General features: G+C 64.0%; 38 protein-coding genes and 5 pseudogenes (1 of these 43 running past the window's edge). 15 read left to right on the top strand and 28 right to left on the bottom strand.

What is annotated here, in order from left to right:
* The 8 genes and pseudogenes from argC to QM741_RS00180 form a co-directional block, all read right to left on the bottom strand.
* Positions 1-909: pseudogene (argC, locus tag QM741_RS00215) on the bottom strand (N-acetyl-gamma-glutamyl-phosphate reductase) (its annotated part extends 57 nt beyond the left edge of the window); the annotation flags it as partial.
* Positions 906-2273, bottom strand: a complete 1368-nt coding sequence (locus QM741_RS00210) for an acetylglutamate kinase (RefSeq protein ID WP_415205756.1) — start codon at positions 2271-2273, stop codon at positions 906-908. The gene QM741_RS00210 and the pseudogene argC, both read right to left, overlap by 4 nt.
* Before the next feature lies 1 nt (position 2274).
* A complete protein-coding gene (locus tag QM741_RS00205) occupies positions 2275-3402 on the bottom strand; it encodes an acetylornithine deacetylase (protein WP_415205755.1) in 1128 nt (375 codons plus the stop codon).
* A 110-nt stretch (positions 3403-3512) separates the two neighbouring features.
* Positions 3513-4715 (bottom strand): argininosuccinate synthase, encoded by a 1203-nt coding sequence (locus tag QM741_RS00200; RefSeq protein ID WP_415205754.1) that lies wholly within the window; start codon positions 4713-4715, stop codon positions 3513-3515.
* A gap of 137 nt (positions 4716-4852) precedes the next feature.
* Positions 4853-5863, bottom strand: a complete 1011-nt coding sequence (locus tag QM741_RS00195) for an N-acetylornithine carbamoyltransferase (protein ID WP_415205753.1) — start codon at positions 5861-5863, stop codon at positions 4853-4855.
* A gap of 304 nt (positions 5864-6167) precedes the next feature.
* The gene (locus tag QM741_RS00190) at positions 6168-7397 is read right to left on the bottom strand and encodes an ectonucleotide pyrophosphatase/phosphodiesterase (protein WP_415205752.1); all 1230 of its coding nucleotides are present in this window, start codon (positions 7395-7397) and stop codon (positions 6168-6170) included.
* A 99-nt stretch (positions 7398-7496) separates the two neighbouring features.
* Entirely contained in the window at positions 7497-8309 is an 813-nt protein-coding gene (locus QM741_RS00185; protein ID WP_415205751.1) for a mechanosensitive ion channel family protein, read from the bottom strand.
* A 115-nt stretch (positions 8310-8424) separates the two neighbouring features.
* Entirely contained in the window at positions 8425-9336 is a 912-nt protein-coding gene (locus QM741_RS00180; protein ID WP_415205750.1) for a neutral zinc metallopeptidase, read from the bottom strand.
* Positions 9337-9468: 132 nt separating this feature from the next.
* On the opposite strand from QM741_RS00180, the gene purT reads away from it, so the two are divergent.
* On the top strand, positions 9469-10686 hold the full coding sequence (purT, locus tag QM741_RS00175) for a formate-dependent phosphoribosylglycinamide formyltransferase (protein ID WP_415205749.1): 1218 nt from the start codon (positions 9469-9471) through the stop codon (positions 10684-10686).
* Positions 10687-10930: 244 nt separating this feature from the next.
* Here purT and QM741_RS00170 read toward each other — a convergent pair whose 3' ends face one another.
* The 8 genes and pseudogenes from QM741_RS00170 to QM741_RS00135 form a co-directional block, all read right to left on the bottom strand.
* Entirely contained in the window at positions 10931-11305 is a 375-nt protein-coding gene (locus tag QM741_RS00170) for a DUF5615 family PIN-like protein (RefSeq protein WP_415205748.1), read from the bottom strand.
* On the bottom strand, positions 11302-11532 hold the full coding sequence (locus QM741_RS00165; RefSeq protein WP_415205747.1) for a DUF433 domain-containing protein: 231 nt from the start codon (positions 11530-11532) through the stop codon (positions 11302-11304). The genes QM741_RS00170 and QM741_RS00165 overlap by 4 nt, the downstream gene beginning before the upstream one ends.
* A gap of 251 nt (positions 11533-11783) precedes the next feature.
* Complete coding sequence (locus tag QM741_RS00160) at positions 11784-12362, bottom strand: chloramphenicol phosphotransferase CPT family protein (protein ID WP_415205746.1); 579 nt, start codon at positions 12360-12362, stop codon at positions 11784-11786.
* A 59-nt stretch (positions 12363-12421) separates the two neighbouring features.
* Positions 12422-13174 carry an N-acetylmuramoyl-L-alanine amidase gene (locus QM741_RS00155; protein WP_415205745.1) on the bottom strand — a complete coding sequence of 251 codons (753 nt, stop codon included), beginning with the start codon at positions 13172-13174 and terminating at the stop codon, positions 12422-12424.
* A complete protein-coding gene (locus tag QM741_RS00150; protein ID WP_415205744.1) occupies positions 13171-14385 on the bottom strand; it encodes a DegT/DnrJ/EryC1/StrS family aminotransferase in 1215 nt (404 codons plus the stop codon). The genes QM741_RS00155 and QM741_RS00150 overlap by 4 nt, the downstream gene beginning before the upstream one ends.
* Positions 14375-14761, bottom strand: coding sequence for a DMT family transporter (locus QM741_RS00145; protein WP_415205743.1), 387 nt, complete (start codon positions 14759-14761; stop codon positions 14375-14377). The genes QM741_RS00150 and QM741_RS00145 overlap by 11 nt, the downstream gene beginning before the upstream one ends.
* A gap of 1 nt (position 14762) precedes the next feature.
* A pseudogene (locus tag QM741_RS00140) lies at positions 14763-15120 on the bottom strand (hypothetical protein).
* A gap of 207 nt (positions 15121-15327) precedes the next feature.
* Positions 15328-15495: pseudogene (locus tag QM741_RS00135) on the bottom strand (IS630 family transposase); the annotation flags it as partial.
* On the opposite strand from QM741_RS00135, the pseudogene QM741_RS00130 reads away from it, so the two are divergent.
* The 4 genes and pseudogenes from QM741_RS00130 (at position 15461) to QM741_RS00115 (ending at position 20945) form a co-directional block, all read left to right on the top strand.
* Positions 15461-16410 (top strand): annotated as a pseudogene (locus tag QM741_RS00130) (IS30 family transposase). The pseudogenes QM741_RS00135 and QM741_RS00130 sit on opposite strands and share 35 nt — an antisense overlap.
* A gap of 193 nt (positions 16411-16603) precedes the next feature.
* Positions 16604-18418, top strand: a complete 1815-nt coding sequence (recQ, locus tag QM741_RS00125) for a DNA helicase RecQ (RefSeq protein WP_415205742.1) — start codon at positions 16604-16606, stop codon at positions 18416-18418.
* 284 nt (positions 18419-18702) lie between these two features.
* A complete protein-coding gene (locus QM741_RS00120) occupies positions 18703-19413 on the top strand; it encodes an MtnX-like HAD-IB family phosphatase (protein ID WP_415205741.1) in 711 nt (236 codons plus the stop codon).
* Between the two features lie 182 nt (positions 19414-19595).
* Positions 19596-20945 (top strand): aspartate aminotransferase family protein, encoded by a 1350-nt coding sequence (locus QM741_RS00115; protein ID WP_415205740.1) that lies wholly within the window; start codon positions 19596-19598, stop codon positions 20943-20945.
* Between the two features lie 154 nt (positions 20946-21099).
* Here QM741_RS00115 and QM741_RS00110 read toward each other — a convergent pair whose 3' ends face one another.
* The gene (locus tag QM741_RS00110; RefSeq protein WP_415205739.1) at positions 21100-21600 is read right to left on the bottom strand and encodes a DUF3224 domain-containing protein; all 501 of its coding nucleotides are present in this window, start codon (positions 21598-21600) and stop codon (positions 21100-21102) included.
* Between the two features lie 89 nt (positions 21601-21689).
* On the opposite strand from QM741_RS00110, the gene QM741_RS00105 reads away from it, so the two are divergent.
* The 4 genes from QM741_RS00105 to QM741_RS00090 all read left to right on the top strand — a co-directional run bounded on the left by QM741_RS00105 (position 21690) and on the right by QM741_RS00090 (position 26818).
* Positions 21690-22496: an AraC family transcriptional regulator gene (locus tag QM741_RS00105; RefSeq protein ID WP_415205738.1), complete on the top strand. Its 807-nt coding sequence runs from the start codon at positions 21690-21692 to the stop codon at positions 22494-22496.
* Positions 22497-22571: 75 nt separating this feature from the next.
* A complete protein-coding gene (locus QM741_RS00100; RefSeq protein WP_415205737.1) occupies positions 22572-23276 on the top strand; it encodes a L,D-transpeptidase family protein in 705 nt (234 codons plus the stop codon).
* A gap of 60 nt (positions 23277-23336) precedes the next feature.
* Positions 23337-24632: an amidohydrolase family protein gene (locus tag QM741_RS00095; protein WP_415205736.1), complete on the top strand. Its 1296-nt coding sequence runs from the start codon at positions 23337-23339 to the stop codon at positions 24630-24632.
* Positions 24633-24745: 113 nt separating this feature from the next.
* A complete protein-coding gene (locus tag QM741_RS00090; RefSeq protein ID WP_415205735.1) occupies positions 24746-26818 on the top strand; it encodes a M13 family metallopeptidase in 2073 nt (690 codons plus the stop codon).
* Positions 26819-26838: 20 nt separating this feature from the next.
* Here QM741_RS00090 and QM741_RS00085 read toward each other — a convergent pair whose 3' ends face one another.
* A complete protein-coding gene (locus QM741_RS00085) occupies positions 26839-27483 on the bottom strand; it encodes a GNAT family N-acetyltransferase (RefSeq protein ID WP_415205734.1) in 645 nt (214 codons plus the stop codon).
* A 131-nt stretch (positions 27484-27614) separates the two neighbouring features.
* Here QM741_RS00085 and QM741_RS00080 point away from each other — a divergent pair, with 131 nt between their 5' ends.
* Together QM741_RS00080 and QM741_RS00075 are read left to right on the top strand one after the other, a co-directional pair.
* Positions 27615-27989 carry an MmcQ/YjbR family DNA-binding protein gene (locus tag QM741_RS00080; RefSeq protein WP_415205733.1) on the top strand — a complete coding sequence of 125 codons (375 nt, stop codon included), beginning with the start codon at positions 27615-27617 and terminating at the stop codon, positions 27987-27989.
* Positions 27990-28005: 16 nt separating this feature from the next.
* A complete protein-coding gene (locus QM741_RS00075; protein WP_415205732.1) occupies positions 28006-28914 on the top strand; it encodes a cation diffusion facilitator family transporter in 909 nt (302 codons plus the stop codon).
* Between the two features lie 307 nt (positions 28915-29221).
* Here the strand turns inward: QM741_RS00075 and QM741_RS00070 are convergent, their stop codons facing one another.
* Positions 29222-29956 (bottom strand): transposase, encoded by a 735-nt coding sequence (locus tag QM741_RS00070; protein ID WP_415205731.1) that lies wholly within the window; start codon positions 29954-29956, stop codon positions 29222-29224.
* A gap of 158 nt (positions 29957-30114) precedes the next feature.
* Between QM741_RS00070 and QM741_RS00065 the strand changes: the two genes are divergently transcribed.
* Both QM741_RS00065 and QM741_RS00060 read left to right on the top strand, forming a co-directional pair.
* On the top strand, positions 30115-31131 hold the full coding sequence (locus tag QM741_RS00065; RefSeq protein ID WP_415205730.1) for an IS110 family transposase: 1017 nt from the start codon (positions 30115-30117) through the stop codon (positions 31129-31131).
* A gap of 534 nt (positions 31132-31665) precedes the next feature.
* Positions 31666-32682, top strand: a complete 1017-nt coding sequence (locus QM741_RS00060) for an IS110 family transposase (RefSeq protein ID WP_415205730.1) — start codon at positions 31666-31668, stop codon at positions 32680-32682.
* A gap of 617 nt (positions 32683-33299) precedes the next feature.
* On the opposite strand, the gene QM741_RS00055 is transcribed toward QM741_RS00060, so the two are convergent.
* Both QM741_RS00055 and QM741_RS00050 read right to left on the bottom strand, forming a co-directional pair.
* Positions 33300-33839 carry a hypothetical protein gene (locus QM741_RS00055; RefSeq protein ID WP_415205729.1) on the bottom strand — a complete coding sequence of 180 codons (540 nt, stop codon included), beginning with the start codon at positions 33837-33839 and terminating at the stop codon, positions 33300-33302.
* Positions 33840-33841: 2 nt separating this feature from the next.
* Entirely contained in the window at positions 33842-37621 is a 3780-nt protein-coding gene (locus QM741_RS00050; protein ID WP_415205728.1) for an RHS repeat domain-containing protein, read from the bottom strand.
* Positions 37622-37702: 81 nt separating this feature from the next.
* Here QM741_RS00050 and QM741_RS00045 point away from each other — a divergent pair, with 81 nt between their 5' ends.
* Together QM741_RS00045 and QM741_RS00040 are read left to right on the top strand one after the other, a co-directional pair.
* A complete protein-coding gene (locus QM741_RS00045; protein ID WP_415205727.1) occupies positions 37703-38005 on the top strand; it encodes a BrnT family toxin in 303 nt (100 codons plus the stop codon).
* 8 nt (positions 38006-38013) lie between these two features.
* Positions 38014-38247: a hypothetical protein gene (locus QM741_RS00040; protein ID WP_415205726.1), complete on the top strand. Its 234-nt coding sequence runs from the start codon at positions 38014-38016 to the stop codon at positions 38245-38247.
* A gap of 475 nt (positions 38248-38722) precedes the next feature.
* Here the strand turns inward: QM741_RS00040 and QM741_RS00035 are convergent, their stop codons facing one another.
* The 7 genes and pseudogenes from QM741_RS00035 to QM741_RS00005 all read right to left on the bottom strand — a co-directional run bounded on the left by QM741_RS00035 (position 38723) and on the right by QM741_RS00005 (position 57098).
* Positions 38723-39052, bottom strand: a complete 330-nt coding sequence (locus QM741_RS00035) for a hypothetical protein (RefSeq protein WP_415205725.1) — start codon at positions 39050-39052, stop codon at positions 38723-38725.
* Between the two features lie 9 nt (positions 39053-39061).
* Positions 39062-42691, bottom strand: coding sequence for an RHS repeat domain-containing protein (locus QM741_RS00030; protein WP_415209042.1), 3630 nt, complete (start codon positions 42689-42691; stop codon positions 39062-39064).
* Positions 42692-42778: 87 nt separating this feature from the next.
* Positions 42779-42968, bottom strand: a pseudogene (locus QM741_RS00025) (IS256 family transposase); the annotation flags it as partial.
* A gap of 127 nt (positions 42969-43095) precedes the next feature.
* The gene (locus QM741_RS00020; RefSeq protein ID WP_415205724.1) at positions 43096-43326 is read right to left on the bottom strand and encodes a hypothetical protein; all 231 of its coding nucleotides are present in this window, start codon (positions 43324-43326) and stop codon (positions 43096-43098) included.
* A 12-nt stretch (positions 43327-43338) separates the two neighbouring features.
* Positions 43339-47136, bottom strand: a complete 3798-nt coding sequence (locus QM741_RS00015) for an RHS repeat domain-containing protein (protein WP_415205723.1) — start codon at positions 47134-47136, stop codon at positions 43339-43341.
* 594 nt (positions 47137-47730) lie between these two features.
* The gene (locus QM741_RS00010; RefSeq protein ID WP_415205722.1) at positions 47731-48186 is read right to left on the bottom strand and encodes a hypothetical protein; all 456 of its coding nucleotides are present in this window, start codon (positions 48184-48186) and stop codon (positions 47731-47733) included.
* Complete coding sequence (locus QM741_RS00005) at positions 48183-57098, bottom strand: RHS repeat-associated core domain-containing protein (RefSeq protein ID WP_415205721.1); 8916 nt, start codon at positions 57096-57098, stop codon at positions 48183-48185. The genes QM741_RS00010 and QM741_RS00005 overlap by 4 nt, the downstream gene beginning before the upstream one ends.
* Positions 57099-57671: the final 573 nt, after the last annotated feature.

Below are 57671 nucleotides of genomic sequence, written 5' to 3'. Positions count from 1 at the left end.
CGCCTGCGTCGCCGCGCCCTTGAGCAGGTTGTCGATCGTGGCGACGACGACGACGCGCTTGCCGCCCGGCCCGAGCGTGAAGCCGCCGATCTGCACGTCGTGCCGGTTCGCGATATGACTGACCCAGGGTGCGTCGTCGATCACGTCGACGAGGGGTTCGTGGCCGTACTTTTCCGCATAGCGTACCTTGATCGCATCGAGCGTCAGCGGCTGCGTCAGCCAGATGTTGACCGTCATCGTGATGCCGCGGAAATGCGGCGCGACGTGCGGCATGAATTCGACCGGAAGACCGAGGTGTCGAGTCACCTCGCGCTCGTGCGTGTGGTTGACGAGCGAGTACGGCATCAGGTTGTCCCGCAATTTCACGGGATCGTTCCTGTCCGACGGCGTCGTGCCCGCGCCCGAATAGCCGGATACGCCGAAACAGGCCGGCGGTGCGGCGAGCAGATCCTTGAGCGGCGCGATCGCGAGCTGCATCGCCGTCGCGTAACAGCCCGGATTGCTGATCCGGCGCTGGCCGCGGTATTGGTCGCGATAAAGTTCGGGCAGGCCGTAGTACCACGCGGCGTCGAAGCGGTAGTCCGCGCTGATGTCGACGATGACGGGATCGTAGCCTTCTCCTTTCGCCGCATCGATTGCCGCGACGTAGGGTGCGGCCTTGCCGTTCGGCAGCGCAAGCACGACGGCGTCGGCGCGCTTGGCCGCCACGGCGTCCGCATCGAGCGCCTCGTAACGCAGCTCGCCATGATAGGCGGCGCTGTGCTCGGCGACGCGCCGGCCGTCGAGCTCGCGCGAGGACACGAAGGCGAGTTCGAGCGCGGGATGCGCGACGATCAGTTTGATCAGCTCGCTGCCCGTGTGGCCGCGCGCGCCGACGATGCCGATGGTTTTCTTCTCGGGCGTGGTCATGCCGCTTCCTTCTTCGCCTCGACCCGTGCAGGTTCGATCAGGGTCGGCTTCTTTCCGCGGCAATAATCGACGCAGGCTTCGATCTCGTCGAAGTCGTCGATGCCGTACCAGAACGCCTTGAAGCTCGGCAGCTTGCAGCAGCCGTCCGACTCCGAATAGTAGAAGTGGTTGACGACGTTGCCGTGGCGCGAGCGCCAGAACAGCGACGGCGTCTCCTCGCGCATCACCTGCCACACCGCGCGGCCGAGGCCTTCGCCCTGCGCTTCGTCGAGCACGGCGAACTTGTCGAGGTAGACCTGGGTGCGGCCGTCGTCGAGTTCGGCGGCGAGCAGAATCACGGCCGCGCGGTAGTTTTCGCTGACATAGGCGCGCAGCAGCTTGGTGCGCTCGAAATAGTCCGGCGTGAGCTTGCGCGGCGCGAAACCCGATTCGATCAGCGCGTGCAGGCGCTTGAGGTCGAGCTGGTCCCACGAGGTCGCGCGCAGCACGCGCTCGCCGCGGCGGATGTAGGTGCCCGAGCCTTTGTGCGTGAACAGTTCCTTGGCGAGTTCGGCGGGCTTGGTGATCGACACCGACGAGGTCAGCGGCAGCGCGTCGAGCAGGTCCTTGATCTGTTCGATCTTCACGCGCATGCCGCCGTTGATCCACGGCTGCGCGGCGAGGTGCTCGTACTCGGTGGCGAGGTTGATCGAATCGATCACGTTGCCGGCGTCGTCGAGCAGGCCGCCGGTGCCGGTTAGGAACACGATCTTGTAAGGCTGCAGCGCCTTGATCAGCTCGTTCGCGGCGAAGTCGGCGTTGATGTTGAGGATCTGGCCCGCGGCGGTTTCGCCGAGGCTCGCGATCACCGGGACCGAACCGGCGTTGAGGCTCGCTTCGATCGAGGCGAGGTTGACCTTTTCGACCTTGCCGACGAGGCCGTACTTCGGCTGGTCGAGATAGCCGGCCTCGAACACGCCGCCGATGATCGAGGTCGCGCGCGCGTCGGTTTTCTGCAGCGCCTCGACGAGCTTGAGGTTTTCCGTCTGCGACACGCGGCGCACGATGGCGAGCGCTTCGGGCGAGGTCACGCGCAGGCCGTCGATCGTCTGCTTGACGATACCGGCGGCGGTCATCTCGGTGTCGAGCTGCGGGCCGGCGCCGTGGATCACGATCGGGGTCAGGCCGACCTGCTGCAGGAACGCGAGCGAGGAGACGAGGTTGTCTAGGTCGTCGCGCAGCACCGCGCCGCCGACTTTGACGACGGCGAACTTCTTCGCGTCGAGCTGCGAGAAGCGGCGCAGGTACTGGTCGATCTCCTTCGCGCTGCCCATGCTCGAGAGCAGGCGCACGATGGTCTGGCGGGTTTGCGTGTTGGTGTCCATTTCAACGGGCCTGCGAATTCAGGATGTGGATGTAGCGTTGTGCAATTTGCTGCAATTGAGACAATTCGACGAACTCGTCCGCGCTGTGCGCCTGCGCGATGTCGCCGGGGCCGCAGACGATCGCGGTGTAGCCGGCCTGCGAGAACAGCGAGGCCTCGGTCCAGAAATCGACCGCGTTGCCGATCGGCAGGCCCGCTTCGTCGGCGAAGTCGCGCGCCTTGAGGCGGCGCGTTTCGGCTTCGGCGACGTCGCCCGCCGGCAGCGAGGGGCCGCGGAACGTTTCCTGGAATTCGGCGGGTCGCGCATCGCCGCCGTCGCGGAACGTCGCGAGCAGCGCGTCGATGTCCATCGACGGCAGCGGGCGGAAACCGAAGCGCACTTCGGCGCTCGGCGCGATCATGTTCGCCTTGATGCCGCCTTCGACGCGGCCGATGTTGAAGCGCAGGCCGGTGAGGCCGCCGAAGCGCTGATGCGCCTGCGTTTCGACGAAATCGAGCGCGTGCTGGCCCCAGCGGATCGCCTGGTGCAGCGCGCTGTCGGTCGCGGCGTTGCCGCCCGAGGCGTGGCCGGCGCGGCCTTTGAAGTTCATCAGCACCGAACTGATGCCGCGATGCGCGAGCACGGCTTCGCATTTCGTGGGTTCCGCGACGATGACGGCATCGAAACAGAGTTTTCCCTTCTCCCTAAGGGAGAAGGGAAAAGCGGAGAGAAACGCCGCGATGCAGTGCGCGTCGTTGGCTTCCTCGTCGGTCGTGAACAGGAAAGCCGCATCGCCCTGCGTCCGCGCGGCCGCGGTCAGCAGCGCGGCGGCGGCGCCCTTGATGTCGCAGGCGCCGAGGCCGATCGCCTGCGTGTCGGTCACGCGCAGCTCGAACGGGCTGGCCGTCCAGTGCGGCGAATCGGGGACGGTGTCGAGATGCACGTTGAACAGGATTTTCGGCTTGCCGCGCACGGCGAGCAGGCTGACCGCGCCGGCGCCATGGTCGGTGACGGTGCAGTCGAAGCCCGGCAGGTTCGCGCGCAGGCAATCGAAAATGCCGCCCGTGCCGATGTTGCGTGGCGGATTGCGCGTGTCGAACGCGACGAGCGCGCGCAGGTAGTCGAGAGTGGTGGCGAGTAGCGTATCCATCGGTTTGCTTTTTGCTCGTCATTCCCGCGTATGCGGGAATCCAGTGGCTTTGATTTTCATAGTGCGAAAGACGCTGGATTCCCGCCAGAAGCATGCGGGAATGACGAGCTTCAGTTTTTGCGGTTCACCTCGGCCCACAACGTTGAACTCATACCGTACAAGCGGATGAATCCTTCGGCTTCCTCGACGCCCCAGTCGGCCGACTGCGCGTAGGTCGCGCCCTTGGCGTTGAGGATGTGCGGGGACTTGACCGCAACCGCGCCGACCGTGCCGCCGCTGGTTTCGAGCGTGACTTCGCCGTTGACGCAACGCTGCGCGGAAGCGAGGAAGGCTTCGAGGTCGGCCTTGAGCGGATCGTGGAAGAAGCCTTCGTAGACGAGTTCGACCCAGGCGCGCGCGACGTCGGGCTTGAAGCGGTTCTGCAGCTTCGATAGCACGGCTTCTTCGAGCGCGCGGTGCGCGGTCAGCAGCGCGGTCAGGCCAGGCGCTTCGAAGATGATGCGGCCTTTGAGGCCGATCGTCGTATCGCCGGTATACAGGCCGCGGCCGACACCGTATTTCGCGAACTCGCGATTGAGCCGCGCGAGGATTTCGTGGCCGGCGAGCTTCTCGCCGTCGAGCGACACGGCTTCGCCGTTGACGAAGCCGATCGTCGCGCGCAGCGGCGTCGTGGGCCAATCGTCGCGCGGAGCGCACCAGCCGCGCGCGCCGTCGCCGGGCGCTTGCCATTGGTCGATTTCGCCGCCCGACATGGTCACGCCGAGCAGGTTCTCGTTGATCGTGTAGCTCTTCTGCTTGGCGCGCACGCCGAAGCCGCGCTGTTCGAGATAGTCCTGCTCGTAGGCGCGCGTGTGCGTGTGCTCCTTCTGGATCTCGCGGATCGGCGCGACGATCGTGTAGTCGCCGAGCGCCTTGATCGTCAGGTCGAAGCGCACCTGGTCGTTGCCCATGCCCGTGCAGCCATGCGCGATGTATTTCGTTTTCAACTCGTCGCAGCGTTTGAGGGCCGCTTCGACGATGAGGTAACGGTCGGACACGAGCAGCGGATACTGGCCCTGATAGCCCTGTCCGGCCCAGACGAACGGTTTGACGAAACCGTTCCAGATCGCAGGTCCCCCGTCGACGGTGACGTGGCTGGCGACGCCGAGTTCCTTGGCGCGATTCTCGATGAAGGCGCGTTCCTCGGCGTCGACGCCGCCGGTGTCGGCGAACACGGTGTGCACGCGGTAGCCGCGCTCCTGCAGATAGGGGACGCAGAAGCTCGTGTCGAGGCCGCCGGAGAACGCGAGGACGATGTTTTTTTCTGTTGTCATTTCGATCTCGATTTGATTTTGTTTCTTTGCCCGTCATCCCCGCGAAAGCGGGAATCCATTTTGATCTTGGTTTTCGAAAAGCATTAAAAGAAGAAACTGGATTCCCGCTTTCGCGGGAATGACGATACTGAATATTTCTATTGGCGCGCCAGCGCGGCCATCACCGCTTTCTGCACGTGCAGCCGGTTTTCGGCTTCTTCGATCGCGATGCAGGCGGGCGAGTCCATCACGGCGTCGGTCGCCTTGACGTTGCGGCGCAGCGGCAGGCAATGGCTGAACACGCCGTGGTTGGTCAGCGCCATCTTGCGCTCGTCGACGATGAAGTGCTTGTGCGCGTCGCGGATCGGCTTTTCGTTTTCCCATTTGCCGAAGTAGGGCAGCGCGCCCCAGCTCTTGGCGTAGACGACGTCGGCGCCGCGATAGGCCGCGTCGGGGTCGTGCGAGATCGCGAAGCCGCCGCCGTTCTCGGCGACGTTCTGTTTGGCGAAATCGAGATAACGCCGGTCGAGCGCGTATTCGGGCGTGGGGCACAGCAACGTCACGTCCATGCCGTAGCGCGTGGCGATCTGCAGCGCGGAGTTCGCGACCGCGGTGTTGAGCGGCTTGGGATGGTAGGTCCAGGTCAGCACGTACTTCTTGCCGCGCAAATCCGTCGTGCCGAAATGCTGCTGCAGGGCGAGGATGTGCGCGAGCTCCTGCATCGGGTGGGTGATCGTTTCCATGTTGATCACGGGCACGGTCGCGTACTTCGCGAACGAATGGATCACGCGGTCCTCGCGGTCGACCGCCCAATCCTTGAATTTCGGGAACGCGCGCACGCCGATCAGGTCGGCGTAGCGCGACAGCACGCGCGCAACTTCGGCGATGTGTTCCTCGGCCTCGCCGTCCATGACCGTGCCGGCATCGAACTCGATCGGCCATGCGTCCTTGCCCGGTTGCAGCACGACGGCGTGCCCGCCGAGCTGGAACGCGCCGAGCTCGAAGCTCGTGCGCGTGCGCATCGAGGGGTTGAAGAACAGCAGCGCGACGGCCTTGCCTTTCAGCTCGTCGCCGAGCTTCTCTTTCTTGAACTGCGCGGCGCGGGCGAGCAGCGCGTCGAGTTCGGTGCGGCTCCAGTCCTGCGTGCTCAGAAAATGTCGTATTGCCATCGGTATCATCTGCTTGTAAAGGTCAAAAAATCTTTCGTTTGTTTTTTCAACGTTGAAGCTGGAAAAGCAAAAGCCCGGCGCGGAGCCGGGCTTTATCGTCGAAGCATATGAAAATCGCGCGACAGCTTACCCGGCCGTTGTGGTCGTGGTCGGTCGGCGCGCGCGCGAAGTCATGCCCGCAGCCATGTCGGCGCTGGACAGGATTTCAATGGCGGCGAGGAGCTGGTTCATCGGCTTGCTGTCGTTTGGACGGCCAATCATGCACGGAATATTTGCGCAGTGCAACAGGAATGGCCATTTCGGCTCATTGCAGCATTTCGAGCATGGTCGCGGGGTTGCCGTCGTTCGGTGCCGGCTTGATGCCGAGCAGCTTCGCCAGCAGCGGGTAGACGTCGACGTTGTCGAACTCGGGTACCACCAGTCCGCGCTTGAACGCCGGTCCGGAAGCGACGAACAGCGCGCGCATGTGCGGATCGGCATTGTCGTAGCCGTGCTCGCCTTTCGAGACGAAGAAGCCGGGGCGGCTGACGAACTCGCGCGTCCAGATCAGCCAGCCCGGATCGGCCAGGCAAAGCAGCGGCGATATGCGCGGATTGCTGCCGTAGTGCAGGCGCGCCGGCATCTCGCCTTTCTTCCAGCAGCGCATGTGCTCGTGCGGGGCGATCAGGGCTTTCTCCACGGCGGCCTCATGTCCCGGCTTTGGGGTGAACATGGGGAGCAGGCCGAGGTTCTGGATGCTCAGGTCGCGCACATCGACGATGTCGTCGAGGATGACGTAGTCGTCTTTCTCGGTGGCGATCATGCCGTGATCGGAAACCACGACGATGTTTGTCTTGTCCAGCATGCCACGCTGCCTGAGACCGTCGAGCAGATGGCCAAGGGCGCGGTCGGTGGCAGCGATCGCATCGTCGACCTCGGGCGAATCGGGGCCGTGGTCGTGGCCGGCATGGTCGACTGCGTCGAAATACAGGGTGACGAGATCCGGGCGTTGCGCGACGGGCAGGTCGAGCCAGGTCAGCACCTGGTCGACGCGCGCCTCGGGACGGATCTTTCCGTCGAATGCGCGCCAGTGCTCGGGGCGCACGCCGTCGATGGCGACATTGGAACCGGGCCAGAACATCGTCGCGGCATGTTTGCCCTGCCGCTCGGCTCCGACCCAGATCGGCTCGCCGCCCCACCAGACCGGATCCGACGTGCTGTTCGCGTCCTTGTACACGAATTTCTTGCCGCTGGCCGGATCGGTGAAGCGGTTGTTGACGATGCCGTGATGATCGGGATACAGGCCGGTGACGAGCGTGTAGTGATTCGGAAAGGTCAGCGAAGGAAACGCAGGCCGCATCGCCTTGGCGTGCACGCCGTCGTCGGCGAGCGCCTTGAGGTTCGGCGTGAGGCCGCGGTAGAAATAGTCGGCGCGGAAACCGTCGATCGAAATCAGGATCAGGGGCGAAGCGGACTTTGGCCTGGGCGCCTGTGCGGCGCAGGCGGCGAGGAAAAGAACGACGAGCGCGAGGATCGCGCGATAGGCGGTTTTCATGGATTGGAGGCAGTGGCTCGTTGTGTCGACGAATCTTACTCCAGCCGCATTGCAAAGCGCCGCCGGAATGACGGCCGTGTTTTTCCGGGCGCCGTTCGGTCAGAGCTGGCGCACGGCCTGGCGCGCTTCGGGTGCGGGCCAGCCAGCCGACTTGGCGGTGTCGCCGATCGCCTTGTTCGTGTCGAAGTACACCTGCCAGTAATTATCGTTGTGGCAGTACGGGCGCACGGTCAGCACGGTGCCTAGCGGGGCATGCTCGAGAATCTCGATGTCCGGCGCCGGGTTGGCGAGCACGTTGTTCACCTGGGCGACGGCCGCGCGCAGGCGCGACTTCGCATCGTCGACATCGACGCCGCTCGCGAGCAGCGCGGTCAGGTCGACGCGACGATAGGCGTTCGCCGAGTAGTTGACGATGGTGTCGGCGAAAATCTTGTTGTTGCCGAGCACGGCCTTGACGTTGTCGCCCATGTCCAGGGTCGTGCCGAACAGGCCGATCTCGCGCACAGTGCCGGTGATGCCGCCGGCGGTGATCATGTCGCCGACCTTGAACGGGCGCAGCGTGATTAGGAACACGCCCGCGGCGAAATTGGCGAGCAGCCCCGACCAGGCCATGCCGATCGCGACGCCGGCCGCGGCGAGCAGCGCGGCGAACGAGGCCGTCTCCACGCCGAGCACCGAGAGCACGGCGATGCCGAGCAGTACGGTCAGCAGGCCGCTCGCCACGGACACGGTGTAGCGCGTCAGCGTGGGATCGAGCTTGCGCCGGTCGAGCACGCGGCCCACGCCCGCACCGATCAGCGCGATCACCCAGCGGCCGACGACCCAGAGCACGATCGCGCCGATGATCTTCCAGACGAGCGGAACGACGTAGGTCGAAACGAGGGATTGCAACTGCGCGGGATCGAGACTCATCGGGAAGGTCCTTGCCGGGATCGATGTGGAAAGGCGGCTGCCGTTGCGGCAGCCGCGGTCATGGCGCGTGACAACACGTTCGCCGCGCGTCGAATCCGTCGCGCGGCGCGTTCCCTCACAGCGACTGCGTGTTGAACGTATTGCAACTGTTGATGTCGCCCGAAGCGAAGCCGGCCTTGAACCAGCGCTGGCGTTGCGCCGAGCTGCCGTGCGTGAACGAGTCGGGCACGGCATAGCCGCGAGCCTGCTTCTGCAGCGTGTCGTCGCCGACGGAGGACGCCGCGTTGAGCGCCGAATCGACGTCGCCGGCCTGCAACCAGTTGAGCTGCTGCTGCGAGCGGTTCGCCCAGACGCCGGCGAAGCAGTCCGCCTGCAATTCCTGGCGCACGGACAATCCCGTCGCGCCGTCCATCGGCTGACCCTGGCGCCGCGCCTGCTCGACCTTGTCCATGATCCCGATCAGGTTCTGCACGTGGTGACCGACCTCGTGCGCGATCACGTAGGCGCGCGCGAAATCGCCTTGCGCGTGGAAGCGCGTGTCCATTTCGTGGAAGAAGTCGAGGTCGAGGTAGACCTGCCGGTCGCCGGGACAATAGAACGGCCCCATCGCTTCCTGGCCGACGCCGCAGGCGGTCTGCGTGCGGCCGTGGTAGAGCACGAGCTTGGGTCGCGGATAGTTCTGGCCGCTGGCCTGGAAGTACTGGCCCCAGACGTCCTCGGTGCTGGCGAGCACGACGCTGACGAATTTCGTCTGCGGATCGTTGCTGTCGGCAACCTGCTTGCGCTGCGACGGCGCCACCTGCTGGGTGCCCGAGTCGAGCATCGAGCCGCCGCCGCTGAGCAAGGAGAGGATGTCGAGCGGATTCTTGCCGAACAGCAGGCTGACGACGACGATCAGAATGATGCCGCCGATGCCGATGTGGAAGCCGCCGAACTGCAATCCGCCGCCACCGCCGCCGAATCCGCCGCCACCGCTGCCGTCGTCCTCGACGACGTTGTCGCTCTCGCGCCCTTTCTGCCAATCCATACGCTGCTCCCGACGAGGGTTGTGATCGAGCGCACGTTACTCGTCGCACCGCGCGACCGCAAGAGCCGGCCGGCGCGCCGGTCGCGCGATGCGGGATAATGCCGCCCCGGGTCCGTTGCGAAGGAGAAATCGATGCCGTCAGGCGATCGGGTGATTTTCGGCACGCCGCTGTCCGCCGCCGCCGTGCGCGTCATGCTGCTCGGCGCGGGAGAACTCGGCAAGGAGGTGCTGATCGCGCTGCAGCGCCTCGGCGTCGAGACGATCGCGGTCGATCGCTACGCGAACGCGCCGGGCCAGCAGGTGGCGCACCATGCGCGCACGATCGCGATGGACGACGCGGCACAGTTGCGCGCGCTGATCGAGGCCGAGCGCCCGCATATCGTCGTGCCCGAGATCGAGGCGATCGCAACAAAGGTGCTCGAGGAACTCGAAGCGGCCGGCGTCGTGCGCGTGATCCCGACCGCGCGCGCCGCACGGCTGACGATGGACCGCGAAGGCATCCGCCGCTTGGCCGCGGAGACGCTGAGCCTGCCGACGAGTCCGTACAAGTTCTGCGACTCGCTCGCGGAACTGCGGGGTGCCATCGACGCCGGCATCGGCTATCCTTGCATCGTCAAGCCGGTGATGAGTTCGTCGGGCAAGGGGCAGAGCAGGATCGACGGTCCCGGCGACGTGAACAAGGCGTGGGACTACGCGATGGCCGGCGGCCGCGTCGCCAAGGGCCGCGTCATCGTCGAAGGCTTCGTCGATTTCGACTACGAGATCACCCTGCTCACCGTGCGTGCGCGCAATGCCGCGGGTGAAATCGAAACGCGGTTCTGCGCACCGATCGGCCATCTGCAGGTCGCCGGCGACTACGTCGAGAGCTGGCAGCCGCACCCGATGCCGCCGCGCGCGCTCGAACGCGCGCAGGAAGTCGCCAAAAAAGTGACCGACGATCTCGGCGGCCAGGGCGTGTTCGGCGTCGAACTGTTCGTGAAAGGCGACGAAGTGTGGTTCAGCGAGGTCAGCCCGCGCCCGCACGACACCGGCCTCGTCACGATGGCCTCGCAGTGGCAGAGCGAATTCGAGTTGCATGCGCGCGCGATCCTCGGCCTGCCCGTGGACACGCAGTTGAAATCGCCCGGTGCCTCGGCCGTGATCTACGGCGGCGTCGAAGGCAACGCGCTCGTGTTCGATGGCGTCGCCGATGCGCTGGCCGTGCCGAACACCGACCTGCGCCTGTTCGGCAAGCCCGAAAGCTTCGTCAAACGCCGCATGGGCGTCGCGCTCGCATTCGCCGACGAGGTCGGCACCGCGCGGCGCAACGCGAAGCTCGCCGCCGGCAAGGTGAAGCCCCGTCTGGCGTAGGTTGGAGGTGAGCGCAGCGAACCCCAACATTCATACAGAAATCCACCGTTCGCGAAGCGTCGCCTGCGCGTTGGGGTTCGCTGCGCTCACCGCCAACCTACTTTCCGTCAAGCCCCAAACGCGCCTCGCGCCTCGCGCGCGTAGGCTTTTTCTCGTAGTTTCGTGGCTTTCCGCCCCTCGGGTGGAATCTTTCGCTTGCGCCCGTAAGGGCGATTTCAGAAACGCCGCAGCGCTCTCGGCTCGTTCACGGATTCTCCAGCGGCGGACGAAACCTCACACGCGAGGATTCCAGCACGACCAGATGGCCGGGCAGTTGCGATACGAGTTTCGGCGTATCGAGAAAACGGCTGAGCGTATCGGCCACCTGCGCCGCCGTGTCCTGGTCGGGTAGGCGCAACAGCAACAAGCCAGCGTAATCTTCCGGCGGATAACGGCGCGTATCGGCGAAATCCAGATCGCGCGATACCAACACGGCACCGGCCGTGCGCGCATGCGCGGCGATCACCGGATCGGCAGCGTTGGCAAGCGCGATATCGCGCACGTGCTCGGCTTCGTGCCCATGCGCTTGCAGCACGGCAAGCGCCGCGCGCGGCATGTTCGCGTCGAGCAGAAACTTCATGCCGCGGGCAATAGGTGGAACGACTCCTCGTTGATCCGCTCACCGGCGAATTGCAGCGCCGCACGGATGTCGTCCGCGCTCACGTCGTATTCGCGCGCCACGTCCTCGAAGCTCATGCCGCCGGCCAGGCTGCCGATGACGATGGTGACCGGCACGCGCGTCCCGGCAATCACGGGCTTGCCGTGCGCGATGGTCGGATCGATGCGTATGCGCGGTGGAAGGTTCATGGAACGAATCTCTGCGGGCCGTGAGCTACCGCGTCATTGTAGTGTCTTGCCTCATGCGGCGGAACCACTTTGTCTCGGCTAGAGAAGCAGAGGGTCAAAGAAGCAGAGGGTCAGCGCGATTGGGGTGAGCAAAGCGAACCCCAACATCCATTCGGGAATCCGTCGTTTGCGAAGCGTCGCCTGTGCGTTGGGGTTCGCTGCGCTCACTCCAACCTACGGCTACGGGTTAGCCAATCGTAAATAAAAAGAAGTTACCCTCGCTCCCCGGATTTGGATATGCGGCGGCGCCAGCTGTCGACAATGAGCTTCAGATTGGCAGCAAGAGGCAGCGTTGAATCGACCTCAATGTCGTAGTTGCAGTACTTGTGCGTTGCCAGATGATATCTGGCTTCACCAATACTTCGATTTTTCCGATCTCGCTCCCGACGTTTGAGCTCCTTCAAATGAGCATGGACTCCTACCCAGAAAACGTCGAACGGGGACAATAACTGCGCGAGTTCATCGGCCCAGCTTTGCTTCTCTACAATGTGCTCGACAATCAAATTGTTGCCAGCCATCGCGAATGCAGCAATAGAGCGATGGAAACCGTCGAAAAACCTTTCTCTCTCGCTGGACCCTGCAGTGAAGTCCACCAGCGGCCTGAAACCCTGCTCGGCGAGTTGGTCAGAAGCGTAGTAACAAAACGGTTCGTCAAGGTGTTTCTGCAATGCCTTCGCCAGCGTGGTTTTACCCGCGCTCGAAGTGCCGTTGATCAACACAATGCAGCCAAACGTGCTGTGTTTGTCGATGTGAAGAATTTCGGCTGACTCCGAAATCATTTTCTGTTCCAAATGACTAAGCCCGTAGCCCGCAGGTTGGGTTGAGCACAGCGAAACCCAATGTCGGAACGTCAATTCTCTTTCGTCAGCGCATACAGAATGCGCGCATCGGTATCATCGAGCGCATCGCCTGCACCACCGCGGAAGTGGTCGTGGAAGGCGTGTAGCGCGGCGGCGCGGTCGTCGAGCGCGTAGCCGACGTGCGCAAGCGCGGCCCACGCATCGAAACCCGCCGGCGGTGCGACCAGTTCGCCTTTCGGCCAGCGGCCATAGCCAGCATCGGCGAGGCGCTTCCACGGAAACAGCGGGCCCGGATCGACTTTGCGCGTCGGCGCCAGGTCTTCGTGGCCGATGATCTGCGTGCGTGGAATGCTCAGGCGTTCGGTCAGGTCGGCGAGCAGCGCGAGCAGGCTGTCGATCTGCGCCGTGGCGAACGGCGATGCACCGTCGTTGTCGAGTTCGATGCCGATCGAAGCCGAGTTCGGGTCGGTGATCGTGCCCCAGCGTCCCGGGCCGGCATGCCAAGCGCGCGCCTCGTCGGCGACGAGTTGGTAGATGCGCCCGTCGGCGCCGATCAGATAATGCGCGCTGACTTCGCCCTGGCTGTTGCGGCTGCGCAGCGTGTCGAGGCTTTCCTGTACCGAATGCTGCTCGGTGTAGTGCACGACGATCAGCATCGCCTTGCGCGCGTTGTAATTCGGCGACGGCACCCAGGTCGCGAGCGGGTTGTGCTTCGGCGCGGTGGCGCAGGCGGCGAGCAGCAGCGACGAAAGCGCGATGGCGGCATGCCGCCGCAGGGTGTGTGCGAGCAGGGGCAGATTCATTGGACGATGCGCTCCAGTGTGTGGCGGATGTGCTCGAATCCTTCGTCGTCGAGCCAAGGGCTGTTGGAAACCGTCAGCGTGCGCGCGGCGAAGTCGCGCGCATTCGGCACCGCGGCAGCGGGGACGATCGCGGCGAGGTAAGCGTAATCGGGCAGCGCGTGGATGAACAGGCGGCTGACGCCGAGAGGGGTCGTCCACAACTCGGCCAGTGCGGCGTCGCGCGACGCGTGCGAGGGCAGGCGCAGCAGCAGGAACGGCCAGGTGCCTTGTGCATTGGCATCGTCGCCGACGACATCGATACCGGGAATCTGCGCAAGCCGCGCGCAGCGCCGCCGAGCCTGCGCCGCGCCCGCGTCGAGGAAATCGCGCAGGCGCACGAATGCGCGCGCGCCGACCGATTGGCGCCACGCACCGAGGCGGTGCAGCGGGATCGACAGCGGGAAATCGTCGCCGACCGCCGCCGTCGCGTCGCCTGCGCGCAGCGCGCGTCGGCGCGGCAGTCCGTAGACGAATGCCAGGCCCGCAGGGCGATAGAACGCGTGGTAGCCGAGCAGTTTCAGCGTGCGCTTGAATTCCCACGCGGCATCGAACGGCACGAGGTCTTCGCGGCAACGGCGCAGTTGCGTGCGCAGCGCGGCGTCGCGCGCCACCAGCAGGCCGCCTTCGTAAGTCGTCAGGCCTTTGCCGACCGCGAGCGAGAAGAAACCGATGTCGCCGCGGGTTCCCGCAGCCGACCCGTCCGCGAAGCGCGCGCCAAGCGCCTGAGCGGCATCCTCGATCACCCATGCGCCGGCGTGGCGCGCGCAGGCCACGGCGGTGTCGACGTCGGCGACCCGGCCGGCGAGATGGGTCGGTACGATCGCCAACGTGTCCTCGTCGCAGAGCGCGGCCAGCGCGGCGGCGTCCATGTCGATGCCGTCGGGCGCGAGGTCGCACAGGCGCAGCTTGAGCCCGCAATGCGCGACCGCGATTGCGACGAGCGGGCAGGTGTACGCGGGCACGACCACGCTCGTGCGCGCGCTCCGCCGTTTCAACACGGTCAGGGCGACGACGAGCGCGGCCGTGCCGGAGCATTCGATCTGCACTTCATCGACGCCGAGAAATTCGGCGGCGCATTCGGCGAGCGAATGCGTGCGCGAAAAACCGAGGTCGCGCCAGTGCGGCGGCAAGCCGGCCGTCGGCGGCACCTCGTGGAGAAAACTACGCGGCATCGTGCCCTTCGTCGGGCGGATCGAACGCGAGGCAGACGATGCCGGCGAGAATGATGCCGCAACCGACCAGTTGCATCGACGAAAGCCGCTCGCCGAACAGGAAGTACGAGGCGACGACCACGACGACCACTTCCAGATGCGAGGCCGCGAACGCGGGGCCGACCGGCGCGTGCTTGAGCAGCGTCATCCAGGTGAAGAACGAGCCGATGTAGCCGGCGATCGCGACATACATCCACGGTGCGCCGACCATGCGCAGGAACCAGGCGAATTCCGGCACGAACGGGCCGGCATGGTTGGCGTTGAGCTTGAAGCAGATCTGGGTCATCGTGTCGAACATCATCAACACGAGAAAGCCGACGAGGTAGAAGCGGCGCATCTCAACCGGCTCCGACCACGGCCACGCCGACCGCGATCAGCGCGCAGCCGACGACGCGCGGCGTGGTGAACCTCTCGGCGAACAGCATGCGTCCGGCGATCAGCATCGCGACGATGTTGATCGAGCCGAGCAGCACGCCCTGCGAGAGCGGGACCAGCGAGAGAAAACCCTGCCAGACGACGAACTCGGCGACGAAGCAGGCGACGCCGATCCAGAATCCACGGCGCGCTCGCCATCGCCTTCCAGCGTGCGAGTTCGCCTTCGGTGTCAGGCTGCGTCGCCGCGACCTTGAACGCGAGATGCCCGCCGGTGTCGAGCGAGATGTTGAGCATCCAGAAAATGAAGACGAGCAGGGTCATGGAAGCAAGGGACGGGGGGCGAGGAACGAGTTTACATTTCCACCGTCATTCCCGCGTGCTTCTGGCGGGAATCGTGCGACTTTTCTTTGGCTCTGTCGAAAAGCTAAAGGCCCTGGTTTGCACGCGGCCATCCTGCCGCGCGCCTTGCGGGCCACGTCTTTACAAACGCATAGCGTTTGCCTCATTGATCCGGCCCGCAAATAGTCCTCAAGCCGCATACTTGACGCGAGGATCGCGAAAGTAGGCGCGCACGCGCTCGGGTTGCCTTTCCAGGCCAGCCATGTGCTCGTCCGTGACGGCGCGCAGTTTGGCTTTGGTGCGCGCCGGAACACGGCGCCCGATGGTCTGCTTCCGTTCCGCATTGAGGCGCTCGTCGCCGGTCTCGCGCGAGATTGCGCGTAACGAGGCGGAGATCGAGCCGGGTCGACGACTTTGCTACGAAGCGAAGACCGCCGGCATGGCGTATCGGATGCGCCGCGTGCGCTGCAACAAGCTGGTCGAAGGCAGCGCGCTCCGGCAGTGCGTCCATGATCATCTGGTCCACGACCGCTGGTCGCCACAACAGATTGCGGCGAGACTGCGTGCCATGCATGCGGACGATCCCGGTCGACAGGTCAGCCACGAGACGGTCTATGCGGCGATCTATGCGCACCCGCGCGGATCGCTGAAGAAGGCGATGGTGGAAGCACTGCGTCAGGAGAAGCCGAGCCGCGGCCGACGCCGCACGACGCTGGCCAAGGGCGGATTCGTGCCGGAGGCACTGCGCATCGTGCATCGGCCGGAGGCGATCGCCGAACGCAAGTGGCCGGGGCATTGGGAAGGCGACCTTATCAAGGGCGCGTTCAATCGCTCGTGCGTAGGGACGCTGGTCGAGCGCAAGACGCGCTTCGTCGTTGTGTGCCGGATGGAGGGCTGAACGGCCCAGGACGCACTGGAAGGCTTCACGCGGCAGATGAAGAAGCTGCCCGCGTTCCTGCGGAGAGCCTGACCTACGATCGCGGCAGCGAACTGGCGTGTCACGCCGAGCTGGCCAAGCGGTTGAACATCGACATCTGGTTTGCCGACCCGCACGCGCCTTGGCAGCGCGGCAGCAACGAGAACACCAACGGCTTGCTGCGCCAGTTCATGCCGAAGGGGCTGGATCTATCCGGCATTAGCCAGGAGGAACTCGACCACGTCGCCAAGCTCATGAACGGACGACCACGACAAACGCTCGGCTGGATGACCCCGGCGGAGATGATGGACAAGGAAATCGCTGCTCACGCTCAACGTGTTGCGCTTGATTCTTGAGACCGCCCTTTTCTTGCAACTCGACGTCATTCCAATGACGCAGCGCGAAGCTACTCGAAGCAGTGTTAAAAATTTCTCAACTGGATGATGACTGGCCATTCGGTTTTCGGCAGGCCCGAATCCCCATCGGTCATGCGCGCCGAAAGGCGGGAGTTGCGCCCCAATACGGCGCGCGACTCGACAATAATACCGTATGGATCCGCTGACTCTATTGAATACCGTGTTCGGCTACGCCGCGTTCCGCGGCGAGCAGCAGGCGATCATCGAGCAGGTCGCCGGCGGCGGCGATGCGCTCGTGCTGATGCCGACCGGCGGCGGCAAATCGCTGTGCTACCAGATTCCGGCGCTTCTGCGCGCGGGCACCGCGGTGGTCGTCTCGCCGCTGATCGCGCTGATGCAGGACCAGGTCGAGGCGCTGCGCCAGTTCGGCGTGGCGGCGGCGTTTCTCAATTCCAGCCTCGATTCGCGCGCGCAGTTCGAGGTCGAGCGCGATTTCGCCGCAGGGAAACTGAAGCTGCTCTATGTCGCGCCCGAGCGACTGCTGAGCGAACGTTGCCTCGATCTGATCGCGAAAACGAAGGTTTCGCTGTTCGCGATCGACGAGGCGCATTGCGTGTCGCAGTGGGGCCATGATTTCCGGCCGGAATACCGCCAGCTCACGATCCTGCACGAGCGGTTCCCCGGCATCCCGCGCATCGCGCTGACCGCGACGGCCGATGCGCCGACCCGCAATGAGATCGTCGAGCGGCTGAATCTCGGCGAGGCGCGCCAGTTCGTGTCGAGCTTCGACAGGAAAAACATCCTTTATCGCGTCGTGGAAAAGGACAATTCCAGGCGTCAGCTCAAGGATTTTCTTGCCGGCCACAAGGGCGAGTCGGGCATCGTCTACTGCCTGTCGCGGCGGCGCGTCGAGGAAACCGCCGCATGGCTGAACGAGCAGGGCATCGCCGCGCTGGCGTACCACGCCGGCATGGACGCGGCGCAGCGCGCGCGCAACCAGCAGCGCTTCCTGCGCGAGGACGGCATCGTCATGTGCGCCACGATCGCCTTCGGCATGGGCATCGACAAGCCCGACGTGCGCTTCGTCGCGCATCTGGATTTGCCGAAAAGCCTCGAAGGTTATTACCAGGAAACCGGCCGCGCCGGCCGCGACGGCCTGCCCGCCGAGGCGTGGATGTGCTATGGCCTCGGCGATGTCGTCACCTTGGCGCAGTTCATCGCGCAATCCGAGTCGGGCGAGGAGCGCAAGCGCGTCGAGCGCGCCAAGCTCGACGCGCTGCTCGGCTACGCCGAAATCGCGAGTTGCCGCCGTCGCCATCTGCTCGGTTATTTCGGCGAGAAGGTGGAAAAGGATAATTGTGGAAATTGCGACAATTGCACCAACCCGCCCATGTCGTTCGACGGCACCGAACTCGCGCAGAAGGCGCTGTCCTGCGTCTACCGCACGGGCCAGCGCTACGGCGTCGGCCATCTGACCAACGTGCTGCGCGGCGTCGACGACGAGCGCGTGCGCAGCCTCGACCACGACCGGCTCGGCGTGTTCGGCATCGGTGCCGACCTCGACGAAAAGCAATGGCGCAGCGTATTCCGCCAGCTCGTCGCGATGGGTTTTCTGGCGACCGACGCGGACGGCTTCGGCGTATTGCGCCTGACCGCGGCGAGCCGCGGCGTGCTGCGCGGCGAGACACCCGTGTCGCTGCGCAAGCCGGCCAGCAAGGAAGAGCGCCGCGCGACGCGCAGGACCGCGCGCGCCGAGCGCACGCGCCAGAGCCTCGACATCGCCCCCCACGAGGCGGTGCTGTGGGACGCGCTGCGCGCAACGCGCACGCGCCTCGCGCGCGAGCAGGGCGTGCCGGCCTACGTGATTTTCCATGATGCGACCCTGCTGGAAATGCTGCGCGCGCGGCCGCGCAGCGTCGACGAACTCGGCGCGATCAGCGGGGTCGGCGCGGCCAAGCTCGAACGCTATGGCGACGCCTTCCTCGACACCGTGCGCAATGCGGCGTAGGGACGCAATTCATTGCGCCCGGCTCTTCATGTCTTCGATCGAGATGCGCGGGCGCGGCCGTGTGAAACGTTTTTCGCGCGAGGCACGCGAAAGTCGCGCCGCTGCTTCAGGTATGCGGGCTTCGGATTCCGCTGCGCGCAGAAAACCTTAATGCCCGCTGTAGACAATGGGGTTTTCCGGTACCGCCGGTTTCGCGGCCGCGTCCCGTGACGGTAAAATGCCCGACCGGCGCCGACTTACACAACCTACAAGCGCCCCGATTCCCGTATCCCCGAGGTTACTCCGTGTCCGACTGGACCCTGCTCTGCGACTTCGACGGCACGATTTCCGTCGAGGACACCACCGATACCCTGCTCGAACGCTTCGGCAAGCCCGGATGGGAAAAACTCGAAGACGACTGGAAGGCCGGCCGCATCGGCTCGCGCGAGTGCATGGCCGGGCAGGTCGCCCTGCTCGACATGAGCCGTGCCGAGCTCGACGCACACCTGGTTGAACGCGCGATCGATCCGGGCTTCGCTGAGTTCGTCGCGTATGCGAAAGCGCATGGCATGCCGATCGAGATCCTGAGCGACGGACTCGACCATGCGATCCATTTCATTCTGCGGCACTACGACTTCGACTATCTGCCGGTCACCGCGAATCGCCTCGAACAGGTTGGCGAACGCGAGTGGCGGCTGGGTTTTCCGAACGCGAGCGCGACCTGCCGCGCGAAGAGCGGCACCTGCAAATGCGCCGCGGCCGCGAGCACGCAGGGTCCGCGCAAACGCGTGCTGATGATCGGCGACGGCGCGTCGGATTACTGCGTCGCCGAATCCGCCGATTTCGTCTTCGCCAAGGGCAAGCTCGTCGATTACTGCCGGGCGAAAAACATCCCGCATGCGTCGATCAGGGATTTCGCCGAAGCGCTCGCGCTGCTGCCGGCGCTGGTCTCGGGGAAATTGGTCGCCGCGACGCGTGCGGCGGCGGCACCGTTGCCGAACGCGGTTTCGGCTTAGAATTTCCCGATCCCTTCTTTCTTTTTTCTGCCGTCATTCCCGCGAAAGCGGGAATCCAGTTTCTTCTTTTGATGCCTTTCATGGGCAAGTACGAAAAGCAGGATCAAAATGGATTCCCGCTTTCGCGGGAATGACGAGCAAAAAAACGACGAACAAAAAGCATTTCATTCCAAGGCAACCCAATGTCCAATACCCCCCTCATCGCCGGCCTCGACACGAGCGGCAGCGGCAAGCTGTTCGATGTCGCGTGCAAGCTGATCCCGGGCGGCGTCAACAGCACCGCGCGCGCGACCTGGTCCGGCTGGAATCCGTATCCGCTGTTCGTCAAGGAAGGCCGGGGCTCGCAGCTCACCGACGTCGACGGCAACGTCTACATCGACTACCTGCTCGGCCTCGGCCCGATGATCTTCGGCCACCGCCCGCCGCGCGTGACCCAGGCCGTGGTCGATTTCATCCAGCAGCGCGGCACCGTGTTCGCGTTGCCGACCGCGGACGAGGCGCGCCTCGCGCAGAAGATCGTCGACGCCGTGCCGAGCGTGGACAGGGTGCGCCTGTGCAACACCGGCACCGAGGCCGTGCTCTACGCGACGCGCCTGGCGCGCGCGTTCACCCGGCGTAACAAGATCATCCGCTTCGAAGGCATGTACCACGGATTCTCCGACGGCGTGTACTGGAGCAAGCATCCGGACATCGCCAAGGCTGGTCCGGACAACCATCCGATTCCGGTGGCGCAGGGCCCGGGCATGCCGAAGGGCGTCGAGGAAAACCTGATCATCCTGCCGTGGAACGACGCGCAGGCGCTGGCCGACGCGATCGCGCGCGAAGGCGACGGCATCGCCGCGGTGCTGACCGAGCCGGTCATGTGCAACACCGGCTGCATCCTGCCGCAGCCGGGCTATCTCGAAGCGATGCGCGAGCTGACCCTGAAGCACGGCATCGTGCTGATCTTCGACGAAGTCATCACCGGCTTCCGCCTCGGCCTCGCCGGCGCGCAGGGCCGCCTCGGCATCAAGCCGGATCTGTCCGTGTTCGCCAAGGGCGTCGGCGGCGGCTTCCCGGTCGCGGCGATGGGAGGGCGCGCCGACATCATGGCGCTGGTCGCCGACGGCACGGTGTCGATGGCGGGCACCTACAGCGCCAACGGCATCGCGATCGCCGCGGCCAATGCCGCGCTCGACGAACTCAACACGCCGGGGCTGTACGCGAAGCTCGATGAGGTGTCCGACGAGCTGCGCGTCGGCCTGGAAAAAGTGCTGAAGGATGCGGGCCTGCCGGCCTACGTCGTCGGCGTCGGCCCGCTGATGCAGGTGTGGTTCGCGAAAGCGCCGATCCACAACTATCGCGACGCCGAGCGCCACGCCGACCAGAAAATTTTCGATCACTGGTGGCGCGGCATGCTCGCCCGCGGCGTGCTGTTCCATCCGGGCGCCTACGAAAACCTGTTCGTCTCCACCGCGCACACGCACGAAGACGTCGCGAAGACGCTCGCGGCTGCGAAGGAAGTGGCGGCGGAGCTGGCGCGCGGCGCGTGAAGTCTTCTTCCCTATCTCCCACCGGGAGAAGGTGCCCGAAGGGCGGATGAGGGAGGCGCGTGGCAATCCACGTCGAGCTTGCCATGTTTGGCGGGCTCTCCCTCATCCGACGCTGCCGCGTCACCTTTCCCCGGTGGGGGAAGGAAAGCCGGCGCTATTGCAACTCGTAGTCGAACTCGTAGAAATGCTTGCCGCCGGCTTCGATGACGATCTTCATCGTGCCGTCGAGCCCGGCGAGTTCGCCGGTGCCCGATCCCGGCACGACGATGATGTTGAGGTAAGGCGTGCCGTTGGTCATCGTCGCGTTGTGCTGCAGCGCGAAGCTGCCGCGCCTGCCGGCCAGCGTGCCGGTCACGCGCTCGATCGCGACGTAGCCGCCCGAGCCCTTGGCGCTGCCGGCGTGCAACATCTCGCCCTGGCTCGTCGCTTCCAACTCGCCGTGGAACTGCTTGTCGATGGCCATGCGGCCGAGCCCCGCGTCCGCGTTCTTGTTGTACGCTTCGAGCGGCTGCAGCTTCACATCGAACGCGCCTTTGGCATGGTGTTTCATCTGGGTTCCTCCGTCGGTGGCAGCATGGCCATTGTCGGGATGGCTCATGCTCGGTTGGCTCGCGCCGATCAGCAAGGCCAGCGCGAACAGGGATACGGCAGTCATGCGCATGCTGGCTTCTCGTCGCGGCGTGAACCGCCGCTTCGTAAGCAATGCTAGCGGGCCCACATCTCACGGGATTGAAAAAACGCGACATGGCGAGAAGCAAGCCGATCAAATTGCGCGGCGCCTTGCATGCACGCCTCGATGTCAAGGGGTTTCATCACGCCCGCTATTGGCCGTCGCCCGATCTCGCGCAATTCGTCGAACACTACTGGGCGGTCGACTGGACGCTCGACGAGCCCTGTGTCCGCGAAACGCTTCCGCATCCGGTCGTCCATCTCGTCGCCGAGAACGGCGAGGCGACGATCGGCGGTCCGGCGACGCGGCGCTGGACGCGCCGATTCGCTCCGGGTCGCGGCCGCGTCTTCGCGATCAAGTTCCGCGTCGGCGGCTTCCGCCCGCTCGTCGACGGACCGGTCAGCGCCTATGCCGATCGCGTGCTGCCCGTGCGCGAAGTATTCGGCGAGCGGGTGCGCCATCTCGGTCGCGACGTGCTCGCCGCCGCGGACCACCACGCCGCCGTCGCGATCTACGAGGCGTTCCTGCGCGGTCTCGGCTTGCGCGACGATCCCGCGGTCGACTTCGTCGCCGGCATCGCCGAACGCATTGCCGATGATCGCGACATCACGCGCATCGAGCAGGTGGCGGCGGAATTCGGCCTGACCCCGCGCACCCTGCAGCGGCTGTTCCGCGACTACGTCGGCGCCAGCCCCAAATGGCTGATCCAGCGCTATCGCCTGCACGAAGCGGTGGCGCGCATCGACGCGGGCAGGGCCTGCGACTGGGCCGCGCTCGCGCTCGATCTCGGCTACGCCGACCAGGCGCACCTGATCCGCGACTTCAAGAAGATCGTCGGGCGCACACCGGTCGAATATGCAAAGGCCGGGGCGAATCCGTGATCGGCGGTGATGTCGCGGCGAGGTATTCTCCGCTTGTTGCGTCCCGTTTGTGTCCTGTCCGCGTTGATTCCCACGATGACCGCCGTGCCCGCTACCGCCGTCGATTCTGCCGAACTCATTCCCGATTCCGCGCGCGCCCGCGAAGCGGAGGCGCGCGTGCGGCCCGCGCTCGAACGCGATCTGGCGACAGTGCGCCTGCGCTACGGCGCTCCGGTCTTCGTGCGGATCTTCAAGCGCGAATCGGAGCTCGAACTGTGGCTGCGCGAAGGCGAGGGGAAATTTATACTTTTCCGAAAATATCCCGTGTGCAAGTTCTCCGGTGATCTCGGCCCGAAGCAGCGCGAGGGCGACAACCAGGCGCCCGAGGGCTTCTATTCGGTTGCGCCGAAACAGCTCAACCCGACGAGCAAATACCACCTCGCCTTCAACCTCGGCTATCCGAACGAGTACGACCGCGCGCACGGCCGCACCGGCAGCGCGTTGATGGTACACGGTGATTGCGTATCGATCGGCTGTTACGCGATGGGCGATGCCGGTATCGAGGAAATCTACACGCTGGCCGCGGCGGCGCTGCGCGCGGGGCAGGGCGCGTTCGACGTGCACGTCTTTCCGTTCCGTCCCACCGACGCTGCGCTCGCGGCAAGTGCAGGCTCGCCGTGGCATGCGTTCTGGCAGGAGCTCGCGCCGGCGTACGCGCTGTTCGAGCGCGACCACGTGCCGCCGCGGATTTCGGTCGAGAATGGCCGCTATCGCATCGCATCCGCCGCAACCGTGCGTTAGAGTGGCGGTCATCGTTTTGCATACGAACTTCCCGAGGCCAGGCCAACCATGATCCAGCGCATGTCGCTCACCGCCACGTTGCTTCTCGTAACGGTTTCGTTCGCCACGGCCAAGGACATCGTTGTCCACGCCGGCACGCTGATCGACGGCAGCGGCGGTGCGCCGCGACACGATGTGTCGATCCTCGTCCACGACGACCGCATAGCCGCGGTCGAACCCGGCTTCAAGACACCGGCCGGCGCGGAAGTGGTCGATCTGTCCAAAGCGACCGTGCTGCCGGGCTTCATCGACTGCCACGTGCACGTGGCGGCGAAGCTGCCGAGCCGCACGAACGCGGTCGAAGACTGGCTGACCCATTCCGACCTCGACCGCGCCTTCGACGCGGCGCTGTTCGCGCGGCAGATGCTGCAGCAGGGTTTCACCAGCGCGCGCGACGCGGGCGGCGGCGACGAGAGCGTCGCCCTGCGCGAGGCGATCAACGCGGGCAAAACGCCGGGGCCGCACCTGTGGGTGGCGCTCGAACCGCTCGGGCCGAGCGGCGGCCACGGCGATCCGCGCAACGGCCTCGATCCGAAGCTTACACATGCCGGCTGGGACAACGGCATCGTCGATACGCCCGACGAAGCGCGCCTGCGTGTGCGCGAGCACAAGCGCCGCGGCGCCGACCTGATCAAGCTGATGCCGTCGGGCGGCATCGCCTCGACCGGCGACGACCCACGCGCGCAGACGATGACCTTTGATGAAATGCGCGCCGCGGTCGAGACTGCGCACGCGCTCGGCCTGAAGGTCGCCGCGCACATCTATCCGGCCGCGGCGATCGAGAACGCAGTGCGCGCCGGCGTCGATTCGGTCGAGCACGGCTCTTTCGCGACCGCGCAGACGTTCGCGCTGATGAAGGAGAAGGGCACCTACCTCGTGCCGACGCTGACCGTCTACGACGTGTTCTACCAGGTCGCGCAGGAGCATCCCGAACTGCTGCCGCCCGGCACCGCGCAGAAGGAACTCGCCAACGACCTGCTGCCGAAGAAGAACCTGCCGCTGGCGCTGAAGTCGGGCGTGAAGATCGCCTACGGCACCGACATTGGCGAAGGCGACCATACCGAGGAGTTCGCGCTGCTGACCGCCAACGGCATGAGCGTGCAGAATGCGATCCTCGCGACGACGCGCAACGCGGCCGACCTGATCGGCGCGAGCGACCGCATCGGCTCCGTGCAATCGGGCCGCTATGCCGACCTCGTCGCCGTGGCCGGCGATCCGCTCGCCGATCCGGCGTTGCTGCGCAAGGTCGATTTCGTGATGAAAGGCGGCGTGGTCTACCGCACGCAGGGCAAGCCGACGACGGCGGCTGCAGAGTAATTCCGGCGGTATTCGCGCTGCCCGACGAGTGCGCAGAGCCGTGACTTGAGGCAGGGGCGCCCGATCGCGCCTGCGCGCTAGCATCGGCGCTTCTTTCGCCTTGGGGAATTGCGATGAAACTGCTTGCCGTCTCGTTGCGCCGGCTGGCGCTCGCCGGTGCGATTGCCGGAGGAGTCCTCGGCATGGGCGCTTCCACAGCGTTTGCGGATACGGCTGCGACGGCCAGGCCCGACGTGGTCGCGGCGAACGTCGACGCCTCGGTCAATCCCGGCGACGACTTCTTCAGCTACGCGAACGGTGCCTGGCTCAAGGCGCATCCGATCCCGGCCTCGGAAGCGAACTGGGGCATCGGCCGCGCCGTGCAGGACGATCTCTACGCGAAGCTGCGCAAGATCAGCGAGGACGCGGCCGCGCAGAAGGATGCCGCAGCGGGCAGCGACACGCAGAAGATCGGCGACTTCTGGGCGACGGCGATGGACGAGGCGCTTGCCGAACGCAACGGCCTGACGCCGCTCAAGGCGCAGCTCGCGCAGATCGACGCGGTCAAGGACGCCGCCTCGGCGCTCGACGTCGCGTTCGCCCTGCAGCCGCTCGGCGTCGGCGCGTTCTTCGACTTCGGCGTGTTCCAGGACGAGAAGGCCAGCGAGGTCATGGCCGTGCACGCCGTGCAGGGCGGTCTCGGCCTGCCCGAGCGCGACTACTACTTCAACACCGAGGCCGGCGTGGCCAAAGTGCGCGCGGCCTACGTCGTGCATCTGGCGAACGTGCTCCAGCTGCTCGGCGCGGACGCGAAGTCCGCCGCGGCGCAGGCGCAGAAGGTGATGGCGTTCGAGACCGCGCTGGCCAAGGTGTCGCGCAAGCTCGAAGACCTGCGCGATCCGGAAAAGAACTACAACAAGATGGCGCCGGCCGAGTTCACGCAAAAATATACTCCGGCGATCGCCTGGACCGACCGCCTGCGCGGCTGGAAGCTCGATGCGCCGTACGTCATCGTCGGCCAGCCCGAATTCTTCGCCGGCCTGCAGGCGCGGCTCAAGGGCACGCCTGCGCCCGTGCTGCGCGACTACCTGCGCGTGCAACTCGTCGATGCCTATGCGGGCGCGTTGAACAAGGCGATCGACGACGAGAGTTTCAGTTTCTACGGCAAGGTGCTGCGCGGGCAGAAGGAACAGCGTCCGCGCTGGAAGCGTACGCTCGATGCGGAGAACCGCGCGATGGGCATGATCCTCGGCCGCATCTTCGTCGCCGAGTATTTTCCTGACAGCGCCAAGCAACGCTACAACGCGGCGGTCGAGGCCATCCGCAGCGCCTACGGCGAACGCATGGCCAAGCTCGACTGGATGAGCGCGGCGACCAAGGCGAAGGCGCGCGAGAAGCTCGCCGCGGTGACGAAGAAGGTCGGCTATCCGGACAAGTGGAAGGACTATTCCACGCTGACCGTCGGCCGCGCCTCGTACGCGGACAACGTGATGAACGCGCGGCGCTGGGCGTGGAACGACATGCTGTCGAAGTTCGGCAAGCCGGTCGACCGCGGCGAATGGGACATGACTCCGCAGACCTACAACGCCTACTACAACCCGTCGAACAACGAAATCGTGCTGCCGGCCGCGCAGTTCGCGATTCCCGGCTTCGCGGACGGCGACATCGACGACGCGGTCGTCTACGGCTACGCCGCGGCCTCGACGATCGGCCACGAGATCACCCACGGCTTCGACGACGAAGGCCGCCAGTTCGATGCGAAGGGCAACCTCGCCGACTGGTGGACGGCCGACGACGCGCGCAAGTTCAACGAGCGCGCGCAGGCCATGGTCAGGCAGTTCGACGCCTACGAGCCGCTGCCGGGCCTGCGCATCAACGGCAAGGCCAGCCTTGGCGAGAACATCGCCGACTACGGCGGCATCCTGATCGGTCTCGACGCGTTCAAGAAGACCGAGCAGTACAAGCGCGGCGAGAAGATCGCCGGCTACACGCCGGTGCAGCGCTTCTTCCTCGGCTACGCGCTGTCGTGGATTTTCGCGGAGCGCGACGAAGCGCTGCGCCAGAGCCTGCTCAGCGACGTGCACGCGCCGCCGAAGTGGCGCGTCAACGGACCGCTCTCCAACATCGGCGATTTCCACGAGGCGTTCGGCGTGAAGCCGGGGCAGGCGATGTACCGCGCCGAGGCCGATCGCGTGCGCATTTGGTGACCGCGCCGGGCGGTCGTGCGCTACAGCGCGAGGCTGACGCGCACCACGCCCGGATTGTTGAGCGACATGCCGCGCTCGAAGCCGAGCTTCGCGCACAGGTCGAGCATCGCGCCGTTCCCGTACAGCACGTCGCTCCACAACTCGATCGCGCCGAGCTTGCGCGCCGAGGCGATCGTGCGTCGCATGAGCAGGCTGCCGAAACCCTGGCGGGCGAAGCGGCCTTCGACGACGATCGCGAATTCGGCCTCGGCGAGCACCGGGTCGAAGTGCGCGCGCGCCACCGCGTGGATTTCGACCGGCAAGTCCGCATGCGCCGGATCGTCCGGCGTCGCCAGCACCCAGGCGAACGCGAGCGCGGGATCGAGTTCGCAGAGCTGGTGCGCGAACGCGTCGGGCAGTTCGTTGAGCGGGTGCAGGAAGCGCAGGCGCACTTCCTCCGGCGTGAGGCGGTGGAAGAAACGCTGCAACACCTCGACGTCGTCCGGCCGGATCGGGCGCAGAACCAGCGGCGTGCCGTCGCGCGCCGTCAGCCGCTCGCCGCCGCCAGCCGCGCTGCGCTGCGGCGTGCGCCGTTCGCTGCGCCGCGGCGGCGGCCGTAGGCCGCGCCCATGGCGCGGCAGCGCCCAGCGCTCGGCGAGTTTGCCCGGATTTGCTAAAGTGTCCATGGGATCACATCTTGGGCGTTCGATTTGGAGCAGCCCACCTAAATTTGGCCGAAACGATTCAGCAACATGACCCGCCGTTCACATGGCGGCCGCGAGCGCTTGCCATTCAGCGCTTTCCAAGACGAATTGCCATGAACGAAATGGAACTGAAAGCGCTCAGCCGGGACTGGCCCGGCGTCGCCAGCGCGGTGAAATGGGACGACGACCTCGTCTTCACCGTGTCCGGCAAGATGTTCGCGGTGTACTGCCTGCACGGTCCGCATCGCGGGCGCATCTCGTTCAAGGTCGACGCCGAGCGTTTCCTGGAGCTGACCGACCAGCCCGGCATCGTGCCGGCCGCGTACATGGCGCGCGCGTTCTGGGTGTCGATCGCCGAGCCCGACCGCTTCGCGCGCGCGAAGATCGGCGAGTTCGTGCAGCGCTCCTACGCGCTCGTGCGCGCGGGCCTGAGCAAACGCCAGCAGGCGGCGCTGAATGCGGCGCATGCCGACGCCGTCAAACAATGAACCAGGGAACCGCCGGATGTCGGGCAAAGCCGATTCGCTGAAAACGATCTTTTATGCGCTCGGCGCGAACTTCGCGATCTTTCTGGCCAAGGCGGCCGCAGCCTTCGTCACGGGCTCGGGCGCGATGACGGCGGAGGCCGTGCATTCACTCGCCGACTGCGGCAATCAATTGCTGCTGCTGCTCGGTCTCAGGCAAGCCAAGGCGCCGCCGTCGCCCGACCATCCGCTCGGCCGCGGCAAGGAAATCTATTTCTGGTCGTTCCTCGTCGCGCTGCTGCTGTTCAGCGTCGGCGGCGCGTTCTCGGTCTACGAGGGCCTGCACAAACTGCACGCGCCCGAGCCGGTGAAGTGGCCGTGGCTCGCGGTCGGCGTGCTCGCGTTCGGCATCGTCGCCGAAGGTTTCTCGATGGCCGGCTGCATGCGCGAGGTCAACAAGGCGCGCGGCGCGCATTCGCTGTGGCGCTGGTTCCGCGAGAGCCGGCAAAGCGAGCTGATCGTCATCTTCGGCGAAGACCTCGCGGCGCTGCTTGGCCTCGTCTTCGCCCTGCTCGCGGTGCTGCTGACCGTGTTGACCGGCAATCCCGTGTTCGACGCGATCGGCACGCTCGCGATCGGCGCGCTGCTCGTCGTCGTCGCCGTATTCGTCGCGATCGAGGTCAAGGCGCTGCTGGTCGGGCAGAGCGCCGGCGCCGACGTCGACGCCGCGATCGGCGCATTCCTCGACGGCCGGCCCGAGATCGTGCGCGTATTCAACCTCATTACCCTGCAACTCGGCGGCGAGATCATGGTCGCGGTCAAGGCGCAGATGCGCGGCAACCTGTCGGACCGCGGCGTGGTCGAAGCGATCAATGCGGTCGAAGCCGCCATGAAGCAGCGTTTTCCCGAAATCCGCTGGAGCTTCTTCGAACCCGACGTGGTGGATTGAGGCGCGGCGACGTCCGCAGCGGATTCCATTTCATCGGCAGTGCCGTTGCGGCGCGGGAAAACGGCGTCGGAAAACGGGAAAACGGCGTCAGAGACACTTTTATTGGAGACAGGAGACACTTGGAGACAGGAGACACTTTTATTGAGGCTTTCGTAAATGAGTGACGGTCGAATTTTCCGTCATTCCGGCAGGGACTGCCGGAATCCCGTGCCACGGACGGCAACGTCGCAGTGTGCGTGAGGTTCACATCCCTGTGACTGGATTCCGGCAATCCCTGCCGGAATGACGTCACTGGTTTACGAAATTCTCAATAAGGGGCGGTTTGCTTTCGCGGTCGATGCGCGGGCCGGACGCCGGCAAAGCGCTTCAGCTTTGCCTCCACCTGCGCCCGGAAACGGTCCGTTCCCCAGGCCCTTTGCTGTTGTAGGTACGTCCGTATTTCGGCAATGGTCTCACCGGCCAGCACTTCGGAAAACAGCCCCCGATAGGCGGCTGCCCGTTCTTCCGGGTCACGACCCAATCCCAGCAGCGTGGCGTGCGGGGTGACCAGCGGATCGAGTTTGCTCAAGGCGTTGGCATGGTAGCTGGACCAGGGATGCTCTGATGGGTCGCCCACCATCCAGGCGCGTACCGGATTGAGTTCGATGTATCGCGAGCACACGAGCACATAGTGTTCGGAATCCACCAGGCAGGACTTGTAGCGCCCCTCCCACAGCGTGCCCGTGCGGCCATGACGGCCATTGAACAGGCCGGCATAGTTCCGTGCGAACGTCTGCATCATCCGGGACAGCACACCCGTCTCCGGCGGCGTGATCAGCAGGTGGACATGGTTGCTCATCAGCACATAGGCGTGCAGCGCACAGCCATAGCGGAGCAGCGCTTCCTTCAGACATTGCAGATAGCGCTGCCGGTCCTCGTCGTCGAGGAAGCAGGGCAAGCGGTTGTTGCCGCGCTGAACCACGTGCTGCGGCACGCCGGCGATATCGGGACGTGGGAGTCTGGCCATGCCGACATTTCGCCAGATATCGGTCGTCCAAGGCATCGGCAACCTGCCGCACCTGGCGTCAGAAAAGTCCGCGCACAGCCATCAGAAAGTGTCTCTGAAAGTGTCTCTGAAGACTCATGTCGCCGCCGCCTGCGCGTGGCGGTATGTTCGGACTTGCGAAGTTCTGAACATCCACCCCGCGACAGGAGGCAGCCATGTCACTTTACGCAGCCATCGATCTGCATTCCAGCAATAGCGTGCTGGCCGTGATCGACGAAACCGATCGGCCCTTGCGGCAATGCCGCTTACCCAATGAATTGCCGGCAATCCTCAAAACGCTGGAGCCTTTTCGAGAGGAGATTGCCGGTCTGGTTGTCGAATCGACCTACAACTGGTATTGGCTCGTCGATGGCCTGAAGGATCATGGCTATCGTGTGCACTTGGCCAACACCGCGGCCGTGCCGCAGTACGACGGACTCAAGTACAGCGGTGACGAATCCGATGCCCGGCACTTGGCGCATCTGTTGCGTCTGGGGATTCTGCCCGAAGGGTATATCTACCCGCGCGATCAGCGTGCGATTCGCGACCTGCTGCGTCGCCGCTTCCAGTTGGTGCGCATGGCCGTCGGTCTGATGTTGTCGGTGCAATCGAGCTGGGCCAGACATACCGGACAGCGCATCTCGGCCAATGCGGTGCGCCAGCTCTCGGGCGAAGTCATCGAGCGGGCCTTGCCCGATCCGTCGGTGCGCTATGGCGTGCTGGCTCAGTTGCAGGTCTGGTTGCACGTGGAAGAGCAGATTCGGCAGGTGGAAAAGTGGGTCCTCGCCTCGCCCGTCCGCCATAGCGAACAGCGCGTATTGCGTTCGATACCGGGCGTCGGTTCGATTCTGTCCATGACGATCGCGCTGGAAACCGGAGACGTCGCGCGCTTCGCCGAGGTGGGCGACTATGCTTCGTATTGCCGCATGGTCAAGAGTGAGCGCATTTCCAACGGCAAGAAGAAAGGCCACGGCAACCGCAAGTGCGGCAATCGCTACCTGGCTTGGGCATGGATCGAAGCGGCGAACTTTGCCACGCGATTCAGCCCGCCCATCCAGCGCTGGTTCGATCGCAAGGCCAGTCGATGCCATAAGGTCGTCGCCCGCAAGGCCGTAGCGCACAAGCTCGCACGAGCCGGCTACTTCCTGATGCGCGACGGCGGCCGCTTCGACGTGCAGCGCGCGTTCGGATGATCCGATCATGCCGGCGGCGATCCGCTCGCAACGGGGTTGGCGTCCAGCCCGGACTCTGAATAGCGATCCTCGCCGGCGCCCGTGTTGGAGGAAACCGCCCATCGTCCGAGCCCTCTTGGGTTGATCCCCTTCGGGTGAGATCAGGCATCTGTGCGCCGCATCGCGGGCACCTGGACGGCACGATGGCAACCGACGAGTGTTTGGGAGCGCAGCTCAGGGGCGAGAAGCCTTGATCCAGAACGGTGACTGGGCGGAATCCTTCCGCATCCACCCGACAACACCAGGCAGCGGTTCATTCACGACACGGCATTACCGTTCCTCTTCCGCTCTTCCGAGCGGAGTGGATATCTTGTTGCCTATTGACGGAGGCGGCGAAATGGTGACACCGTTTTCCCCGTTTTCCCCGTTTTCCCCGTTTTCCCCGTTTTCCCCGTTTTCCCCGTTTTCTGAAGACTCATGTCGCCGCCGCCTGCGCGTGGCGGTATGTTCGGACTTGCGAAGTTCTGAACATCCACCCCGCGACAGGAGGCAGCCATGTCACTTTACGCAGCCATCGATCTGCATTCCAGCAATAGCGTGCTGGCCGTGATCGACGAAACCGATCGGCCCTTGCGGCAATGCCGCTTACCCAATGAATTGCCGGCAATCCTCAAAACGCTGGAGCCTTTTCGAGAGGAGATTGCCGGTCTGGTTGTCGAATCGACCTACAACTGGTATTGGCTCGTCGATGGCCTGAAGGATCATGGCTATCGTGTGCACTTGGCCAACACCGCGGCCGTGCCGCAGTACGACGGACTCAAGTACAGCGGTGACGAATCCGATGCCCGGCACTTGGCGCATCTGTTGCGTCTGGGGATTCTGCCCGAAGGGTATATCTACCCGCGCGATCAGCGTGCGATTCGCGACCTGCTGCGTCGCCGCTTCCAGTTGGTGCGCATGGCCGTCGGTCTGATGTTGTCGGTGCAATCGAGCTGGGCCAGACATACCGGACAGCGCATCTCGGCCAATGCGGTGCGCCAGCTCTCGGGCGAAGTCATCGAGCGGGCCTTGCCCGATCCGTCGGTGCGCTATGGCGTGCTGGCTCAGTTGCAGGTCTGGTTGCACGTGGAAGAGCAGATTCGGCAGGTGGAAAAGTGGGTCCTCGCCTCGCCCGTCCGCCATAGCGAACAGCGCGTATTGCGTTCGATACCGGGCGTCGGTTCGATTCTGTCCATGACGATCGCGCTGGAAACCGGAGACGTCGCGCGCTTCGCCGAGGTGGGCGACTATGCTTCGTATTGCCGCATGGTCAAGAGTGAGCGCATTTCCAACGGCAAGAAGAAAGGCCACGGCAACCGCAAGTGCGGCAATCGCTACCTGGCTTGGGCATGGATCGAAGCGGCGAACTTTGCCACGCGATTCAGCCCGCCCATCCAGCGCTGGTTCGATCGCAAGGCCAGTCGATGCCATAAGGTCGTCGCCCGCAAGGCCGTAGCGCACAAGCTCGCACGAGCCGGCTACTTCCTGATGCGCGACGGCGGCCGCTTCGACGTGCAGCGCGCGTTCGGATGATCCGATCATGCCGGCGGCGATCCGCTCGCAACGGGGTTGGCGTCCAGCCCGGACTCTGAATAGCGATCCTCGCCGGCGCCCGTGTTGGAGGAAACCGCCCATCGTCCGAGCCCTCTTGGGTTGATCCCCTTCGGGTGAGATCAGGCATCTGTGCGCCGCATCGCGGGCACCTGGACGGCACGATGGCAACCGACGAGTGTTTGGGAGCGCAGCTCAGGGGCGAGAAGCCTTGATCCAGAACGGTGACTGGGCGGAATCCTTCCGCATCCACCCGACAACACCAGGCAGCGGTTCATTCACGACACGGCATTACCGTTCCTCTTCCGCTCTTCCGAGCGGAGTGGATATCTTGTTGCCTATTGACGGAGGCGGCGAAATGGTGACACCGTTTTCCGGATGCGCTCGGAGACGAGCAGGCCCGAGGTCGCCTCGTAGGCAACAGAAAGTGCCTCTGACACCGTTTTCGGACACCGTTTTCGCGCCACTTTTGAACTCTAAAGTAAAGACCTGACCCTACGCTCCGACGATCGATGTCGCAATTTATACAATGCAGCATTTAGCAATGTTGCAGCAATACAAGACGCGACCTCGTGCGTCACTGAGTCTAAGCAGCTCCTTCACTGTGCGGTTACACGAACAGCAAGGCATTCTGACGAAATAGTTCCATCTTCACTACTGAATATTGGTATCCCCAACTGCTCTCCAACGCTCCTGCGGAATGGGCTGTGGTATTTGGCGATCAATTCGTAATTCTCACCTCTGTCAGCACCAAGATCAGCCAATTTCTGAGTGAATGTCTTGGTCAGCTTACTTTGTGGTTTCACTCGTACAAAATTGCGAATGTCTGGGCTTTGCGGAACAAAAGGTTCCGAAATTTTGTCCTTCGCGATCCATTTTTTTGTGGAGGAATTTTTAAGCCAAAAAGAAATATCGTATTCCGAAATGTCGAATAGATATAAATCTTTGTCTGTGTGGTTAGTTATTTCGACATCGATTTGAATTTGATCAAATAACCCATATTCCGATTTTCGAGTACTTATCGTCATCGTCAGAAGATCATGACCTGACTTCTGAAACAGTTCATTTTCGTCCGATTGTGCCGGTATCGGGGACAGTATCGCCAAGCACATCAGAAAAACGCCAGTCACAATTTTCATTGTTATAACCCGTTGTAGGAATTGTGCGTGTCGACATTCAGACGCTGAATATTGTTATTCGAAAGTCCAAACTTCACACCGACCTGAATTTGAAAACTGTTTGCCCCAACGACTCCATTCTCCAAATCGGGCGCAAACTGCGGTGTATTGGTCAAACCCCAGAGTTGTTGTTCAACATGATATGCATCATGCGCGATATTGGATGCATTCCAAGCCACATCCCCCCTCATCAACTCATAGAGATTAATATCGTATCGTCCGAGCCCTACGTTCATGCCAGAAACGACATTGTTGCTTATCACGAAATCATTGATCCAAGAGATTACGCTCGCCTCATAATCGCTAATAGACCAAGCTGAAAAATTGATTCTCCCGACCGCATCGTCAAGATTAGCTAGCGCCAGACCCCGCTCAGATGGCGTGCCGCCGATAAGGTATACCAGTACATCTTTCCCAAGGATTGTTACCGAGGAGGCTTGATACATGGGTGAATATTCTGAACTTGGGATAGCTCTACCGCTATCCGTATACGCGGCGGGAGGAGGGTTTGGAGAGGTTTGAGAACGTTGCTTTTCCACCGCGCTCTCTGCTGCCCACGCTGCCAGTGCTGTAGCCGCCCCATTTGCGAACTTCCCTCCCGAAAGCGCCGAAGCGGTCCCGCCGATGATCGCCCGCATGATTCCAGTTGTAGCGTCGCTACCCCTCGGCCCGAACGACGATGCGAAGCTCGATATCGCCGCACTTCGGAACGCACTGCCAAAACTCTGGCCCTGCAATGACGCCAACGTTCCTTGCACCACACCTTGCGCCAGCGCGTTGGCGGTGGCTTTAATGAGAAAGTTGGCTGCCGGGTTGCTGGCCCAGGCGCCACTACCACCGATGCCTTGGGTAATCTGCCCGCCATAATACGATGAGATGAATGCCGCCGCGGCCGCACCAATATTTCCGTTGGTGGCCGCCGCCGCCCATACCGCATCGACCCACGGAGCAAACTCGCCATTTCCGCTGGCATAGAGCACCGCATCGATCACGACGTGGACGATGTTCCCAAAGACCGAATTCCAGAACGAGTACCCCGTCGGGTCGGTAAGGCTGAGCGGATTGTTGGCGACGTAGCTGTATCGGTTCAGCCCTTGGCTTCCGGGATTCTGTACCGGATCGGCCTGGAGCATCCTCCCCAACTGCGGATCGTAGATGCGCCCGTTGAAGTGGACGATCCCCATCGCCTCCACGCCTTCCTGCCCGGTGAACCCGTGCGTCGTGGTCTGGATCGGCCAGTCGATGCCCGTCTGCGTCCACGTGTCCGGGCTTCGCCGGTTGCCCCACGCATCGAACGCTTGCTGTTCGACCTTCGTTCCGTCCGCATGTGCGATCACATTCGTGCTGCCCAGGTGGTCCGTCAGCACGTAGCGCGTGTCGTTCGCCATCACCAGGTCGATCGCCACGCCCAGATACCGCTTCTGTTCGCTCGTCGTGCCCCCGCTGATCGTGATCTCGACCTTGCCGAGGTACAGGGTCAATACGCCGTTGTCGCTGCGCAGATACCGATCGCCCTCCGGGCCGTACTGGAACGTCGTCGTGTCGCCGCCCAACTGGGCCTTCACCGCCTGGTTCAGCGCGTTGTACGTCAGCGTGCGTCCGTCGTTGCGCGTGGTCTGGTTGCCGTTGCTGTCGTACTGGTAGGTCTGGTTGACGGTTCCCGTGATCTGGGTGACCCGGGCGGCGCTGCCGCTGCTGCCGTGGTTCGCGCACCCCGCCGGGCCCTGATAGGTGTAGGTCTGCGTGGTGTTGTCCACCCCCGTGCCGGTCATGACCTGCGTGCACAGGTTGCCCAGGGCATCGTAGGTCATCGCCTGCGTGCCGATCACGTTGATGATGTTGCCGCTGTCGATCGCGCCGCTCCAGGCGCCGAGTTGCGCTTGTTTGAGGCGATTGAGACCGTCGTAGGTGAGTTGTTCCACCGGGCTCTTGCCGGAACTGGCGTTCTTCAATCGCGCGCTGACGTTGCCCACGACATCGTAGGCGTACTGGTCGTCCTGCAGGGCACAGGTGCCCGTGCCGTTCGTGCACACGGATTTCAGGCGGCCGTCCTTGGCGTAATAGCCCAGGCTCGTTTGCAGGTGGGTGCTGCCGCCGCGCTTTTCGCTGACGGGCTGGCCGCGTTCGTTGGTCTGCAGGAGCTCGTACAGCCGCCCGCCCAAGCCCGCATCGATCGTCTGGCTTTGCGCGGCCGTGGTCAGGCGCGTGTCGTTCTGCCGGTCGGCGAAGCCTTTCGTGGTGTAGTGCGTGGTCGTGATCTGGCCGGTCGCGTCCTGCTGCTGCTTCGGGCGGCCGTAGCCGTCGAGGGCGGTGGTTTCGGTATAGGTGCCCGAGCCGGACAAGACGTGCTGGCGCTGGTACAGGCGTCCGTAGCTGTCGTAGGTGAACGTGCGCGTCAGGTTCTGGTCGCCCGTGCCGACGTGGGTTTCCGTGGCGAGCTGACCGTAGCCGTGGCTTTGGGTGTCGTAGCTCCAGGCGTCGGTGATCGTGCCGCTCCAATCGGCCCCCGTGCCGGTCGCCACGCGCTGCCACTTCCTTCCCAGCGCGTCGTAGCTCCGCGCGATCGTCTGGCCCTTCGCGTCGGTTTGGGTGAGCACGTCGCCCGCCGCGTTGTAGGTGAACGTCGTCGTGCCGCTGTCCGCATCCGTCTGGGTCAGCTTGCGGCCCAGGTCGTCGTAGGTGAAGCTGCTCGTGACGGTGCCGTTGCCGGCGTTGCGCGTGATCGCGAGCACGTCGCCCATCGCATCGTAGCTCTGCGTCACCGTCAGGTGGGTGGCGGTATCGCCGTTGACCGTGCCCGGATCGAGCGTCTGCACCGCCTCGCCCATCGGGTTGACGATCGTCTCCCCGCTGTAGCCGCGGGCGTTGGTGACGAACGTGCTCAGGCCGACATACTGGTTCGTCGTGGTGCCGTCCGGCGTCGTCACGGTGAGCGCGCGGCCGAGCACGTCGTAGGCCGTGGTCGTCGCGTAGCTCGCGCCGCCGCAGGCCGCGCCGCTGATCGTGGGGCTGCCGTCGCCCGATACGGTGGCGTTGAGGAAGAACGGCTCGGACTGGTACGTCGGCCGGTTGTGCGCGTCGGTGAACGCGCACGTGGCCGTGAACTGCTGGGTGGTCGGATTGCTGTCGAACGCCTGCGCGACGGTCATCACCGGGCGGCCGAGCACGTCGAAGTACGTCCAGCTGCTCGCACTGCCCGCAGTGATCGTCTGCGCGCGGAATTTGAAGCGGGGGTCGGTGCCGCAATTGGCGCCGCTGCCGCACAGGCGGAACGTCGTCGTGCTCGCGTGGCCGAGGTTGTCCTTGGTGAAGTACGGCCGGCCCAGCACACCGAACCGCGCCGCCTGGGTGGTGCCGTTGATCGCACTCTGGCCGGTGGCGTTGCCGAACTCGTCGCGCGCCGTGACCTGCGTGGCCTGCTGCTCGTTCCAGCCGCCTGCCGTCGTGGCGAAGGGCAGGCGGCTGGCGGTGACGTAGCGGCCGAGGCTGTCGTAGCTCGTGCGGGCGTAGCGCAGCACGGTGGTGCCGCTTTGCCGTTGTGCGACGCTGCCGTTCGTCGCGCCGGCGCGGCATTGCGTGTCGGTCACGTTGCTGCTGCATTGGTACGCCGCCGTGCGGTTGCCGTAGGCATCCCGATCGTAGAGCGTGCGCAGGTCCTGGTTGACGCTCGCGCCGGACTGGATGCGCTCGGAGACGAGCAGGCCCGAGGCCGCCTCGTAGGCAACAGAAAGTGCCTCTGACACCGTTTTCCGTGTTGCCCAAGTCCGAGCAGCGCGTCGTCATGCGCCTGATCGATTCCATGTTCGCCCAAGCCGGGCGCTGAGATGGGCCCCCAACTCGATGTCACCTGGGACCCGAACAAGGCTCGCCGCAATCTCGCCAAGCACCGCGTCTCGTTCGCGCACGGTGCGAGCGTCTTGCTCGACCCTCACGCCCTCACCGTGTTCGACGAGACACACAGCGAAGACGAGGAACGCTGGTTTACCCTGGGCCTCGCCAACGACGGCGCGCTGCTCGCCGTCTCCCACACTTACCGCGTCACCGGCCCCGACAGCGCGCAGGTGAGAGTGATTTCCGCCAGAACCGCCACGCGCCGCGAGCGCGACCAATACCACGCATCCCGATAGGTGATCCCATGAACCCGACCCATCGCGACGACGACATGCCCGAGGAGATCGACTTCGCCAAGGCCACCCGCGGCAAGTTCTATCGTCCTGGCACCAAGCTGCAATTGCCGGTGTACCTCGATGACCCGGTGCAGACGCGCCTCACCGCACTCGCCAACGCCAAGGGCGTCGATCTTTCCGCTCTCGTCAACGACCTCTTGCGCAAGGACATCGAGCTCATTGAAATCAGCGCCGGGCGCTGAGCGCTCGCGCATTGCCAGTCGCTAAAACAACGAAGCCCGACGCAAGGCCGGGCTTCGATCAACGCCGCAATTTATACAATGCAGCATTTGGCGATGTTGCAATACAAGACGCGACCCCGTGCTCCATCAGATAAATGAACCTGACCCTTTTCCCTGCCGCTTCACCCACGCACATGGACGGACCCGATGGCAACCGAGGAGTGTTTGGGGGCAAATGCCCAAAGGAGCGCAAGGGTATGTTCGCAGACCCTCGCGCTTCCCATCCAGAACGGTGACTGGGGCGGGACTCCGCGTCCGCCAACCGCATCGGAACACACCGGCAGCGGAACTTCCTCAACAGCAGGCTGCTTCGCGATCGAGCCGATCATGGATCGGAGCAGTGTTTGTGTGCCTATTGACTTGGGCGGCTAAATGGTGACCCTGCGCCGTGCGCGCCGTGCGCGCCGTGCGCGCCGTGCGAGCCTCTCTCGCGTACTCACGACTCGGGCCTCAATGGGAGTCCACACAGGCCCGCTAAACAGTTGCGTTCCTGGATGAGTTTTTTCAACGCTTGATGACGATCCAATTTGTTCGATGAAAAAAATAGCGGCTCGAGAGCCGACAGCTTTTTCCTGACGGCTTCGATTCCCGGATTCTCATTTTCCCAAGATATGAAGTCGTCCCACTCCAAGGGAAACTTCAATTTATCGTCCACGAACCGATCAATCAGGCACACCAGATCGCCAGCGTTCGCTGCAACATTTTGGCGCACGTGAAAATGCCGTGAGCCAACAAACCAATCGGCGATTCTATTTAGCAGGTTCATTAATCCGCTCTACTTTGGAATAGCTGCTGCGCTCGTCGACCATAGGTCGATATGCCCGCTAGTTATTCCAATGCTTCTGACCCAATCGCCAGATATTCTGAATACGTTCACCCCATTCGTCGCACTACCCGACCAACCCCATCCAATTCGCAATACTGAGTTGCTATTGATATCGAAAAGGCTACTACCGCCTAATGCTTGTCGGCCGAATACCCAACCCGTTGGCCCAAATGTATCGCTTACAAACATCCCTCCATACATGCTGTCAACCGCGTAGCCTGCCATGACTCCAACGGGCCGAGCCACGAGCCCCGGGCCTAGGGCTAAGGCTGTCGATGTAGCTGTTTCTGGTGTCCACAGCGAAGCTAGTGCTCCGGGAACTGCATAAAGATCATTGCCCGTCGAAACCTGCATATCGGCCCAATATTGCGCCGCTTCTGCTCCTGCTTTGGTTCCAGGCAACTCGAACGCTACGGCGTAATTCAAATCCACCGGATGCGCCGCCATGTAGTTGTCGATCTCGGCATCCATCCGCGCGTCCTGAGCCCTGCGCGCCTGCGCCGCCTGATACTTCTCCGACGCACTTTCGGCCGCCCACGACGCCAACGCCGTCGCCGCCCCGTTGGCGAACTTTCCACCCGAAAGCGCCGACGCTGTCCCGCCAATCATCGCCCGCATGACTCCCGCCGTCGGCGAGGTGCCGCTCGGCCCGAACGACGACACAAAACTCGATATCGCCGCACTCCGGAACGCACTGCCAAAGCTCTGGCCCTGCAACGATGCCAGCGTTCCCTGCAACATGCCCTGCGCGAGACTTCGCTCTGTGGTCGCGATTAAAAACTGTCCCGGATTTTCCTTAAACGCATCCCATCCCCCTGACGAGCCGACGTAGTTATATGTCACGTAAGACGAGATGAATGCTGCCGCTGCCGCGCCGATATTCCCGTTGGTGGCCGCCGCTGCCCATACCGCATCGACCCACGGAGCGAACTCGCCATTTCCGGTGGCGTACAACACCGCATCGATAAAGACATGAACAACAGTACCGAAGAACGAGTTCCAGAATGAGTATCCGCTCGGGTCGGTGAGCGTTAGCGGATTGTTGGCAACGTAGGCGTATCGGTTCAGTCCTTGGCTTCCGGGGTTCTGCACCGGGTCGGCCTGCAACATCTTGCCGAGTTGCGGATCGTAGATGCGCCCGTTGAAGTGGACGATCCCCATCGCCTCCACGCCTTCCTGCCCGGTGAACCCGTGCGTCGTCGTGGTGATCGGCCAGTCGATGCCCGTCTGCGTCCACGTGTCCGGGCTTCGCCGGTTGCCCCACGCATCGAACGCTTGCTGTTCGACCTTCGTGCCGTCCGCGTGCGCGATCACGTTCGTGCTGCCCAGGTGGTCGGTCAGCACGTAGCGCGTGTCGTTCGCCATCACCAGGTCGATCGCCACGCCCAGATACCGCTTCTGTTCGCTCGTCGTGCCCCCGCTGATCGTGATCTCGACCTTGCCGATGTACAGCGTCAGGATGCCGTTGTCGCTGCGCAGATACCGATCGCCCTCCGGGCCGTACTGGAACGTCGTCGTGTCGCCGCCCAACTGGGCCTTCACCGCCTGGTTCAGCGCGTTGTACGTCAGCGTGCGGCCGTCGCTTCGCGTGGTCTGGTTGCCGTTGCTGTCGTACTGGTAGGTCTGGTTGACGGTTCCCGTGATCTGGGTGACCCGGGCGGCGCTGCCGCTGCTGCCGTGGTTGGCGCAGCCCGCGGGGCCCGGATAGGTGTAGGTCTGCGTGGTGTTGTCCACCCCCGTGCCGGTCATGACCTGCGTGCACAGGTTGCCCAGGGCGTCGTAGGTCATCGCCTGGGTGCCGATCACGTTGATGATGTTGCCGCTGTCGATCGCGCCGCTCCAGGCGCCCAGTTGCGCTTGTTTGAGGCGATTGAGGCCGTCGTAGGTGAGTTGTTCCACCGGGCTCTTGCCGGAACTGGCGTTCTTCAACCGCGCGGTGACGTTGCCCACCGCATCGTAGGCGTACTGGTCGTCCTGCAGGGCACAGGTGCCGGTGCCGTTCGTGCACACGGATTTCAGGCGGCCGTCTTTGGCGTAATAGCCCAGGCTTGTGGTCAGATGCGTGCTGCCGCCGCGTTTCTCGCTGACCGGTTGGCCGCGCTCGTTGGTCTGCAGGAGTTCGTACAGCCGTCCGCCGATTCCCGCATCGATCGTCTGGCTTTGCGCGGCCGTGGTCAGGCGCGTGTCGTTCTGCCGGTCGGCAAAGCCTTTCGTGGTGTAGTGCGTGGTCGTGATCTGGCCGGTCGCGTCCTGCTGCTGCTTCGGGCGGCCGTAGCCGTCGAGGGCGGTGGTTTCGGTATAGGTGCCCGAGCCGGACAAGACGTGCTGGCGCTGGTACAGGCGTCCGTAGCTGTCGTAGGTGAACGTGCGCGTCAGGTTCTGGTCGCCCGTGCCGACGTGGGTTTCCGTGGCGAGCTGACCGTAGCCGTGGCTTTGGGTGTCGTAGCTCCAGGCGTCGGTGATCGTGCCGCTCCAATCGGCCCCCGTGCCGGTCGCCACACGCTGCCACTTCCTTCCCAGTGCGTCGTAGCCCAGCGTGATCGTCTGGCCCTTGGCGTCGGTCTGGGTGGCGACGTCGCCCGCCGCGTTGTAGGTGAACGTCGTCGTGCCGCTGTCCGCATCCGTCTGGGTCAGCTTGCGGCCCAGGTCGTCCCAGGTGAAGCTGCTCGTGACGGTGCCATTGCCCGCGTTGCGCGTGATCGTGAGCACGTCGCCCATCGCATCGTAGCTCTGCGTCACCGTCAGGTTGGTGGCCGTATCGCCGTTGACCGTGCCCGGATCGAGCGTCTGCACCGCCTCGCCCATCGGGTTGACGATCGTCTCCCAGCTGTAGCCCCGGGCGTTGGTGACGAACGTGCTCAGGCCGACGTAGTGGTTCGTCGTGGTGCCGTCCGGCGTCGTCACCGTGAGCGCGCGGCCGAGCACGTCGTAGGCCGTGGTCGTCGCGTAGCTCGCGCCGCCGCAGGCCGCGCCGCTGATCGTGGGGCTGCCGTCGCCCGATACGGTGGCGTTGAGGAAGAACGGCTCGGACTGGTATGTCGCACGGTTGTGCGCGTCGGTGAACGCGCACGTGGCCGTGAACTGCTGGGTGGTCGGGTTGCTGTCGAACGCCTGCGCGACGGTCATCACCGGGCGGCCAAGCACGTCGAAGTATGTCCAACTGCTCGCACTGCCCGCAGTTATCGTCTGCGCGCGGAATTTGAGGCGGGTGTCGGTGCCGCAGCTCACCTGGTTCGTGCCGGTGCCGCACAACCGGAACGTCGTCGTGCTTGCGTGGCCGATGTTGTCCTTGGTGAAGTACGGCCGGCCCAGCACCCCGAACCGTGCCGTCTGCGTGGTGCCGTTGATCGCACTCTGGCCGGTGGCGTTGCCGAACTCGTCGCGCGCCGTGACCTGCGTGGCCTGCTGCTCGTTCCAGGCGCCTGCCGCCGTGGCGAAGGGCAGGCGGCTGGCGGTCACGTAGCGGCCGACATTATTGTCGTAGGTCGTTCTGGCGTAGCGCAGCATCGCGCGCTTGCGGAAGAAGTGCGCCTGCATCCGCGTGCGACGAACACCGGAGGTCAGTGGCGCGGTCAGCATAACCATTCCGCAATAATGTATACAAGTGGATAAATGGAATGAGTTACCGGTTTGGCGATGTTGCAAAACAAGACTTGACCCTTTGCTCAGGTGATGGTTCAGCTCCGCGCCCATCGCCCGCTCAATCACGGCCTTCTGGAACGACAGGAACAGAATCCTGCACCTCGCTGGGCGTCATCGGCCCTTTGACCAACTGGTCAAGCAACTCAGCGGGAACCTCCGGCAGCGGCCCTCTCGCTGCTGCCTGTGCTGCCGCCGTCTTCTTCTTGGTTGGCATACCCATTTCCTCTACCCTCTATGGTATGCCCCGCCCACAAAATCCCGGATAGGCCCCGCCGTCCGAGGTGCAGGCCTTGTTGGCGCACCCCCACAGTTGAGAATTACAGACTCTCCGGAGTGGTTCTTCAATGCGCTTTTGGCTCTTGCTCTTTCCGCTTGGGATTGTAAAAACTACCGGGTAGTTTGTCCTCGCTATGGATCAGTAAGCCATTGATCACGATGGCTATACCGAAGATCGCAAACGCAATCCACCCAAGCGTTGCGGACAGGTGGAAAACCAAAATGATCAAAGCAACTAGCAGGACAAAACCGAGACCAAGAAAAAAAATTGCACCGAACAACTTGCGCATGTTCATTTACATACCCTCTCAACAACCTGGCTGACCCTGTACGCAAAGCTGAACTTTGTTGGCCGCTGCACCGCCTCCTGACCAAGCACCCATAGCGTTGTATTGCCAATTAGATCGGCCTGCCGCGGCTGTGATCTCGGCCCAGTTGTACCCGTAGTCAGCGGCGACTTCCTCGAATGGGTAACTGTCATATCCGCCCAAGAATCCCCGAAAAGCAATTCTCAACCAATTGCGTCCGGTGGACGCCAAGTACGCGCCTTCCATGTCGCCGACAGCCGCGCCGGCGTAGGAAACGCCTGCCGCTCCAACCGCGTACGCCATACGGGCGCCACCAATCGCCATTGGCGTGTACATGCCCACTTGATACGCTGTCGAATCAGTGCTCACTTCATCGGCAGTGCCCATCCACGACCGAATATATCGCGTGCCTCCGAGGCTGAAACTGTCACCCAAGCCCGCAGAGAAATCAACCAGCCATTGCGGTGCCGATGGCAACTCAAATGCTACGGCGTACTTCAGATCAAACGGATGCTCCGCCATGTACTTATCAATCATGGCATCCATCCGCGTGTCTTCAGCCTTTTGGGCCTGTGCGGCTTGATACTTCTCCGTCGCACTCTCCGCTGCCCATGCCGCCAAGGCCGTCGCTGCCCCATTTGCGAACTTCCCACCCGAAAGTACCGACGCCGTCCCGCCAATCATCGCCCGCATGACTCCGTCCGTCGCCGATCTGCCACTCGGCCCAAACGACGACACGAAGCTCGATATCGCCGCACTTCGGAACGCACTACCGAAGCTCTGACCCTGCAACGCCGCCAGCGTTCCCTGGGTAATGCCTTGAGCCAGTGCTCTTTCCGTCGCCGCGATCAAGAACGCTCGTGGATCGCTTGAGAATCCACCGCTGGGACCCTGAATATTTTGCGCGATTTGTCCCGCCGCATACGAAGAAACAAACGCCGCTATCGTCGCGCCGATATTCCCATTGGTTGCCGCCGCCGCCCATGCCGCATCGACCCACGGCGCGAACTCACCATTCCCGCTGGCGTAGAGCACGACATCGATCACGACATGAACGATGTCTCCAAGGAACGAGTTCCAGAACGAGTACCCCGTCGGATCGGTCAGGGTCAGCGGATTGTTCGCGACGTAGCTGTATCGGTTCAGCCCCTGGCTTCCGGGGTTCTGAACTGGGTCTGCTTGGAGCATCCTTCCAAGTTGCGGATCATAGATTCTTCCGCCAAAGTGGATAATCCCCATCGCCTCCACGCCTTCCTGCCCGGTGAACCCGTGCGTCGTCGTCTGGATCGGCCAGTCGATGCCCGTCTGCGTCCATGTTTGGGGGTCTCTGCGATTGCCCCACGCATCGAACGCCTGCTGTTCGAACTTCGTGCCGTCCGCATGCGCGATCACGTTCGTGCTGCCCAGGTGATCGGTCAGCACGTAGCGCGTGTCGTTCGCCATCACCAGGTCGATCGCCACGCCCAGATAGCGTTTCTGTTCGCTCGTCGTGCCGTTGGCGATGGTGATTTCGACCTTGCCGATGTACAGCGTCAGGATTCCATTGTCGCTGCGCAGATACCGCTCGCCCTCCGGGCCGTACTGGAACGTCGTCGTGTCCCCGCCCAGCACGGCCTTCACCGCCTGGTTCAGCGCGTTGTACGTCAGCGTTCTTCCGTCGCTTCGCGTGGTCTGGTTGCCGTCGGTGTCGTACTGGTAGGTCTGGTTGACGGTGCCCGTGATCTGGGTGACCCGGGCGGCGCTGCCGCTTGTGCCGTGGTTGGCGCACCCCGCCGGGCCCGGATAGGTGTAGGTCTGCGTGGTGTTGTCCACCCCCGTGCCGGTCATGACCTGCGTGCACAGGTTGCCCAGGGCGTCGTAGGTCATCGCCTGCGTGCCGATCACGTTGATCACGCTGCCGCTGTCGATCGCGCCGCTCCACGCGCCGAGTTGCGCTTGTTTGAGGCGATTGAGGCCGTCGTAGGTGAGTTGTTCCACCGGGCTCTTGCCGGAACTGGCGTTCTTCAACCGCGCGGTGACGTTGCCCACGACATCGTAGGCGTACTGGTCGTCCTGCAGGGCACAGGTGCCCGTGCCGTTCGTGCACACGGATTTCAGGCGGCCGTCCTTGGCGTAATAGCCCAGGCTCGTTTGCAGGTGGGTGCTGCCGCCGCGCTTTTCGCTGACGGGCTGGCCGCGTTCGTTGGTCTGCAGGAGCTCGTACAGCCGCCCGCCCAAGCCCGCATCGATCGTCTGGCTTTGCGCGGCCGTGGTCAGACGCGTGTCGTTCTGCCGGTCGGCAAAGCCTTTCGTGGTGTAGTGCGTGGTCGTGATCTGGCCGGTCGCGTCCTGCTGCTGCTTCGGCCGGCCGTAGCCGTCCAGCGCCGTCGTCTCCGTGTACGTGCCCGAACCCGACAGCACGTGCTGGCGCTGGTACAGGCGGCCGTAGCCGTCGTAGGTGAACGTGCGGGTGAGGTTCTGGTCGCCCGTGCCGACGTGGGTTTCCGTGGCGAGCTGGCCGTAGCCGTGGCTTTGGGTGTCGTAGCTCCAGGAATCGGTGATCGTGCCGCTCCAATCGGCCCCCGTGCCGGTCGCCACGCGCTGCCACTTCCTTCCCAGCGCGTCGTAGCTCCGCGCGATCGTCTGGCCCTTCGCGTCGGTTTGGGTGAGCACGTCGCCCGCCGCGTTGTAGGTGAACGTCGTCGTGCCGCTGTCCGCATCCGTCTGGGTCAGCTTGCGGCCCAGGTCGTCCCAGGTGAAGCTGCTCGTGACGGTGCCGTTGCCCGCGTTGCGCGTGATCGCGAGCACGTCGCCCATCGCATCGTAGCTCTGCGTCACCGTCAGGTTGGTGGCCGTATCGCCGTTGACCGTGCCCGGATCGAGCGTCTGCACCGCCTCGCCCATCGGGTTGACGATCGTCTCCCAGCTGTAGCCCCGGGCGTTGGTGACGAACGTGCTCAGGCCGACATACTGGTTCGTCGTGGTGCCGTCCGGCGTCGTCACGGTGAGCGCGCGGCCGAGCACGTCGTAGGCCGTGGTCGTCGCGTAGCTCGCGCCGCCGCAGGCCGCGCCGCTGATCGTGGGGCTGCCGTCGCCCGATACGGTGGCGTTGAGGAAGAACGGCTCGGACTGGTACGTCGGCCGGTTGTGCGCGTCGGTGAACGCGCACGTGGCCGTGAACTGCTGGGTGGTCGGATTGCTGTCGAACGCCTGCGCGACGGTCATCACCGGGCGGCCGAGCACGTCGAAGTACGTCCAGCTGCTCGCACTGCCCGCAGTGATCGTCTGCGCGCGGAATTTGAAGCGGGGGTCGGTGCCGCAATTGGCGCCGCTGCCGCACAGGCGGAACGTCGTCGTGCTCGCGTGGCCGATATTGTCCTTGCTGAAGTACGGCCGGCCCAGCACCCCGAACCGTGCCGTCTGGGTGGTGCCGTTGATCGCACTCTGACCGGTGGCGTTGCCGAACTCGTCGCGCGCCGTGACCTGCGTGGCCTGCTGCTCGTTCCAGCCGCCGGCCGCCGTGGCGAAGGGCAGGCGGCTGGCGGTGACGTAGCGGCCGAGGCTGTCGTAGCTCGTGCGGGCGTAGCGCAGCACGGTGGTGCCGCTTTGCCGTTGTGCGACGCTGCCGTTCGTCGCGCCGGCGCGGCATTGCGTGTCGGTCACGTTGCTGCTGCATTGGTACGCCGCCGTGCGGTTGCCGTAGGCATCCCGATCGTAGAGCGTGCGCAGGTCCTGGTTGACGCTCGCGCCGGACTGGATGCGCTCGGAGACGAGCAGGCCCGAGGCCGCCTCGTAGGCAACAGAAAGTGCCTCTGACACCGTTTTCCCCGCTTTGTGGGTGAGCACGTCGCCCGCCGCGTTGTAGGTGAACGTCGTCGTGCCGCTGTCCGCATCCGTCTGCCGTAGGCATCCCGATCGTAGAGCGTGCGCAGGTCCTGGTTGACGCTCGCGCCGGACTGGATGCGCTCGGAGACGAGCAGGCCCGAGGCCGCCTCGTAGGCAACAGAAAGTGCCTCTGACACCGTTTTCGCTTTCACAGCCGATCGATTGCGGCAGATCCGTGCCGACGTGGGTTTCGCTCGCCAGCTGGCCATAGCCGTGGCTCTGGGTGTCGTAGCTCCAGGAATCGGTGATCGTGCCGCTCCAGTCGGTCCCCGTGCCGGTCGCCACGCGCTGCCACTTCCTTCCCAGCGCGTCGGACAGAAAGTGCCTCTGACACCGTTTTCCAGTTTTCGCAGGCCGGTTCGGCCGCCGTTCATCGCAATCACTACCAACCGCGCCGTTGCGCCGTTGTAGTTCGACGGTCCGCGTCCGCACACGCGTTGCGCGCGTGCGTGTAGTCGCCTTCAACTCGATGTAGTCGCGCAACGCCTTGTGCGGTGCGGCTTCCAGCGGTGCCGACTACCAACCCTTTTATCTTGTTGCCTGAAGAATCGTCGAACATCCAGCGCTCAAGTATTTCGCATCCCCTCTGAACTTTGCTTCACCGCCTTGCTTGACGTTGCCGGCAACTGCTGCGCAAAAAATCTCGAACACCTCTTTTACCTTCAAGTCGGTGCTGTCCCCCGAAGTTCGTTTGATAACTCCAAAATCGACGGAATGGCTCACTCCAATATACGTAAGACCCAAAAAGAGATCATCGGAGTAAAGATTTTGGGTCCATCCCGGGGAAGTCGGGGGCCCAATCTTAGCTCGACCACCAAGACGGTAACCAATCGTTTGAAGCCTTTCCACAATCGGCACAAGAGGGGTATCTGATGAGTTCAGTTCAACATACAGCGCTATCTCATCCGGTTTGGAAGGAGTACATGATTGCATGGCTGTGACGCAAAGGGCTGATAACAATAATTTTGTGGCAAGCTGTTTCATGGCGACGTCCTATTGACGCCAGCACGTCGAATCAGAGCATAGTCCACTCCCTGCCAGACTGCTGGGGCCAAGAAGGAATTCATATTCGCTGCTACCCCAGCGCCAAAACCTGTAGTCTCAATATAAAAATCGTGCCCATCTTGGATAATCTGTCTCGTGACACTTCCCGGGTCCAGCACATGATCCCGAGTGGTTACATTCTCTATTGACCAGCTATCTGGGTGGACGTACGTCGTCACCCATCCAACAGGCCAGGCATAGTTAGCTTCGAGATTTGACACGGGTAGATCACGAGGCGAATACCCAAACAACAGCATGCTTGCGCTCGTTGGTGCATTCGCATAGAGCAGCCCGTTGTTGAACAAATTCTGGCCGGTACAGTTCGCCTGAATAAGGTCGTTGCAAGCCCAAGTCTTGTAGTAATACTCGTGATTGTCGCTCGACGGGTCGAGCAACTCCGCAACCAGTCTCTTGAACTTCGTCCACGTGCTTGCCTGGCTGTGAGCGTCGTCGTTGAAGGCTTGCCCCATCGCAGCGGTCAACGCTCCATTTGCGAACTTGCCTCCAGTGATCACTGATGTCGTGCCGCCAACCATCGCCGCTGCAAGCGTGCGCTCTGCGCTCACCCCTAAGTTCCCTGCATCAATACCGGCAATTGCTCCGCTGAAAGATTCCGTAACGCCTGCTGACGCGAATCCATTGCCGAATTTTCCACCCTGCAAGACAGAAGTCACTCCCCCGACAATTCCATGCGCGATAACCTTCGCTGTAGAACCAACCGTCGTCAGGTCCTGTGAGCAGGAGACCCCGGTGTCGTGTGCCCAGCTTGCTTGCTGGAAATAACTCCCTACTCCAAACATTGCTGCAGCGGTGAATGCTCCTATCAGCCCCCCTTGCAAAGTGCCAGTAGTGATTACCCCAGCGGCAAAGCCACCAGCTGCAGCAACTGCTAGGCCGCCCCAGAAACTGCCACTCGCCAACAACCCTGCAGCAGCCCCGCCGGTCCACACAGTAATTGCAACCGCCGCGGCCACTTTTACCCAATCCCAGAACGAGTATCCACTGGGATCAGTCAGCGTCAGCGGATTATTGGCAACGTAGGCGTAGCGATTCAGCCCTTGGCTTCCGGGGTTTCTGACCGGATCGGCCTGGAGCATCCTCCCCAACTGCGGATCGTAGATGCGCCCGTTGAAGTGGACGATCCCCATCGCCTCCACGCCTTCCTGCCCGGTGAACCCGTGCGTCGTCGTCTGGATCGGCCAGTCGATGCCCGTCTGCGTCCATGTTTGGGGGTCTCTGCGATTGCCCCACGCATCGAACGCCTGCTGTTCGAACTTCGTGCCGTCCGCATGCGCGATCACGTTCGTGCTGCCCAGGTGATCGGTCAGCACGTAGCGCGTGTCGTTCGCCATCACCAGGTCGATCGCCACGCCCAGATAGCGTTTCTGTTCGCTCGTCGTGCCGTTGGCGATGGTGATTTCGACCTTGCCGATGTACAGCGTCAGGATTCCATTGTCGCTGCGCAGATACCGCTCGCCCTCCGGGCCGTACTGGAACGTCGTCGTGTCCCCGCCCAGCACGGCCTTCACCGCCTGGTTCAGCGCGTTGTACGTCAGCGTTCTTCCGTCGCTTCGCGTGGTCTGGTTGCCGTCGGTGTCGTACTGGTAGGTCTGGTTGACGGTGCCCGTGATCTGGGTGACCCGGGCGGCGCTGCCGCTTGTGCCGTGGTTGGCGCACCCCGCCGGGCCCGGATAGGTGTAGGTCTGCGTGGTGTTGTCCACCCCCGTGCCGGTCATGACCTGCGTGCACAGGTTGCCCAGGGCGTCGTAGGTCATCGCCTGCGTGCCGATCACGTTGATCACGCTGCCGCTGTCGATCGCGCCGCTCCACGCGCCGAGTTGCGCTTGTTTGAGGCGATTGAGGCCGTCGTAGGTGAGTTGTTCCACCGGGCTCTTGCCGGAACTGGCGTTCTTCAACCGCGCGGTGACGTTGCCCACCGCATCGTAGGCGTACTGGTCGTCCTGCAGGGCACAGGTGCCCGTGCCGTTCGTGCACACGGATTTCAGGCGGCCGTCCTTGGCGTAATAGCCCAGGCTCGTTTGCAGGTGGGTGCTGCCGCCGCGCTTTTCGCTGACGGGCTGGCCGCGTTCGTTGGTCTGCAGGAGTTCGTACAGCCGTCCGCCGATTCCCGCATCGATCGTCTGGCTTTGCGCGGCCGTGGTCAGACGCGTGTCGTTCTGCCGGTCGGCGAAGCCTTTCGTGGTGTAGTGCGTGGTCGTGATCTGGCCGGTCGCGTCCTGCTGCTGCTTCGGCCGGCCGTAGCCGTCCAGCGCCGTCGTCTCCGTGTACGTGCCCGAACCCGACAGCACGTGCTGGCGCTGGTACAGGCGGCCGTAGCCGTCGTAGGTGAACGTGCGGGTGAGGTTCTGGTCGCCCGTGCCGACGTGGGTTTCCGTGGCGAGCTGGCCGTAGCCGTGGCTTTGGGTGTCGTAGCTCCAGGAATCGGTGATCGTGCCGCTCCAATCGGCCCCCGTGCCGGTCGCCACGCGCTGCCACTTCCTTCCCAGCGCGTCGTAGCTCCGCGCGATCGTCTGGCCCTTCGCGTCGGTTTGGGTGAGCACGTCGCCCGCCGCGTTGTAGGTGAACGTCGTCGTGCCGCTGTCCGCATCCGTCTGGGTCAGCTTGCGGCCCAGGTCGTCCCAGGTGAAGCTGCTCGTGACGGTGCCGTTGCCCGCGTTGCGCGTGATCGCGAGCACGTCGCCCATCGCATCGTAGCTCTGCGTCACCGTCAGGTTGGTGGCCGTATCGCCGTTGACCGTGCCCGGATCGAGCGTCTGCACCGCCTCGCCCATCGGGTTGACGATCGTCTCCCAGCTGTAGCCCCGGGCGTTGGTGACGAACGTGCTCAGGCCGACGTAGTGGTTCGTCGTGGTGCCGTCCGGCGTCGTCACGGTGAGCGCGCGGCCGAGCACGTCGTAGGCCGTGGTCGTCGCGTAGCTCGCGCCGCCGCAGGCCGCGCCGCTGATCGTGGGGCTGCCGTCGCCCGATACGGTGGCGTTGAGGAAGAACGGCTCGGACTGGTACGTCGGCCGGTTGTGCGCGTCGGTGAACGCGCACGTGGCCGTGAACTGCTGGGTGGTCGGATTGCTGTCGAACGCCTGCGCGACGGTCATCACCGGGCGGCCGAGCACGTCGAAGTACGTCCAGCTGCTCGCACTGCCCGCAGTGATCGTCTGCGCGCGGAATTTGAAGCGGGTGTCGGTGCCGCAATTGGCGCCGCTGCCGCACAGGCGGAACGTCGTCGTGCTCGCGTGGCCGATATTGTCCTTGCTGAAGTACGGCCGGCCCAGCACACCGAACCGCGCCGCCTGGGTGGTGCCGTTGATCGCACTCTGGCCGGTGGCGTTGCCGAACTCGTCGCGCGCCGTGACCTGCGTGGCCTGCTGCTCGTTCCAGCCGCCGGCCGCCGTGGCGAAGGGCAGGCGGCTGGCGGTGACGTAGCGGCCGAGGCTGTCGTAGCTCGTGCGGGCGTAGCGCAGCACGGTGGTGCCGCTTTGCCGTTGTGCGACGCTGCCGTTCGTCGCGCCGGCGCGGCATTGCGTGTCGGTCACGTTGCTGCTGCATTGGTACGCCGCCGTGCGGTTGCCGTAGGCATCCCGATCGTAGAGCGTGCGCAGGTCCTGGTTGACGCTCGCGCCGGACTGGATGCGCTCGGAGACGAGCAGGCCCGAGGCCGCCTCGTAGGCGAAGTTCGTCGTGCGCGTGCGCGTGGTCTGGCCAGGCCGGGCGAACTGCACCTGGCTGCTGGCGAGGCGGCCCAGATACCAGGAACTGACGTTGTCGGCGTAGGTGTTGGTGGTGACTTTTTCGGCGACGGTCGTGCCGCTGCTGTCGCTGTTGACCGTGCGGCTGGCCTGCAGGTTGCCTCGACTCGGCGCCGCGTAGGTGCCGGTGTCGTAGCAGAAATAATTGTCGGTCGTGGCCACCTGCACCGGACTCGACCGCGTGCCGCTGCCCAGGTCGTATTGCGTGTCGGTGGTGTGGTACGCCAAAACGAACAATGGCCCGGCATTGGCCGGCGGCGTAAACAGATTCGAATCCAGACCGCTGGTTCGCGCCTGCGCGCCTCCGCCCAGCGTGCACTGGTCGGCACCGTAGGCGGCGCATCCCGCGCCCGCGCACGCCGGCTGCTGGCCGCTGAAGCCGATCTGGATGCCGGCGAGGGACGACGTCGTCGAGACGATGTCCGGCCACGGCGTCTGGAACGTCGGCGCGGCGCTGCTGCCGACGATGCCGGAGAAACAGTTGTAGCCGGAGGCTTCCGGGTTGGCGGCGCAGGCGTCCATCAGGGCGCTGCCGCGCGTGATCGCCGTGCCGCCGTGGACTTCCTTGAGCGTCGCGATCGGCATGCCGATGAACGGGTAGTGCTGCGCGTAGCGGTTCAGCGTGACGACGTACTGGTTGCCCGTGGCGGCGAGGTCGTTGCCGTCGAAGGCCCAGGTTTCGTAGAAGCCGAGGAAGCCGCGGCCCCCGGCCTGCATCATGGCGCCGGAATAGCGGTAATACACCGTGCTCTGCGCGGCCGCGTTGGCCTGGGTCGGCGCACTGCTCGAGGCCTGGCTGACCACGTACATCGGCGCGAGCACGTCGAACACGGGCGAAAGCCAGCCGAAGTCCGTGCCGGTGCGCAGGATCGGATACGTGTCCGGGCGGCGCTGGTAGACGCCGATGTTCGTCAGCGGCTGATAGGCCACCTGGGTGGCGGCGCCGAGACCGTTGGTGAACCCGGTAATCACATCGCGCGCCTGGTAGCGCGTATTCGTTCGGGAAGCGTAGAGACGATTGCCGGAGGTGGCGTTCGCATCCATCGCCACCAGGTCCGGTATGCCGTCGCCGTCCATATCTCCCACCAAGGGCTGGTAGGTGGTGCCATTCAACGTACTGAAACCGGAGGCAGTCCAGGATGCCGGAGTGGAGAATCCCCACGTTCCATCGCTGTTGGGCACCAGTTCGACGTACTTGAAGCCGGTAAAACTGGTCGATGAGGAAGTCGCCGAGCCGACGGGATAAACGATCGCGTTCTTGCCGTCGTTGTTCACGTCGGCAAACTGCACCAGCGTTTGAGTCAGCGCCGGTATCGTCACCGAGTTGGCCAAGGTGACGGATACCGCGGCCTGATAGGCGGTTGCCGGCGTGCCGGTACCTTTGTTGATCAGGACATAGAATGAGGTCGGGGCGGTCGAACTCTGATACATGATGTCCGCCAATCCGTCGCCATTGAGGTCGACCAGATAGACGTTCTGCGTCAGGATCGGCAACGTACCGCCGACATTGGTACTCGCCCCGTTCCAGTACTCGGTGAACGCGAGGGTTCCCCCGTTGGCCGTCACCCCGGACGTCGGAGTCAGCTGCGACATCGTGAGTTGATACCAATAGGTCTTGCGCGTCGTTCCCGCGGCAGCCAAATCCGCAGAGAGATTGCCCTTGTACAGGCCGCTGTCGTAGTGGAGCTGTCGCTTGCCCGTAGGCTCCACGGGAGCAACCAGGGAGTTTCGGTACACGCCGGTGACGACGACGGTGAGGTCCGCGCGGCCGTCCCCGTTCAGATCGGTGGTCAGGGCTGCCTTCGAGTTCGCGCCGGTATTGGTGAAAAGTGCATAGCGACAATCGTCGGACCCATAGCAAGCCGAATCGAACGAGCTGCCCAGATTCACCGTGTAAGGAGCCGAGAATACCAGCGTGCCATTGCTCTGCCGGACAAGGATGCGCGCCAGGGCATCGACACTGCCGGTGGGATCCGGATAGATAAAATCGGGCAGACCATCGCCATTCAAATCGGCCAAAACGCCCGCTGCGGGGTTGCAAACGTCCAGGTAACAGTTGGGGCCGGTAATCGGCGTCGCCAAACCCGCCAGCAAGTTATTGGCATTGTCAAAGACCTTGCCTCCTGCCGCGGGTCTACCCAAACTGGGGTAGATGCTCCAGGGATTGCCGTTGCCTGAGGTGGGTGTCGCCCCACCCACCATCAAATCCGCACGACCATCGCCGTTGTAGTCGATCAGGTTCCAGGATTCACCGTTGTCCTGCAGATTGAGCGGAGCGCACAACGGTTGCTGGTTGTACGTGACAAAAGTCAGTTGAGTGCCGCTCACATCCGCAAAGCCGACATACAGGCTGCTGCCCGAGCTGCAGGCACTGCTATTGACTGCCCAGACGATATCCTGCCGGCCATCGCCATCCACATCGGCGATCTTGAAGCCCACGATGGGACTGGATCCGAACGGTCCGCTCTGCGCGGTGTTATTGCCCAGCGTACTCGTCGTTTGCGACCAGGTGAACGTCGTCGCAGGGAAACATACGGTCTGGCTGCTGTTCCGGCACTCCTGCACTTTTTGCAGCGACCGGAACGGTGAGCCGGAGGGTGAATTCGCCGTGCTGTAGGTCAGGCCGTAATAGCGCAACGTGCCATTCGCGCTGTCGCTCACGGTGACGCTCGTCAATTGCTGGGTTTGCGCGAACACCACGGCCGACTGATACCCCAAACGCAATTGAGCCTGCGGCAAGGTGGTATAGGCGAACGAAATGCTGGCATACGGCGTCGAAACGGGGCTGGTCGCGTGACCGGTGTAGTTCACCTGCGCCAATGTCGTTTCCACCGCGGTCGATGCAAAGGTGTACGACGGTGTTCCGGTGCTCGCAGGGCGGGTGTTGTAGAGGTAGTCGATGTAGTTGCCTTTGGAATCCTGGACGCGCGCCAGATTCCAGTTGACCGCCACGGTCTGGCTGTTCAGCGAGGCGGTGGCCAGCGCGTTGGGCGAGGAAGCCAGATAGCCGTACGTGCTGGTCGTGCCGTCCTTGCGCTGCACGGTGAACGAGTTCGGTCCCACGTAGCTCGCGGACACGTGCGCGGTCACTTGGGTGGTGGGATCGGTTTCCGGCGAATAGGTCGTGCCGTCCGCGCCGTAGGCACCGGAATTTCCCGAGAGCAGCAACAAGCGCACACCGTCCAGACAGAAGCGATCGGTCGTCGTGAAATTGACCGGCGGCGGGTTGCCGTCAGGCGTCGAAGTCGCGGCAAAATCGCCGCTCTCGCGCGTCTGCCGGCAGCGCGAAATCTGCGAAGAGCCTTCGATCGTCCAGCCCGGCCCCATCACGCCGTCGGGCAGGCGGCTGTTGTAGCTCAGCGCCAGCTTGGGCACGACGCCGGCGGTGCCGGGCGGCACCTGGATCGGAATCGAATAGGTGGCGTTGCCGCCCTCGTCCACGCGGAACTGGGCGGCGGTCGCGCCGACAGCGTCGGAGACAGCATCGGTCGCCGGCGTCGCGGCGACCACGGGCGTGTCGGAGGTCGGCGTTCCGGGAATCACCGAAACCGCCGCACCCGTGGTGCTGACTTTGTAGGCACTGCATCCGGCCGCATTGCACGCGGCCACTTCGTAGTAGTAAGTGCCGGCGGCGTATACCAGTTCGGACGCTTGTCCCGAGGTGGCCGGCGTGTAGTTGCCGTTGACCAGGGTCCACGGACCGGACGAGCTGGTCGCCCGCTGGATTTTCAGGTAGGTCGCCGGCGGTCCGCCGGTATTCAGCGTCCAACTGGCGATCAGGGTGTTGCCGCTGGCCGCCACCGTGACGCTGGTCGGCGGGGAGGGCGGCCCATAGTCCGCTCCGGGAAACCACCCCGCCACATCGGCGATCACATCGGTGTTGCCGACGCTGCCGTTGCGGATCGATACCTGCCCGTTCGTGCCGACTTGAGCGATGACGAGAACGGAAAGAACGCTCCCCGCCGGGAAATTGAGGTTCGACGCGCCGGGCGGCGCGTTTCCGGAGGTCGTGCCCGTACCCCAGGCAGTGAGATAACCCGCCGCCGACGGCGTGACCACGGTGAGGTTCAGCGCGACGGCACCCACGCCGCTGGCCGGCACACCGCCGCGACCCCATACGGTGAGGTTGCGGGTGACGCCGGTGCCGAACGCGCCCTGGCCCGCGAACTGGCCGTCGATGGTGCTGTGGCCCGACCGCGTATCCATCAGGCGTGCCGGAACCAGCGGCGCGAGCGTGACCGTCGAGGTGAAGTACCCGACGACGTCCGCGATCACGTGCGTGGACCCCGGCCCATTGAACAGGGAGACTTTGCCGTCCGGTCCCGGAGCGACAATCACCAGGTTGGCCAGCGTCTGGCCCGCAAGGAAATTGAGGTTCGAGGCAATCGGTTGGCTCGATCCCGACGGCCACGCGGTGAGGTATCCCGCGAGCGTGGGCGCAGCGACGGTGACATTGAGGACGACCGCGCTGACCCCGCTCGCCGGCACGCCGCCTCGCCCGAACACGGTGAGGTTCAGCGTACTGCTCGAACCCATCGCCCCACCCCCGCTGAACTGCCCGTCGACCGTCGGGCCGCCCGAGCGCGTATCGAGCAGGCGCGCGGGCGTCAACCCCGTCAGATTGGAGGCCGAGGGAAAATAACCGGCCACGTCCACGATGACCTGGGCGTTCCCAGTGCCGGTGGAGGCATAGAGGGAGACCATGCCGTTCGTACCGATCTTGGCGATCACCTGATTGCTGATCGTCTGTCCCGAGGCGAAATTGAGATTCGATGCGGTCGGCCGCGCGACGCCCGTCGGCCAGACGGTGACATAGCCCGCGGCCGTCGGACCGGTCACGGTAATGTTCAATGCCACCGCACCAACGCCGGTGGCGGGAACGTTGCCGCGCCCGACGACGAGGAGGTCCAGGCTCTGGTTGGCGACCGGGCCCCCGCCGACGAATTGTCCGTCGACCGTCGTCCCGCCCGCACGGGTATCCAGCAAGCGCACCGGCGTCACCGGTGCGAATTGCGTCGACTGCGCCAGCGCGGCGATGTGCAGCGTCAAGCCGACAAGAAATGCCCAACCCCGGATCCAGCCTTTCATCCTCGCCTCCCTTTTCCTTTCGAACTGCTGTCGAACACCGGGCCGCCGTGAACGAATGGCGGCCACGGCGCATGGCTTACCGCGTTTTACAGCGACGAAACCCCGAGCCGTCGAGACGACGGCGGAAGACAATGAAGGAGAGCGGGCGCTGCGCAGCGCCACGAGGGGGAGGAAGAACCTCGCCGTGCCGATACCGACCATTCATCGCCATGACCGAATCCCTCGCCAGGCCCTGCGTATTGCAGACGAATTATTGGGAATGTCAGCGGGGCGACACGGCGTGCCCCAATCACGCATCGAATTCCATCCCGAACTCGCGCGTGCATTCACCCTACGCCAAGCGCCATGCGTTTGTAAAGACGGGGCGGGTCGGTGGGCAATTTTCCGGATCGGCGCAGTGTCGACGGGACGGGTGGTAGAACCGTTCGCAAATTCCGTTCTTCCGCGCCTTCGTCGTTGGCCATAGCCGACGCGGGCCACCGCTTCGCCGGCGACTGAACGCGCCATTCATTCCCGGAGCGACGCCGGCCGCATGGTAAGCTAACCCGATATCGGCAACCGTCGCTGCGGTTC

The organism is Rudaea sp. (assembly GCF_047601565.1).
Lineage (GTDB): Bacteria > Pseudomonadota > Gammaproteobacteria > Xanthomonadales > Rhodanobacteraceae > Rudaea.
This window is presented reverse-complemented; position numbering and strand designations above follow the sequence as displayed.

Bases quoted from the DNA above. Each gene is read 5' to 3' on its own strand.
- QM741_RS00210 (WP_415205756.1), bottom strand. From the start codon at position 2,273: ATGGACACCAACACGCAAACCCGCCAGACCATCGTGCGCCTGCTCTCG.
- QM741_RS00205 (WP_415205755.1), bottom strand. From the start codon at position 3,402: ATGGATACGCTACTCGCCACCACTCTCGACTACCTGCGCGCGCTCGTC.
- QM741_RS00200 (WP_415205754.1), bottom strand. From the start codon at position 4,715: ATGACAACAGAAAAAAACATCGTCCTCGCGTTCTCCGGCGGCCTCGAC.
- QM741_RS00195 (WP_415205753.1), bottom strand. From the start codon at position 5,863: ATGGCAATACGACATTTTCTGAGCACGCAGGACTGGAGCCGCACCGAA.
- QM741_RS00190 (WP_415205752.1), bottom strand. From the start codon at position 7,397: ATGAAAACCGCCTATCGCGCGATCCTCGCGCTCGTCGTTCTTTTCCTC.
- QM741_RS00185 (WP_415205751.1), bottom strand. From the start codon at position 8,309: ATGAGTCTCGATCCCGCGCAGTTGCAATCCCTCGTTTCGACCTACGTC.
- QM741_RS00180 (WP_415205750.1), bottom strand. From the start codon at position 9,336: ATGGATTGGCAGAAAGGGCGCGAGAGCGACAACGTCGTCGAGGACGAC.
- purT (WP_415205749.1), top strand. From the start codon at position 9,469: ATGCCGTCAGGCGATCGGGTGATTTTCGGCACGCCGCTGTCCGCCGCC.
- QM741_RS00170 (WP_415205748.1), bottom strand. From the start codon at position 11,305: ATGAAGTTTCTGCTCGACGCGAACATGCCGCGCGCGGCGCTTGCCGTG.
- QM741_RS00165 (WP_415205747.1), bottom strand. From the start codon at position 11,532: ATGAACCTTCCACCGCGCATACGCATCGATCCGACCATCGCGCACGGC.
- QM741_RS00155 (WP_415205745.1), bottom strand. From the start codon at position 13,174: ATGAATCTGCCCCTGCTCGCACACACCCTGCGGCGGCATGCCGCCATC.
- QM741_RS00150 (WP_415205744.1), bottom strand. From the start codon at position 14,385: ATGCCGCGTAGTTTTCTCCACGAGGTGCCGCCGACGGCCGGCTTGCCG.
- QM741_RS00145 (WP_415205743.1), bottom strand. From the start codon at position 14,761: ATGCGCCGCTTCTACCTCGTCGGCTTTCTCGTGTTGATGATGTTCGAC.
- recQ (WP_415205742.1), top strand. From the start codon at position 16,604: ATGGATCCGCTGACTCTATTGAATACCGTGTTCGGCTACGCCGCGTTC.
- QM741_RS00115 (WP_415205740.1), top strand. From the start codon at position 19,596: ATGTCCAATACCCCCCTCATCGCCGGCCTCGACACGAGCGGCAGCGGC.
- QM741_RS00110 (WP_415205739.1), bottom strand. From the start codon at position 21,600: ATGACTGCCGTATCCCTGTTCGCGCTGGCCTTGCTGATCGGCGCGAGC.
- QM741_RS00105 (WP_415205738.1), top strand. From the start codon at position 21,690: ATGGCGAGAAGCAAGCCGATCAAATTGCGCGGCGCCTTGCATGCACGC.
- QM741_RS00100 (WP_415205737.1), top strand. From the start codon at position 22,572: ATGACCGCCGTGCCCGCTACCGCCGTCGATTCTGCCGAACTCATTCCC.
- QM741_RS00095 (WP_415205736.1), top strand. From the start codon at position 23,337: ATGTCGCTCACCGCCACGTTGCTTCTCGTAACGGTTTCGTTCGCCACG.
- QM741_RS00090 (WP_415205735.1), top strand. From the start codon at position 24,746: ATGAAACTGCTTGCCGTCTCGTTGCGCCGGCTGGCGCTCGCCGGTGCG.
- QM741_RS00085 (WP_415205734.1), bottom strand. From the start codon at position 27,483: ATGGACACTTTAGCAAATCCGGGCAAACTCGCCGAGCGCTGGGCGCTG.
- QM741_RS00080 (WP_415205733.1), top strand. From the start codon at position 27,615: ATGAACGAAATGGAACTGAAAGCGCTCAGCCGGGACTGGCCCGGCGTC.
- QM741_RS00075 (WP_415205732.1), top strand. From the start codon at position 28,006: ATGTCGGGCAAAGCCGATTCGCTGAAAACGATCTTTTATGCGCTCGGC.
- QM741_RS00070 (WP_415205731.1), bottom strand. From the start codon at position 29,956: ATGCCTTGGACGACCGATATCTGGCGAAATGTCGGCATGGCCAGACTC.
- QM741_RS00065 (WP_415205730.1), top strand. From the start codon at position 30,115: ATGTCACTTTACGCAGCCATCGATCTGCATTCCAGCAATAGCGTGCTG.
- QM741_RS00060 (WP_415205730.1), top strand. From the start codon at position 31,666: ATGTCACTTTACGCAGCCATCGATCTGCATTCCAGCAATAGCGTGCTG.
- QM741_RS00055 (WP_415205729.1), bottom strand. From the start codon at position 33,839: ATGAAAATTGTGACTGGCGTTTTTCTGATGTGCTTGGCGATACTGTCC.
- QM741_RS00045 (WP_415205727.1), top strand. From the start codon at position 37,703: ATGGGCCCCCAACTCGATGTCACCTGGGACCCGAACAAGGCTCGCCGC.
- QM741_RS00040 (WP_415205726.1), top strand. From the start codon at position 38,014: ATGAACCCGACCCATCGCGACGACGACATGCCCGAGGAGATCGACTTC.
- QM741_RS00035 (WP_415205725.1), bottom strand. From the start codon at position 39,052: ATGAACCTGCTAAATAGAATCGCCGATTGGTTTGTTGGCTCACGGCAT.
- QM741_RS00030 (WP_415209042.1), bottom strand. From the start codon at position 42,691: ATGCTGACCGCGCCACTGACCTCCGGTGTTCGTCGCACGCGGATGCAG.
- QM741_RS00020 (WP_415205724.1), bottom strand. From the start codon at position 43,326: ATGAACATGCGCAAGTTGTTCGGTGCAATTTTTTTTCTTGGTCTCGGT.
- QM741_RS00010 (WP_415205722.1), bottom strand. From the start codon at position 48,186: ATGAAACAGCTTGCCACAAAATTATTGTTATCAGCCCTTTGCGTCACA.
- QM741_RS00005 (WP_415205721.1), bottom strand. From the start codon at position 57,098: ATGAAAGGCTGGATCCGGGGTTGGGCATTTCTTGTCGGCTTGACGCTG.